This window comes from Collinsella sp. AF33-16 (genome assembly GCF_003475325.1).
In the GTDB taxonomy this organism is placed as follows: domain Bacteria; phylum Actinomycetota; class Coriobacteriia; order Coriobacteriales; family Coriobacteriaceae; genus Collinsella.
The window spans coordinates 1-57,671 of record NZ_QRQC01000013.1 but is presented as its reverse complement, the minus strand read 5'-3'; the positions used below and the strand labels follow the sequence as shown (position 1 = coordinate 57,671).

46 protein-coding genes, 1 tRNA gene and 1 pseudogene are annotated in these 57,671 nt (G+C 61.6%); 22 read left to right on the top strand and 26 right to left on the bottom strand.

All coding sequences use genetic code 11. The features are described from left to right. Nucleotides 1–99 precede the first annotated feature (99 nt). The 6 genes from DWZ52_RS06395 (at nucleotide 100) to pknB (ending at nucleotide 10,298) form a co-directional block, all read left to right on the top strand. Entirely contained in the window at nucleotides 100–1,953 is a 1,854-nt protein-coding gene (locus DWZ52_RS06395; RefSeq protein ID WP_118385152.1) for a serine/threonine-protein kinase, read from the top strand. Next, nucleotides 1,950–2,963, top strand: a complete 1,014-nt coding sequence (locus tag DWZ52_RS06390) for an FhaA domain-containing protein (RefSeq protein ID WP_118385151.1) — start codon at nucleotides 1,950–1,952, stop codon at nucleotides 2,961–2,963. Before DWZ52_RS06395 ends, DWZ52_RS06390 begins: the two co-directional genes overlap by 4 nt. A 6-nt stretch (nucleotides 2,964–2,969) precedes the next feature. Further along, nucleotides 2,970–3,386 carry an FHA domain-containing protein gene (locus DWZ52_RS06385; protein WP_006235180.1) on the top strand — a complete coding sequence of 139 codons (417 nt, stop codon included), beginning with the start codon at nucleotides 2,970–2,972 and terminating at the stop codon, nucleotides 3,384–3,386. Then, the gene (locus tag DWZ52_RS06380) at nucleotides 3,383–5,317 is read left to right on the top strand and encodes a Stp1/IreP family PP2C-type Ser/Thr phosphatase (protein ID WP_118385150.1); all 1,935 of its coding nucleotides are present in this window, start codon (nucleotides 3,383–3,385) and stop codon (nucleotides 5,315–5,317) included. Before DWZ52_RS06385 ends, DWZ52_RS06380 begins: the two co-directional genes overlap by 4 nt. Nucleotides 5,318–5,333: 16 nt before the next feature. After that, entirely contained in the window at nucleotides 5,334–8,204 is a 2,871-nt protein-coding gene (locus DWZ52_RS06375; protein ID WP_118385149.1) for an FtsW/RodA/SpoVE family cell cycle protein, read from the top strand. 132 nt (nucleotides 8,205–8,336) lie between these two features. Further along, nucleotides 8,337–10,298: a Stk1 family PASTA domain-containing Ser/Thr kinase gene (gene pknB, locus DWZ52_RS06370; protein ID WP_117640702.1), complete on the top strand. Its 1,962-nt coding sequence runs from the start codon at nucleotides 8,337–8,339 to the stop codon at nucleotides 10,296–10,298. Between the two features lie 407 nt (nucleotides 10,299–10,705). Here pknB and DWZ52_RS06365 read toward each other — a convergent pair. From DWZ52_RS06365 to DWZ52_RS06335, 7 genes are all read right to left on the bottom strand, one after another. Next, nucleotides 10,706–10,781, bottom strand: a tRNA-Arg gene (locus DWZ52_RS06365). A gap of 135 nt (nucleotides 10,782–10,916) precedes the next feature. Beyond that, nucleotides 10,917–11,315 carry a DUF956 family protein gene (locus DWZ52_RS06360; RefSeq protein WP_117736764.1) on the bottom strand — a complete coding sequence of 133 codons (399 nt, stop codon included), beginning with the start codon at nucleotides 11,313–11,315 and terminating at the stop codon, nucleotides 10,917–10,919. A 120-nt stretch (nucleotides 11,316–11,435) separates the two neighbouring features. Next, the gene (locus tag DWZ52_RS06355) at nucleotides 11,436–12,356 is read right to left on the bottom strand and encodes a PTS system mannose/fructose/sorbose family transporter subunit IID (protein WP_117564942.1); all 921 of its coding nucleotides are present in this window, start codon (nucleotides 12,354–12,356) and stop codon (nucleotides 11,436–11,438) included. A gap of 16 nt (nucleotides 12,357–12,372) precedes the next feature. Further along, entirely contained in the window at nucleotides 12,373–13,191 is an 819-nt protein-coding gene (locus tag DWZ52_RS06350) for a PTS mannose/fructose/sorbose transporter subunit IIC (protein ID WP_089573274.1), read from the bottom strand. A gap of 18 nt (nucleotides 13,192–13,209) precedes the next feature. Beyond that, on the bottom strand, nucleotides 13,210–14,199 hold the full coding sequence (locus DWZ52_RS06345; RefSeq protein WP_117637934.1) for a PTS sugar transporter subunit IIB: 990 nt from the start codon (nucleotides 14,197–14,199) through the stop codon (nucleotides 13,210–13,212). Nucleotides 14,200–14,576: 377 nt separating this feature from the next. Next, on the bottom strand, nucleotides 14,577–15,005 hold the full coding sequence (locus tag DWZ52_RS06340) for a hydrogenase maturation nickel metallochaperone HypA (protein WP_117648106.1): 429 nt from the start codon (nucleotides 15,003–15,005) through the stop codon (nucleotides 14,577–14,579). Between the two features lie 96 nt (nucleotides 15,006–15,101). Then, the gene (locus tag DWZ52_RS06335; protein ID WP_199409009.1) at nucleotides 15,102–17,879 is read right to left on the bottom strand and encodes an FAD-dependent oxidoreductase; all 2,778 of its coding nucleotides are present in this window, start codon (nucleotides 17,877–17,879) and stop codon (nucleotides 15,102–15,104) included. A gap of 189 nt (nucleotides 17,880–18,068) precedes the next feature. Here DWZ52_RS06335 and DWZ52_RS06330 point away from each other — a divergent pair, with 189 nt between their 5' ends. The 3 genes from DWZ52_RS06330 (at nucleotide 18,069) to DWZ52_RS06320 (ending at nucleotide 21,531) form a co-directional block, all read left to right on the top strand. Further along, nucleotides 18,069–18,731: a TetR/AcrR family transcriptional regulator gene (locus tag DWZ52_RS06330; protein ID WP_117648108.1), complete on the top strand. Its 663-nt coding sequence runs from the start codon at nucleotides 18,069–18,071 to the stop codon at nucleotides 18,729–18,731. Between the two features lie 62 nt (nucleotides 18,732–18,793). Next, a complete protein-coding gene (locus tag DWZ52_RS06325; RefSeq protein WP_118385148.1) occupies nucleotides 18,794–19,801 on the top strand; it encodes a DUF5692 family protein in 1,008 nt (335 codons plus the stop codon). Nucleotides 19,802–20,043: 242 nt separating this feature from the next. After that, the gene (locus tag DWZ52_RS06320; RefSeq protein WP_117634472.1) at nucleotides 20,044–21,531 is read left to right on the top strand and encodes a hypothetical protein; all 1,488 of its coding nucleotides are present in this window, start codon (nucleotides 20,044–20,046) and stop codon (nucleotides 21,529–21,531) included. Nucleotides 21,532–21,604: 73 nt separating this feature from the next. Here DWZ52_RS06320 and DWZ52_RS06315 read toward each other — a convergent pair whose 3' ends face one another. From DWZ52_RS06315 to clpB, 3 genes are all read right to left on the bottom strand, one after another. Beyond that, nucleotides 21,605–22,957: an ATP-binding protein gene (locus DWZ52_RS06315; RefSeq protein WP_117637939.1), complete on the bottom strand. Its 1,353-nt coding sequence runs from the start codon at nucleotides 22,955–22,957 to the stop codon at nucleotides 21,605–21,607. A 208-nt stretch (nucleotides 22,958–23,165) separates the two neighbouring features. Next, nucleotides 23,166–23,339 carry a hypothetical protein gene (locus DWZ52_RS10020; protein ID WP_192934549.1) on the bottom strand — a complete coding sequence of 58 codons (174 nt, stop codon included), beginning with the start codon at nucleotides 23,337–23,339 and terminating at the stop codon, nucleotides 23,166–23,168. Between the two features lie 131 nt (nucleotides 23,340–23,470). Further along, nucleotides 23,471–26,098 carry an ATP-dependent chaperone ClpB gene (gene clpB / locus DWZ52_RS06305; RefSeq protein ID WP_117648111.1) on the bottom strand — a complete coding sequence of 876 codons (2,628 nt, stop codon included), beginning with the start codon at nucleotides 26,096–26,098 and terminating at the stop codon, nucleotides 23,471–23,473. Nucleotides 26,099–26,579: 481 nt separating this feature from the next. On the opposite strand from clpB, the gene DWZ52_RS06300 reads away from it, so the two are divergent. Then, complete coding sequence (locus DWZ52_RS06300) at nucleotides 26,580–27,248, top strand: hypothetical protein (RefSeq protein WP_089573291.1); 669 nt, start codon at nucleotides 26,580–26,582, stop codon at nucleotides 27,246–27,248. A 245-nt stretch (nucleotides 27,249–27,493) separates the two neighbouring features. Here DWZ52_RS06300 and DWZ52_RS06295 read toward each other — a convergent pair whose 3' ends face one another. After that, nucleotides 27,494–28,609, bottom strand: a complete 1,116-nt coding sequence (locus tag DWZ52_RS06295) for an ATP-binding protein (protein WP_158559633.1) — start codon at nucleotides 28,607–28,609, stop codon at nucleotides 27,494–27,496. Between the two features lie 668 nt (nucleotides 28,610–29,277). On the opposite strand from DWZ52_RS06295, the gene DWZ52_RS06290 reads away from it, so the two are divergent. Further along, entirely contained in the window at nucleotides 29,278–29,925 is a 648-nt protein-coding gene (locus DWZ52_RS06290; protein ID WP_118385147.1) for a hypothetical protein, read from the top strand. Between the two features lie 209 nt (nucleotides 29,926–30,134). Here DWZ52_RS06290 and DWZ52_RS06285 read toward each other — a convergent pair whose 3' ends face one another. The 5 genes from DWZ52_RS06285 to dnaK all read right to left on the bottom strand — a co-directional run bounded on the left by DWZ52_RS06285 (nucleotide 30,135) and on the right by dnaK (nucleotide 37,006). After that, nucleotides 30,135–32,435 carry a hydratase gene (locus DWZ52_RS06285; RefSeq protein ID WP_118385146.1) on the bottom strand — a complete coding sequence of 767 codons (2,301 nt, stop codon included), beginning with the start codon at nucleotides 32,433–32,435 and terminating at the stop codon, nucleotides 30,135–30,137. Between the two features lie 271 nt (nucleotides 32,436–32,706). Continuing rightward, on the bottom strand, nucleotides 32,707–33,123 hold the full coding sequence (locus DWZ52_RS06280; protein WP_055250809.1) for a heat shock protein transcriptional repressor HspR: 417 nt from the start codon (nucleotides 33,121–33,123) through the stop codon (nucleotides 32,707–32,709). A 72-nt stretch (nucleotides 33,124–33,195) separates the two neighbouring features. Then, entirely contained in the window at nucleotides 33,196–34,161 is a 966-nt protein-coding gene (locus DWZ52_RS06275; RefSeq protein WP_117564550.1) for a DnaJ C-terminal domain-containing protein, read from the bottom strand. Nucleotides 34,162–34,268: 107 nt separating this feature from the next. Then, complete coding sequence (locus DWZ52_RS06270) at nucleotides 34,269–35,111, bottom strand: nucleotide exchange factor GrpE (RefSeq protein ID WP_117564549.1); 843 nt, start codon at nucleotides 35,109–35,111, stop codon at nucleotides 34,269–34,271. 2 nt (nucleotides 35,112–35,113) lie between these two features. Then, nucleotides 35,114–37,006, bottom strand: coding sequence for a molecular chaperone DnaK (gene dnaK / locus DWZ52_RS06265; RefSeq protein ID WP_117646418.1), 1,893 nt, complete (start codon nucleotides 37,004–37,006; stop codon nucleotides 35,114–35,116). 658 nt (nucleotides 37,007–37,664) lie between these two features. On the opposite strand from dnaK, the gene DWZ52_RS06260 reads away from it, so the two are divergent. Continuing rightward, nucleotides 37,665–37,850, top strand: a complete 186-nt coding sequence (locus DWZ52_RS06260; RefSeq protein WP_006235216.1) for a DUF362 domain-containing protein — start codon at nucleotides 37,665–37,667, stop codon at nucleotides 37,848–37,850. A 204-nt stretch (nucleotides 37,851–38,054) separates the two neighbouring features. Here DWZ52_RS06260 and DWZ52_RS06255 read toward each other — a convergent pair whose 3' ends face one another. From DWZ52_RS06255 to DWZ52_RS06225, 7 genes and pseudogenes are all read right to left on the bottom strand, one after another. Then, the gene (locus DWZ52_RS06255; protein WP_117646419.1) at nucleotides 38,055–38,600 is read right to left on the bottom strand and encodes a transcription repressor NadR; all 546 of its coding nucleotides are present in this window, start codon (nucleotides 38,598–38,600) and stop codon (nucleotides 38,055–38,057) included. Continuing rightward, nucleotides 38,600–39,460 (bottom strand): carboxylating nicotinate-nucleotide diphosphorylase, encoded by an 861-nt coding sequence (nadC, locus tag DWZ52_RS06250; protein ID WP_117839956.1) that lies wholly within the window; start codon nucleotides 39,458–39,460, stop codon nucleotides 38,600–38,602. Before nadC ends, DWZ52_RS06255 begins: the two co-directional genes overlap by 1 nt. 3 nt (nucleotides 39,461–39,463) lie before the next feature. After that, nucleotides 39,464–40,867 (bottom strand): FAD-binding protein, encoded by a 1,404-nt coding sequence (locus DWZ52_RS06245; protein WP_199407991.1) that lies wholly within the window; start codon nucleotides 40,865–40,867, stop codon nucleotides 39,464–39,466. 28 nt (nucleotides 40,868–40,895) lie between these two features. Next, on the bottom strand, nucleotides 40,896–41,921 hold the full coding sequence (gene nadA / locus DWZ52_RS06240; protein ID WP_117583639.1) for a quinolinate synthase NadA: 1,026 nt from the start codon (nucleotides 41,919–41,921) through the stop codon (nucleotides 40,896–40,898). 994 nt (nucleotides 41,922–42,915) lie between these two features. After that, nucleotides 42,916–43,968, bottom strand: coding sequence for an IS3 family transposase (locus DWZ52_RS06230; RefSeq protein WP_158572419.1), 1,053 nt, complete (start codon nucleotides 43,966–43,968; stop codon nucleotides 42,916–42,918). Further along, nucleotides 43,869–44,096 (bottom strand): annotated as a pseudogene (locus DWZ52_RS10115) (transposase); the annotation flags it as partial. The pseudogene DWZ52_RS10115 and the gene DWZ52_RS06230, both read right to left, overlap by 100 nt. 82 nt (nucleotides 44,097–44,178) lie before the next feature. Further along, a complete protein-coding gene (locus DWZ52_RS06225; protein ID WP_233503821.1) occupies nucleotides 44,179–45,285 on the bottom strand; it encodes a hypothetical protein in 1,107 nt (368 codons plus the stop codon). A gap of 103 nt (nucleotides 45,286–45,388) precedes the next feature. Between DWZ52_RS06225 and DWZ52_RS06220 the strand changes: the two genes are divergently transcribed. Then, nucleotides 45,389–46,543 (top strand): sensor histidine kinase, encoded by a 1,155-nt coding sequence (locus tag DWZ52_RS06220; RefSeq protein WP_158548951.1) that lies wholly within the window; start codon nucleotides 45,389–45,391, stop codon nucleotides 46,541–46,543. An 18-nt stretch (nucleotides 46,544–46,561) separates the two neighbouring features. On the opposite strand, the gene DWZ52_RS06215 is transcribed toward DWZ52_RS06220, so the two are convergent. Then, nucleotides 46,562–47,137, bottom strand: a complete 576-nt coding sequence (locus tag DWZ52_RS06215) for a hypothetical protein (RefSeq protein WP_117564541.1) — start codon at nucleotides 47,135–47,137, stop codon at nucleotides 46,562–46,564. Between the two features lie 136 nt (nucleotides 47,138–47,273). Here DWZ52_RS06215 and trxA point away from each other — a divergent pair, with 136 nt between their 5' ends. The 8 genes from trxA (at nucleotide 47,274) to DWZ52_RS06175 (ending at nucleotide 54,433) form a co-directional block, all read left to right on the top strand. Further along, nucleotides 47,274–47,594 (top strand): thioredoxin, encoded by a 321-nt coding sequence (trxA, locus tag DWZ52_RS06210; RefSeq protein WP_117629728.1) that lies wholly within the window; start codon nucleotides 47,274–47,276, stop codon nucleotides 47,592–47,594. Between the two features lie 221 nt (nucleotides 47,595–47,815). Continuing rightward, on the top strand, nucleotides 47,816–48,064 hold the full coding sequence (locus DWZ52_RS06205) for a hypothetical protein (RefSeq protein WP_006235225.1): 249 nt from the start codon (nucleotides 47,816–47,818) through the stop codon (nucleotides 48,062–48,064). Between the two features lies 1 nt (nucleotide 48,065). Continuing rightward, nucleotides 48,066–48,560: a nickel-responsive transcriptional regulator NikR gene (gene nikR / locus DWZ52_RS06200; protein ID WP_233547278.1), complete on the top strand. Its 495-nt coding sequence runs from the start codon at nucleotides 48,066–48,068 to the stop codon at nucleotides 48,558–48,560. 58 nt (nucleotides 48,561–48,618) lie between these two features. Then, a complete protein-coding gene (gene hypF, locus DWZ52_RS06195; RefSeq protein WP_118385144.1) occupies nucleotides 48,619–51,072 on the top strand; it encodes a carbamoyltransferase HypF in 2,454 nt (817 codons plus the stop codon). 131 nt (nucleotides 51,073–51,203) lie between these two features. Then, nucleotides 51,204–51,464, top strand: a complete 261-nt coding sequence (locus DWZ52_RS06190; RefSeq protein WP_117564538.1) for a HypC/HybG/HupF family hydrogenase formation chaperone — start codon at nucleotides 51,204–51,206, stop codon at nucleotides 51,462–51,464. Beyond that, nucleotides 51,464–52,576, top strand: coding sequence for a hydrogenase formation protein HypD (hypD, locus tag DWZ52_RS06185; RefSeq protein WP_118385143.1), 1,113 nt, complete (start codon nucleotides 51,464–51,466; stop codon nucleotides 52,574–52,576). The genes DWZ52_RS06190 and hypD overlap by 1 nt, the downstream gene beginning before the upstream one ends. 48 nt (nucleotides 52,577–52,624) lie before the next feature. Then, a complete protein-coding gene (gene hypE, locus DWZ52_RS06180) occupies nucleotides 52,625–53,659 on the top strand; it encodes a hydrogenase expression/formation protein HypE (protein ID WP_118385142.1) in 1,035 nt (344 codons plus the stop codon). A gap of 105 nt (nucleotides 53,660–53,764) precedes the next feature. Then, on the top strand, nucleotides 53,765–54,433 hold the full coding sequence (locus tag DWZ52_RS06175) for an HAD family hydrolase (RefSeq protein WP_118385141.1): 669 nt from the start codon (nucleotides 53,765–53,767) through the stop codon (nucleotides 54,431–54,433). Between the two features lie 527 nt (nucleotides 54,434–54,960). Here the strand turns inward: DWZ52_RS06175 and DWZ52_RS06170 are convergent. Next, nucleotides 54,961–55,518 carry a hypothetical protein gene (locus DWZ52_RS06170; protein ID WP_035136614.1) on the bottom strand — a complete coding sequence of 186 codons (558 nt, stop codon included), beginning with the start codon at nucleotides 55,516–55,518 and terminating at the stop codon, nucleotides 54,961–54,963. Between the two features lie 236 nt (nucleotides 55,519–55,754). Next, nucleotides 55,755–56,291 carry a PTS glucose transporter subunit IIA gene (locus DWZ52_RS06165; protein ID WP_117786218.1) on the bottom strand — a complete coding sequence of 179 codons (537 nt, stop codon included), beginning with the start codon at nucleotides 56,289–56,291 and terminating at the stop codon, nucleotides 55,755–55,757. 312 nt (nucleotides 56,292–56,603) lie between these two features. Here DWZ52_RS06165 and DWZ52_RS06160 point away from each other — a divergent pair, with 312 nt between their 5' ends. After that, complete coding sequence (locus tag DWZ52_RS06160; RefSeq protein WP_233547277.1) at nucleotides 56,604–57,473, top strand: MurR/RpiR family transcriptional regulator; 870 nt, start codon at nucleotides 56,604–56,606, stop codon at nucleotides 57,471–57,473. The last annotated feature ends 198 nt before the right edge of the window (nucleotides 57,474–57,671 follow it).

Below are 57,671 nucleotides of genomic sequence, written 5' to 3'. Positions count from 1 at the left end.
TGCCCGAGCGTGCTACACTAGCAGCATCTATGCCACCGCGAACGGCTCGGCCCCGCGCCCGCCGCTCGCAAACGAACTTTAAACGCACGAGGATTGGCCATGCCGCTTTTCTCGCAACATACCGCCCGGTTCTCGCCGGACGTTCCTTTGGAGGGCACCAGCTCTCGCGAGCTGCTCAAGCGGTACCAGCCGCTCGAGACACTTGCGACCGGCGGTTTTGGCTCCATCGAGATTTGCCGCGACACGCACCTGCGCCGCCGCGTCGCCATTAAGCGCATCCCCCTTATCAACGGCGCCGGCATGCCCGCCAGCGACATCATGGATGTCCTGCGCGAGGCGCACACTGCCGCCATGCTTCAACATCCCAATATCGTGCAGGTCATCGACTTTACGCACGACACCGCCTATGCCTACTTGGTCATGGAGTATGTCGACGGTATGTCGTTGGCCGAGTTTTTGCATCGCGTGGACGGCCACTCGCTCACCTTTGACGAGGCCGCAGCCATTGCCGATGCCCTGGGTCAGGCGCTCACCTTCGCCCACAGCAATGGCGTACTCCACCTGGACATTAAGCCCGCCAACGTGCTCATCGACCACTCGGGCAATGTAAAGCTCACCGACTTTGGCATGGCGCGACTGTCGTCCGCCGGTGGCTTTGGCGGCTCGCGCGGCGGCACCATCGGCTACATGCCGCCCGAGCAGCTCGATATCGAGACCGGCACGGTCGACGAACGCGCCGATGTCTTTGCCCTTGCCTGCGTTATCTATGAGGGCTTGTGCGGCAGCGCTCCCTTTATAGCGGCCACGCCCGCCGACTCGCTCGACCGCATCATCGGCGGCGCCACCTATCCCAGCGAGCTGATACCACACTTTCCCCCGGGAGCCGAGGCCGCGCTCATGAGCGCGCTCTCCCCCATGCCGCAGGACCGCCCCAACAGCATCGAGGCATTTTGCGACCAACTCCTTGCCGGTCTGGGCAGCGTGCGTGAGGGCCGTCGCAGTCTGGAGCAAATGGTTAGCGAGCTTTCGGATGACGAGCAGGAGCTCAACGATATCGAGCCGTCGCACTACGAGGACGACGCCATCGAGGTCGACCCCGCACTCGGCTGGGCGGGCACGCGCTGGAGCCATGCGCGCGACTACACCATGCGCGCTATCTCGGCGCTAACGTGTGGCACCTTTAGCTTTTTGCTGATGCAAACGGCCGGGGTCGCGGCGCTTCCCGGGTTGGTCGTCGCGGCTATCGCTATTGGCGCGGCAGCCGGCTTGGCACCGCAGATTGGCTCGGCCATCTCGGCCGTGGGCTTTTTGGTGCTCATGGCAAACGCCACCATGCAGGCGCAGGGCATCCTGTCGATGTTGCCCGTCGCGGTGATCTTTGCCGCTGCCATGTCCGGTTGGTGGATCGCCTGGGGTCGCACCGAGGCTGCCGCGAGCGCCGCGCTCACCTGTGCACTCGCGCTCGGCTGTCTGACTGGCAATACCTTCCTGGCAGCTGGGGTCGCCGCCGGCGTCGCGTCATTTTGGCTCGGCCCGGCAAGCGCCGCCGCGGCAACGGGCATGGGCGTGCTTTTTGCCCGTCTGGCCACGGTCGCGCTTTCAGCCGGAGGCGTGCTGGGGCTCGGTAACGTTGCCGCAGCGCTGGAAGACCCGCTCCTTTGGGCTGCCTTTGTGCTGGTCGCGACAACTGCCGCGGCGTCATCTGCGCTGCTCAATGCCCATGCCAAGCGTGCTGACCAGGGCTCAAACCTTGCCGCCATCGCCGCCATCGCTGTCACCGGCATCGGCTGCGCAGCGGCATCCTGTCTTGCACACCATATGGAAATTGCCAGCCTTGCAGCCGCGGTCGCCGCCAAGGCGGCAGTTGCGGGAACCCTATCCTCTATAATCGTTGGGATATGCCTATATTTGCTCGGATACCAAAGAACCTATACGGAGAGTGATCTTTCGTGAACTTCCTGAACATCTTCGAGGACCACGTGGCCGGCATCTTCGGTGCCACCCGTGCCCCGTTCTCCTTTAAGAAGCTTGCCAAGCAGGCCGCTCGCGACATGGAGGATCAGACTCTGGTGATTAACGGCGTCAACACGGCGCCGGCACTCTATACCATCCTGATCGCCGCCGACGACGATCCCATGCTCGCCCCGTTCTACCCCGAGCTTTCGCGCGAGGTCCGCGAGTTTGTGAAGGCGCAGGCCGAAAAGCGCCGCTATGTCTTTGTCGGCGAGCCCCTCGTGCGCTTTATGATCGATCCGCAGCTGCGCGCCGGCAAGTTCTCGGTCTTTGCCGAGAACGTCGATGCCCCCACGCTCGGCCGCCTGTACGAAGAAGAGCGCGCCTATCAAAACGGCCTGGGCCAGAACAACTCCGCGGTAAGCCGTGCCGCCAGCGCCCCGCGCGCCGGCCAGCAGCAGTTTGCTGCCCCGCAGCAGCAGCGCCCCGCCGCCATGCCCCAGCAGCAGCCGACGCCTCGCGCCGCCACTCCTGACCCGCTTGCCACGGCAGACCCCTTCGCGCCTAGCGTCCCCGACCCCGCCGCCGCACCCATCCCGGTGCCGCAGACCATCTCGCGCGACGCGCTTGCCGGCATGGGCGGAGCCGCCGCGACCGGTGCCGCCGTGGGCCTAGGCGCCGCAGCCGGCATCGCCTCCAACATGGCGAGCACTCGCGCCCCGCAGCGCCCGCTCGCCCAGCTCGTCGACGTCGTGAGCGGCGAGAGCCATAGCATCACCTCCGCACAGGTGACCATCGGTCGCGAGCGCTCAGTTTCCGACATTGCCCTGCGCGACCCCAACGTGTCGCGCCGCCACGCCCAGCTCACCTTTACGGGCTCGGATTGGTCGATCGAGGACCTCAATTCCACCAACGGCACACTCGTCAACAACCGCCGCATTACGCGCTGCCCGCTGCGCAACGGCGATCTGCTGACATTTGGCCTGAGCACCTTTGAATTTAGGGGATAGTCGCTTATGAACATCGATATCGTCCTTTTTGCAGGCCGCATCGTCCTGGTCGCCCTGCTCTATATCTTCCTGTTCGCCGTCATGAAGACCGGCGTGGGGCTTGTGCGCGGACAGCGCCGCGACTCGGCTATCTGGACGATCGATGTGGACAAGGGTCCGCGCGGTATCCGCGGCATCCACGTAGATATGCTCGGCCCCGTCATCGTCGGTCGCTCGCCATCTTCGGACATCTGCATCAACGAACCATTCGTCTCGGCCTCGCATGCGCGCTTTTCGCTGCAGGGCCCGGCGCTCATCATCGAGGACCTCAACTCGCTTAACGGCACGCTCGTCAACGGCCGCCAGCTCGTGGAGCCCGCAACGCTGCGCGAGGGCGACGAAGTCCAGATCGGCGACGTGGTCATGAAGGTGAACCGTCGATGATCGACGAGGAGAACAAGTCCGCGACTATGACCGAGGCACCGGCTGCCGCCACAGCTGCGCCGGCCCACGCCGCTCCGGCGGGCTCCGCACCCGTGGAACCCGAGGACACCGTGTTCTCCCTGCCTCTTTCGCATGTAACGCATGATATTTCGGATCTCGCCGATAACGAGGACAAAGAGGATGCCGTAGCGGCGCCCATCGGCGCACATGCCGCGGAACAGCCCACAGCGCCCGAAGCAACCTCGGCGCCAGCTCACTTTGCAGAGCCCGTCGCCGCGGCAATCAACGAGAGCGCTGCGGTGTTTGCGGCACCCGAGCCCGCCGCGCCGGCGTTTCCCATAGCCCCGGCATCCGAAGTTGCGCCCGTGTCTACGCCGGCGCCCGAGGCGGGGCCATCCCCCGAGGACGGCCCTGCGCCCAAGACCCCGCAGCCTGCGCCCGCAAGCGAGTCCGATGCCGTGGCCGAGCCCGCCGCCCAGTCGCAAAGCACGCCCGCGCCGTCGCACTTTGCGACGCCCGAGCCTATAGACGTCAGCCCGCAAGACGACGAGTCGACCGCCCGCGCGTCCGAGGAGCCCGGCTCCCCGGACGCCGGCGATTCCGAATCAAACGCCGAGACCGACACCGTCTCTCCCGGTGACACAGCCGAGATCGACGTTGCCGCCGTTGAGGCCAAGCTCAAAGACCCCGGCTCGACCATGAGCTTTGAGCCCCTGACCGAGGAGCGCATCGAGACCGACTCGACCTATGATGCCGGCACCACCACGCAACTCATGTGGGGCGCCCGCTCTGACGTTGGCTGCGTACGCCCGCACAATGAGGATTCCTACCTGGTGCAGTCGCCGCTCTTTTGCGTATGCGACGGCATGGGTGGTCACGCCGCCGGCGAGGTAGCCTCTTCCATCGCCGTCGAGACTATTGCCAAGACGGCCCCGCAGTCCGCCGACGCAGCACGCCTGGCCGCAGCCGTCGAGGCAGCCAACGCCGCCGTAATCGAGGCGGCCCTGAACGGCCTGGGCAAGCCCGGCATGGGTTGCACAGCCACTTGCGCCTATATCGAAAACGACACGCTCGCCATCGCCCACGTGGGCGACTCGCGCGCCTACCTGCTCCACGAGGGCACGCTCATCCGCGTGACCCGCGACCACTCCTATGTGGAAGAACTCGTGGACGCCGGCGAGATTACGGCAGACGAGGCTCGCGTCCACCCCAACCGTTCGGTCATCACCCGCGCGCTGGGCTCGGACCCCGCCATGTATGCCGACCACTTCACTCTGCATATCGAGGAAGGCGACCGCCTGATCCTGTGCTCCGACGGCCTTTCGAGCATGATTCCCGATAGCGATATCGAGAACATCGCCACGCAGTCCTCAACCGCGCAAATCTGCGTCGATAACCTAGTGGACGCAGCGCTTGCCGCCGGCGGCCACGACAACGTGACCGTAGTAGTCGTTGACCTGGTTGACGATGGCGTTATGCGCGAGGCGCAGCGCGTGCGTCGCCGCAACATTACTATCGCCGCCATCCTGGCCCTCGTCTTTGTGCTGGCAGCTGGCATCTGGGCCTACACGGGTGTCACCGGCTCGTACTACCTGGGTACCTACCAGGGCAATGTCGCCGTCTGGCGCGGCCTGCCCGGCAAGCCGCTTGGACTCAAGCTCCACTGGCTCGAAAGCGAAACCAGCATCAAGCTGTCCGACCTGCCCGAAGACACGCAAAACCGCCTCAAGGCGGGTATTCCGCAAACAAGTGTCGACGATGCGCAGGACACGATATCCAAGTACCGCCACCAGATCGACGAGGAGCAGACCCGCCAGGTGATCGACGCGCAAACGATTCGCGACAACACCAATCAGGGATCGACCTCCGAATCAGATTCCGAGAAAACCGCCGAACAGTCCGCCGAGGCCGAAGCCTCCGATAAGAATTAGAAAGGGAGTGCCGCTTATGAGTCGCCGCAACACCGAGCTGCTCTTGCTCATCGCCTCGGCGTTCCCCGTCATCCTGCTGTATGCGATGTACGTCCTCACCGCGGGCGCTGCCATCTCCTTTGAGACGCTCGCCGTACCGATCGGCCTCTTTGCCGCCTTTGCCGCGGCCCACATTGCCGTGCGCATCTTGGCGCCCGGTGCCGACCCCGCCATCCTGCCCATTGTCTTTGTGCTTTCGGGCATCGGCATCACGTTCGTGACGCGTCTCGCCCCCGCTCTCGCGATCTCACAGCTCATCATCCTGTTTGTCTCGGTGGCCCTGATGGTGGGAACGCTCGCACTGGTCAAAAACCTCGACGTGGTCATGCGCTACAAGTACACCTTTGGCATTATCGGCATCATCCTGCTGATGCTGCCCATCTTTATCGGCACCACGATCTCGGGCTCCAAGCTCTGGATTCGCATCGCGGGCTTTACCATCCAGCCCGGCGAGTTCGCCAAGGTCTTTATCGTGCTGTTCCTGGCCGGGTACCTGGCCGAGAACCGCGAGCTGCTCTCCATCTCCAACCGCAAGATCCTGGGCTTTAAGATCCCTCGCCTGCGACTGCTGCTGCCGCTGTTTGCCGTGTGGGGTGTGTGCCTGCTCGTCGTCGTCTTCGAACGCGATCTGGGTTCGGCCGTGCTGTTCTACACCATCTTCTTGCTGATGCTCTACGTTGCCACGGGACGATTCTCGTATGTCGTTATCGGCCTTGCGCTCTTAGCCGTTGGAGCCGTGGGCGCCTACAAGTTCCTGTCTCACGTTCAGGTGCGTTTCCAGGTTTGGGTCGATCCGTTTAAGGACGCCCAGGGCCAGGGCTACCAGATCGTCCAGTCGCTCTTCTCGCTTGCCGATGGCGGCCTGGTCGGTGTTGGCATCGGCAACGGCATGGCCAACAACATCCCTGTCGTCGAGTCCGACTTTATCTTCTCGGCCATCGGCGAGGAGATGGGTCTTTTGGGCGGCGGCGCCGTGCTCATCCTGTTTATGCTCTTTGCCGTGCGTGGCCTCACCACGGCCGCCCGCGCTAAATCCGACCTCGCAGCCTTTAGTGCCACGGGCCTTACGGCCGCCATCAGCTTCCAGGCCTTTTTGATCGTTGGCGGCGTAACCCGCCTGATCCCGCTGACCGGCGTCACCCTGCCCTTTATGAGCCAGGGCGGCTCCTCGCTGCTGGCGAGCTTTATCATCGTCGCGCTCCTGCTGCGCGCCGGTGACGAGGCGACCGGACGCGAGGCCGAGCTCACCGGCACCGGCACCATGACCGCCATCACCGATGATCAGGTCGCATCTGCCGCCGCCCCGACGGGCACGCGCTTTGCCGCCTCGTCTTCCTACGGCAGCGGCAGCCATTCCGTCGGCTCGCGCATGCGCCGTCGCCTGCTCGACACGCCTGAATCCGGCGTGCTCGGCCGCGTTGCGCTCGCCAACCGTCTAACCCGTGCGGTGCTCGCCTTTACGGCGTTGTTCGCCATCCTTATCGGCAACCTCACCTATGTCCAGGTCATCAAGGCCAAGGACTATCAGGACATGCCGACCAACAACCACACCATCGCCCGCTCCAAGTACATCCAGCGCGGCTCCATCATCACGTCCGACGGCGTGACGCTGGCCGAGTCGCTGCAGCAGGAGGACGGCACCTACGTACGCTCCTACCCCAACGGCAACCTGGCAGCGCACGTGGTTGGCTACGTGAGCCAGCAGTATGGCACCACTGCCATCGAGAGCGTCATGAACGACACGCTCACCGGCTCCAAGGATTACTCCAGCTGGAACAACGCCATCGCGTCGCTCGCGGGCCAGACCCAGCCGGGCAACACCGCCAAGCTCACCATCGACTCGCGTATCCAGACGGCGGCCGAGCAGGCGCTCAAGGGCTTTAAGGGCGCTGTAGTGGTCATCGACCCGCGTACCGGTGCGGTGCTCGCATGCGCCAGCTCGCCCACCTATGACAACACCAACATCGACGCCCTGCTGCAAGCGGGCGGCGGCGAGGACGGCTCTATGTACAATCGCGCCATGGACGCGCTGTACACGCCGGGCTCCACGTTTAAGGTCGTTACGCTTTCCGCGGCACTCGAGACCGGTACCGCCAGCCTTACCAGCACCTACCAAGCGCCCGGCTCCATGGACATCGGCAACGCACCGGTCACCAACTATGCCAACGAGAGCTACGGCACCATCAGCCTGCAGCAGGCCTTTGCCGTGTCCTCCAACGTCGTCTTTGGCCAGGTGGCAAACGAAGTTGGCGCAAACACGCTCGTGCAGTTTGCCAACGCCTTTGGCTACGGCCAAAAGCTCGGCCAGGACCTGACCTCCGCGGCCTCCATCATGGCAGACCCGTCGCTCATGACCGAGTGGGAGACCGCTTGGGCCGGCGCCGGCCAGCCTGTCGGCATGGACCACACGCCCGGCCCGCAGACCACCGTCATGCAAAACGCCGTGATTGCCGCCGCCATCGCTAACAGTGGCGTGGTCATGGACCCGTACTTTGTAGCCCAGGTACTCGCCCCGGACGGAACTGTGGTCAAGACCACGCAGTCCCGCTCGCTGGGTCAGGCCGTCAGCTCCGCCACGGCCGACCAGGTCAAGCAGGCCATGCTCGCCGTCGTCCAGTCCGGTACCGGCACCGATGCCCAGGTCCCCGGCGTCAAGGTCGCCGGCAAGACCGGCTCGGCCGAGACCGGCGGCACCAACGTCAACTCGATGTTCGTTGGCTTTGCACCTTACGATTCACCCATGGTCGCCATCTCGGTGGCCTTGGAGGATTACGACAAACACGACGTCAAGGCGGCCAAGATTGCCGGCATCGTCCTGACCGCAGCGCTCGCCGCACAGGGAGCGTGATGCCCATGATCGAATCGGTCACCCGAGGCGCGCCGCGGCCGAAGAGTTAGCGGCAACGCGCCACACGGCCCCAGCGGCCACATCGTAGGTACTACACACATCGTTGAGCGAATAGTTATGTTAGGAGCAGGAATGGAACAGAGGGTCCTCGGGGGAAGATACCTCCTCAAGGATAAGGTGGGGACAGGCGGCATGGCGACCGTCTACCGTGCACAGGACCAGGTCCTCGACCGCACGGTTGCCGTCAAGATCATGCTGCCGCAGTATGCTGGCGACGCAACCTTCGCCGCACGCTTTAAGCAGGAGGCCCAGGCAGCAGCCGGTCTCTCCTCCCCCTATATCGTGGGCGTCTACGATTGGGGCAAGGACGGCGACACCTATTACATCGTCATGGAGTACCTGCGCGGTACCGACCTTAAGAGCGGCATCAAGAGCCACGGCGCCCTCGACCCCAAGAAGGTCGCCCAGATCGGCTCGCAGATCAGCTCCGCGCTTTCGGTCGCTCACAAGCACGAGATCATCCACCGCGACATTAAGCCGCAAAACATCATGGTGCTGCCCGACGGTAACATCAAGGTGATGGACTTTGGCATCGCGCGCGCCAAGAACAGCCACCTCACGCAAGACAACAACGTGCTCGGGACCGCCCACTACGTCAGCCCCGAGCAGACCCGTGGTCAGGACCTCGGCCCCACCTCGGATATCTACTCGCTGGGCGTCGTGATGTACGAGTGCGCCACCGGCCGCGTTCCCTTTGACGGTGACGACGCCATCTCGGTCGCACTCAAGCAGGTCAACGAGCTGCCTATTCCGCCGAGCCAGATCAACTCCGGTGTCGACGCCGACCTTGAGCGCATCATCCTCAAGTGCATGGAGAAGGACCCGGCAAACCGCTTCCAGACCGCCGACGAGCTGCGTCAGGTGCTCAACAGCTACCTGTCGGGCCGTGCCGTCAACATCTCGGAGCCCACGCGCATCATCGGTGCACCCGGTGAGCTGGGCGCCACCAAGACTCGCGAGCTTTCCGATCAGACGCGCGCCATGGTACGTCCCGTCTCGGGCGTGAGCGGCCAGAATACCGCCCGTAGCTCGGTTTCGGGCTCCACCGGTTCCTACGAGGTCGAAAAGCCCAAATCCAACAAGAACAAGATCATCGCCGCCGTGGTGGCAGCCGTTGCCGTCATCGGTATCGTGGTGGCCTTTGCCACAGGACTCTTTGGCGGCGAGCAGGTCACCGTGCCCGATGTGCTGGGCAAGGACCAGCAGACTGCCGTCGAGCAGATCAAGGAAGCCGGCCTCGAGGTCGGCACCATCGACCAAAGCTACAACGACGATATCGACGAGGGCAAGGTCGCCGAGCAGACGCCCAACGGCAAAACCAAGAAGGCCAAGGGCACCAAGGTGAACCTGGTAATCTCCAAGGGCCCCAAGCCCTCCGAGAAGGTTGAGGTTCCCCGGCTTGTCGGCCTGACCAAGGACCAGGCAGAAGCCGCGCTGGCAAGCGTTGGCCTGAAGGGCAACGCCTCCGAGGAGGCCAACGAGGCCGATGAGGGCCAGGTCTTTGAGCAGGGCACCGAACCCGGTAAGGAAGTCGAGAAGGGCACGACCATCTCGTACAAGGTCTCCAGCGGTCCTGACACCACCTCCGTCCCCGATCTGACCGACATGACCGAGGCCCAGGCGCGCAACGCCCTCGATATGGCAGGCTTTGGCGTCGACGTGAGCTACCAGGAGAACGATTCGGTTACCGAGGGCACCGTGATTAGCTGGAACCCCAGCGGCAAGCAGAAGCCTGGCGCCACGATTACCGTCGTCATTGCCAAGAAGTCCGGCAAAGCCAGCGTTCCGGGCAACCTGTACGGCAAGAGCATCTCCGCCGCCGTTACCGCGCTCAACAACGCCGGGTTCTACAACATCGCATTCTGCGATCAGAACGGTAACCCCGTGAGCGGCAACGAAAACGCCACCGTTACGGGCGTCTCCCCCACCGGCAAGCAGTCTACCGACAGCACGATTACGCTGACGGTCGCACTTTCTGGCTCGGGTTCGGGTTCGGGCTCGGGCACGGGCGACGATTCCGGTACGACCAACTAGTCGCAACCCAACCGCTCATTACGGCTCTCGCCGCAAACATATTCGCTCACAGGCGCCCGCTTGCTCCCCCAGCAAGCGGGCGCTTCATTTTTGACATGGCATTGAACCAGAAGAGCCCGGCACCGTGGCGGTACCGGGCTCGGCAAATCTCTGGTACCCCCGGGCGGATTCGAAAACTCCCCCCGCCGGGAAATTGGTGACGCGGGTGCCGACGGTCCGAATCCGGCCTTTAGACCAGAAGAGCCCGGCACCGTGGCGGTACCGGGCTCGGCAAATCTCTGGTGCCCCCGGGCGGATTCGAAAACTCCCCCCGCGGGGAAATGAGTGACGCGGGTGTCGACGGTCCGAATCCGGCCCTTAGACCAGAAGAGCCCGGCACCGTGGTGGTACCGGGCTCGGCAAATCTCTGGTGCCCCCGGGCGGATTCGAACCGTCGACACCCGCTTTAGGAGAGCGGTGCTCTATCCCCTGAGCTACGGAGGCATGTTGTACTAGTGTAGCAGATTTACTGCATCGCTATACGTCGCATGACTAGACTTCGAAGTTGCGATGGAATAGTTCCTGCCTAAAGCATCTAAAGCCGTATATCAGAGCTATTTCACCACAACTTATGGGGAGCTAGTCGCCTTTATGGAAGAGGCTTTTGATGACGGAGGGGATGCTCTTGGCGCCCTTGGCCGTCACATCGATAAAGTCGGGCGAACGAACGAGCTTGTCCTCGTCAATGTACTTACGCACCGCGCGAAGCGTTTCCTTGTCATTGCGCGTCGAAAACGTAAAGTGGCCATTCTCTTTGGTAAAGATGGCAAAACGCGTAATCTTCTTGGTGCCGCGCAAAACCTCGGCGGCAATATAGTCGACCTCGTCCCACGGGATTTGGATATAATCCTCGGGATTACGCTCGTTATAGTACTCAAACGCCTTATTGCCCACCATCACGTTACCGTGACTGGTAAGCCCCATCAGGCAGGTTGCCGGCGTTGCCAAATCGACCGTGCTGTTCTGAGATTGCGCCATACGCGCCTCGCCCTCCAATAAAAACAATCGGACCGCATCCAGTGTACCCACCGGGTGCGGTCCGTTTCAATGGCTCAAAAGCCCTTGCCTAGCAACTCTCGGTCTTAAGCCGAAGCGTGCTTACATGAAGCCGCAGACGCGACCGATGATGCCGACGGCGAAGAGAGCCAGGATGATGACGATCGGGCTGACCTTCTTCTTGAGGAGCTTGCAGACCAGAAGGGTCAGGCACACGGCGGCAAGGCCGGGGATGAGCTGATCGAGGTTGGCCTGAAGCGTGGTGACCTTCACCGGGTCGAGTGCGTTGGCACCGACAGAGCTGTACATCGTCAATGCCTGCTTGATGCCCTCAGAACCGGCGGGCAGGTTGGCCCAGTCGATATAGGCGCCAGCGGACTGCGTGACCTTGGAGACGACCGGGGTGAAGGAGATGGACACCCAGCGCTCGACCAGGGCGCCGATGATGAACATACCCAGGATGGAAGCACCCTCGGTGACCTTGCCCATCAGACCGCCGGAGAGGTCCTTGGCGATGGAGGAGCCGACCTTGTAGCCAAACTCCTGCGTGTACCACAGGAAGGCGTAACGGATGATGTTCCACGCGAAGAAGAACAGCAGCGGACCGGCGATGCTGCCGGACAGGGCCAGGGAAGCGCCCAGTGCGCCCAGAATCGGGCGAAGGGTGAACCAGAAGGCGGGGTCGCCGACGCCGGCGAGCGGGCCCATCATACCGACCTTGACGCCCTGAATGGCGACGTCGTCAATCGGAGCACCGTTGGCGCGCTCCTCCTCGAGGGCGAGGGTAACGCCAATGACGGGGGCGGAAACATAGGGGTGGGTGTTATAGAACTCCAGGTGGCGCTTAAGAGCGGCAATCTGGTCATCCTTGCTGGTGTAGAGCTTCTTGATCGCAGGGATCATTGCGAAGCACCAGCCGCCGTTCTGCATACGCTCGTAGTTCCACGAGCCCTGAAGGAACTGATGACGGAAGCAAACCTTCTTACGGTCAGCCTTGGTGAGCTGAATCTTGTTCTCTGCCATATGTATCACTCCCCTCCTACTCGTAATCGTTCAGAATGTCGCCGAGCGGGTCACCGGAGCCACCGCCCATGCCGCCACCCTGCTTGGCCAGATCCTTAAGGCCAAGGTAGATGAGGGCAAGGGAGATGCCGATGAGGCCAAGGGCGATCAGCGTGAGCTGAGGGATGGCAGCAAGGACAAAGCCGAGGATGAAGAACGGCCAGGTCTCCTTGGTGGCCATCATGTTGATGACCATGGCGTAACCGACGGAAGCGACCATGCCGCCGCCGACAGCCATGCCGCCGGACAGCCAATCGGGCATAGCGTTAAGCGCGTTGGTAACAGCCTCGGCCGGGATGATGCACAGAAGTACTGCCGGGATGGCGATACGAACACCCTGCATGAGGATGCCGGCGTACTGCCAACGCTCGATGCCGGCGAAGTCGCCCTTCTCGGCGCAGGCGTCCATGCCGTGAACCATAGCGGTAGCCAGGGTACGGCAGATCATGGTCAGGAACAGGCCAGCGACCGACAGCGGAACGGCGACGGCGATGGCGGCGGTAACAGCCTTGGCCGAATCGGTGGCGCCGCCGTTGAGGGCGAGCACCATGATGATCGAAGAAGCGACCGAGGCCAGAGCGGCGTCAGGCGCGACGGCGGCGCCGACGTTAGCCCAGCCAAGGGCCATCATCTGGAGCGAACCGCCCAGGAGGATGCCCTCCTGAAGGTGACCGGTTACGAGACCGATAAGCGTGCATGCCACGAGCGGCTGATGGAACTGGAACTCATCCAGAATGCCTTCCATACCGGCAAGCAACGCGACAATCGCAACAAGCAGAATAGTGATTGCAGACATGTATCGGACCCTCCTTTACTATGCTTGAGCGGCCAGTTCGGCCTTAGCTTTCTTCAACATGGCGTCGAGATCCTCGGAGGAATCCGAAGGAACCTTGCGGACCTCGAACTTGACGCCCTTGGCCTTGAGAGCCTCGATGGTCTTGACGTCGTCATCGCCCATAGCGACAGCGTTAGTGACGACGACCTTGCCCTTGGAGTGGGCCATGGAACCGATGTTGGCTTCCTTGATGTCGACGCCGGCCTCGATGGCCCTGAGCAGATCCTGCGGGTTCTCGAACAGCAGCATCGCCTTGGTGTCGCCAAAGCGCGTGTCCTTGACGACCTCGGCCATCTTCTTGATGGGCACGACGTTGGCGTGGACTCCCGGAGGGGCAGCCTGCTCGATCATGGTCTTGCGGAGCTCGTCGTGAGCAACGCCGTCGGAGACCACGATGATGCGGTTGGGGTTGATCTGCTTGGTCCACGTGGTGGCCACCTGACCATGCAGCAGACGCGTGTCGATACGGACGTGGGCGATCTTGATGTGCCCGTCGCCGATCACCGTTCCCGGAGGAATGGCACCCGCAGGAGCAGCGGCGGCCGCAGCCGGCTTCTTCTCCTCGGGCTCCAGAGACTCGGGCTTGACGCGCACGCCGGCCTTAGCCTCAGTCACGAGATGTTTTGCGATCGCATGTGCAGTGTTCTTTGCGTCAAAGCGCTGCGAATATGCCTCGATGAGCATAGGCAGGTTGACACCGGTGACGATAGCCCAGGAATCATGGCCCTCGATGAGACCGCTGATCTGGTTGAAGGGCGTGCCGCCCCACAGATCAACGAGGAAGAGCACCTGCTCCTGGTCCTCGAAGGAAGCGACTGCTTCCTCGACCTTGGCTCGGAAGTCGTCGGGGCCCATGCTCGGCTCGAGCGAGACCACGGCTACAGACGGCTGATCGCCAAAGACCATCGAGCCCGTCTGCTTGATTCCAGCCGCCAAGTCACCATGGCTAGCAAGAACAATACTTACCATCACATAACCTCCTTTTTGTCTACGTATTTCCTACACGACAATAAAGGAGTATACCTGTTCGCCTTGTGGATTTATAGCTAAATTCGCAAACGGTTGCATTATTTGTTTAAACGTCTAAGTTTGTTACAAATTGATTACGTTGCTGATTTACAGCTCATTGCCTACTAAAACGTGATTTCCCAATTACTTTCACAGATATATACAGACACTCTGTTCATTAACGCCGCTTTTAGGTTAATCCCAATGCGCCTGCGTGCCGCTATTTTGTTTAAGCAGACATAACTTGACTAATTGTATAACTTATGATCTAGCGCAAGTAGTCGTTGGGGACGTTCTTAAACGACTAGTCAAACAAGAACGTCCCCAACGACTAGGGGCTAGACGATGTGGAGAGGGTTAGCGGCGTCGACGGCGTCGGGGGCGTCAGAAGGGCCGTCGGGGGCAGCGTCTGTCGGGTCCTCGTCGGGGGTCTCGATCTGCTTGATCATGACCTCCTGGCCCTGCAGCAGATAGGTCTCGCCGCTACCGCAATGGGGGCAGGTCTTGCCGTGCTCGACCGTCGCGTAGTCGCAGCCGCACGCCTCGCAATGCGTCACGGCCTCGACAGGCTCCACAATAAGCTCCGCGCCCTGCGTGATAGGCTTTTTATCTGCCGCCCAGCGCCAAGCGTCAAGCAGCAGATCGGGAACGACGCCCGAGACCTCGCCCAGCAGCAACGTCACACTCGAAACGCGACGCACGCCATTGGCGCGCGCCACATTCTCAACATCGCGAATGATGTGATACACAATCCCTAATTCATGCAAGTCGAAACCCTTTCTGCAGAGGTTGATTCGATGCAAACTCAAAGCAAGGGGACGGCGAAATCTAGTCTGCGCCGTCCCCTTACCCGCCATGGTTACCTATTTACGACCGAACTTAATCTTGATGGCGCGCTTCAAAGCGTACTTGCCGAGGCTCGGGAGCTTTTGCTCGTATTTGACCATCGTGGAGCACTCGGGGCGGTCGCGATCCAGATGGATGGCGTCAAACGCGCACTTGGTGGTGCACAGGCCGCAGCCGATGCACTTGTTGGGGTCGACGATCGAGGCACCGCAGCCCAGGCAGCGAGCGGTCTCGGCGCGCACCTGCTCCTCGGTAAAGGTCTCGACGTACTCGCTAAAGGGCGCAGCCTTCTCGCGCTCGCGGTCGACACGTGCCACCTCGCGGCTTGCGTTGTCATAGCTCTCAATCACAACATCGTCGCGGTCAAGCGCGGTGTAGCGGCGCTGGTTGCGGCCGATGGTGAGCGTGGAGCCCGGCTGCACAAAGCGATGGATGGACACGGCGGCCTCGTGACCGGCGGCGATGGCGTCGATAGCAAAGCTGGGACCGGTATAGACGTCGCCGCCCACAAAGATGTCGGGCTCGGCGGTCTGGTACGTCTGCGGATCGGCAAGGGCACCCTGGCCGCGGCCGAGCTCCACCTTGGAGCCAGCCAGCAGGTCGCCCCACACAATGGACTGGCCAATCGACATGACGACACGGTCGGCATCGACACGACGCAGGTCGTTCTCGTCGTACTCGGGCGCAAAACGGCCCTCGTCGTCAAAGACGCGCGTGCAGCGCTTGAAGGTGATGCCGCACACACGACCGGTCTCGTCCAGGTGAACCTCCTTGGGACCCCAGCCGCAGCTGATGTGAGCACCATCCTCGATGGCCTCGCGACGCTCCTCCTCGCTGGCGGGCATCTGAGCCTCGCTCTCCAGGCAGAACATCTCAACATGCTCGGAGCCCAGACGGCAGGCGTTGCGCGCGACATCGATGGCCACGTTGCCGCCGCCCACCACGATGGTGCGGCCGGGCAGCGCGTTGATCTTGCCACTGTTGACCTCGCGCAAAAAGTCGACAGCCACCGTCACATCCTCGGCATCCTCGCCCGGAATGCCGGCAAGGCGTCCGCCCTGGCAGCCGATGGCAACATAGAAGGCCTTAAAGCCCTGCTCGCGCAGCTCGTCGAGCGTCACATCACGACCGACCTCCACGCCATAGCGGAACTCGGCACCCATCAGGCGAATAACCTCGACCTCGGCCTCAATAACGTCCTTCTGCAGCTTAAAGCTGGGAATACCGTAAGTGAGCATGCCGCCCGGGCGCTCGTTCTTCTCGAACACGACGGGCTTGTAGCCCTTCTCGGCCAGGTAGAAAGCGCAGGACAGGCCGGCCGGACCGGCACCGATAATAGCGATCTTCTGATCGAAGCCGCCAGCGCGCGTCGGCGTCACCACGGGCGGGACATAGCGGGTCGCGGCATCCAGATCGCGCTGGGCGATGAACTTCTTGACCTCGTCGATAGCCACGGCGGCGTCCACACGACCGCGGGTGCAGGCATCCTCACAGCGGCGGTTGCACACACGGCCGCAGATAGCGGGCAGCGGGTTCTCGCGCTTGATGAGCGCCAGCGCCTCGTCATAGCGACCCTGCGCCGCGAGCTTCAAATAGCCCTGAACGGCGACATGCGCGGGGCAGGCCGTCTTGCAGGGAGCGGTGCCGGACTCATGCGTCTCGATGCGGTTGTCGTTGCGGTAGTTGGGCGACCACTTGGTATGGTCCCACTTGGTGGCATCGGGCAGCTCCTGGCGCGGATACTCGGGCACCTGTCCGCCCGCCTTTTTGCTGCAGAGCTTCTGGCCCAGCTTGGCGGCGCCGGCCGGACACACCTCAACACAGCGACCGCAGGCCACGCACTTGTCCTTCTCGACCTTGGCGACATAGGCCGAGCGCGACAGGTTGGGCGTGTTGAACAGCTGCGAGGTGCGCAGGGCGTAGCACACGTTAACGTTGCAGTTACAGATGGCGAAGATCTTGTTCTCGCCGTCGATGTTGGTGATCTGGTGCACAAAGCCGTTGTCCTCGGCCTGGCGCAGGATGTCGTAAACCTCGTCGCGGGTCACGTAATGGCCACGGTCGGTCTCGACCACGTAGTCGGCCATATCGCCCACAGCGATGCACCAGTCGGCCGGATCGTCGGCGCAGCCTTCGCCCATCACGCGGCGGCTCGCGCGGCAGCTGCAGGTGCTGGCGGCATATTTGCCATCGTATTTGTCGAGCCAATGCTCGATATGCTCGATCGGCACCGAGGTGCTCGCGGCATCGATGGCCTTCTCGACCGGAATGACATGCATGCCGATGCCGGCACCGCCGGGCGGCACCATCGGCGTGGCCTTGGACAGCGGGCCTTTGGATGCCTGCTCAAAAAACTTGGCATAGACCGGATGCTCCTCGAGCTGGCTCACGCGCATGTTGAGGAACTCGGCAGAACCCGGCACCAGCATGGGCAGCACCCACTGCTTGGCGCGCTCGGGGTTTTCCCAGTTGTACTCGAGCAGACCCGTGTAGCTCATGTCGTCGAGCATTTTTTCGATATCGGCCTCGGGCATGCCGGTGAGCTTGACCATCTCGGGCAGCGTATAGGGACGGCGCATCTTCATCTTGCAGAGCACTTCGGCCTGCTCGTCGGTTGCGGCCTCGGCAAACGACCAGTACTCGTAGCCCAGCAGCTCGTCGCGGTGCAGCAGGCGGTTGGTGCAGTGCTCACACAGTTTGACGATGGCCTCGCGCGGATGCTCCGGTATCGGCGGCACGAACTCCGCGCCGATATCGGGCTCGGTATAGCTAATCCCCGGTCCGTTGAGAATCATAGTCGTCCCTTCTCTTGCCACAGCCCGGCGAGACCGCAGCGCCCCTCTTTTTTTGCAGGCCGGGCATGCCCCCATGCCTTTCACCCGCCATTGTTGACATTGTGTCAAAAATAGTATTGACGAACCGTCAACAATATTCAAGACTGTTAGGCGAACGGTCAGGCAAAAGAGGATGAAAGGCGGCAAAACATGGGCAACAACGCAGCAGATATCTCTGTGGTCGATGCCGTCCCCGCATCCGATAGCGCGGCAAAACGCCTGACGGGCGACGAGCGCCGTCGCGAGATCCTCGCCGCTGTGCGCGTCGTGAGCGCCGAGCTTGGTGTGTCCCATCTTTCGGTATCGGCCGTGACCAAGCGGGCTGGCTGCACGCGTTCGCTGTTCTACCACTACTTTGCCGATATGGATGCCGCCGTCACCGCCGTTATGGACGAGGCAATCGACGGCTTTATCGCCGAGCTCGAGCAGTGGAACGCCAGCCGCACGGTTGGCGACATCGAAGGCGCACTCGACACCGTTGCTCCGCTCTTTAAGCGCCTGGTCGTGAGCGGCCACGAGTTGCCGAGCACGCTCACCTCGAGCAGCGGCGCGCTCTACGGCGGCTTTTTGCACAACGTGGTCCAGCGCGTGGCGCAGTATATCTGCGATACCACCGTGGTGGATTTTGTCGCCCATCACGAGCTACGCATCGACCATGTCTACGAGACGTTCTACACCCTCATCATGGGGCTGCTGATGTATATCCGCACGCACCCCGATGTGCCCGACGAGACAGTCAAGGAAATCATCGCCTCGACGCTCCATATCGAGGGCTATACCGCCAAGTATCAGGAGCGCAAGCCCCAGAACTGACGACATTTTGCCAAACTGCCCGCGACGGAAGAGGGGACGCGGGCGCATGAAAGGAGAGCAGCATGCTGTTCGATGTCTGGGGTAGCGATACCCTTATCCACTGGGTCGGCTGGGCGATGGTCTTTATCGGCCTGATCGTGCTCAACGAGGTCGGCCGCCGCACCAAGCTGGGCGCGGCAATCATCTTTGGCGTAGCTCCGCTTGCCATGACCATCTACTGCGTCGCCATCGCCATCGGCGTTTCGCAGGGTGCCGAGTGGGCACTCACCAACCCCACCCATGTGTACCAGAACAGCTGGTTCCACTACGCCAAGGTATACGCGGCGCTGGCCGGTTGCTGGGGCTTCATTGCCATTAAGTACCAGTGGGGCAAGATCGGCAAGGCGCATTGGTTCCGCGCGTGGCCGTTTGTGATCGTCGCCATCAACATCATGATCGCCGTCGTGTCCGACTTTGAGAGCGCCTATCACTTCTTTGTCCTGGGCCAGTCCACCTGGGTCACCTCCGAAGGTGCCACGCAGCTCGCCGGCTGGAACAACGTGTTCAACGGCATCGCCGGTATCATCAACATCTTCTGCATGACCGGTTGGTGGAGCGTCTACGCCTCCGAGGACAAGACCGACATGCTGTGGCCCGACATGACCTGGGTCTACATCATCGCCTACGATATCTGGAACTTCTGCTACACCTACAACTGCCTGCCCACCCACTCCTGGTTCTGCGGCTTTGCGCTGCTGCTGGCGCCCACCGTCGCCGCCTTTATCTGGAACAAGGGCGGCTGGATCCAGAACCGCGCCTTTACGCTTGCTATTTGGTGCATGTTTGCCCAGGTGTTCCCGTACTTCCAGGAGGAGTCCATCTTTGTGACCCACTCCACGCTCGACCCCGGCGCCGCTACCGCGGTCTCGATCGCCGCACTGGTCGCCAACATCGCCGCGATCATCTACATCGCCTACCGCGCCAAGAAGCTCGGCCGCAATCCCTACAAGCAGGATGTCTTTGAGGGCACCAGCGATTGGGAGAAGGCTACCGCTCGCCGCGCCAAGGTGGATTACGCACACGCCGAGTAACGCGCTCGCTGCCGTCCGCATTTGGATGCAGGCGCGTCTCTTTGGCTCCGTAATCTCGCGTTATGCGCAGCCCCCGGAAAGCAATTCGTTTGCTTTCCGGGGGCTTTTTGCTGTCGCGCGTGCATTCATGCACATATTCACAATGTATCGCGCAGATAAAATCGAATTTCCGACTGCACGCCAGCTCTATGTGACCTTAATTTTGGGTACATTGTTGTCCCGATATTGAGCTTGGGGGATATATGGAAAATGAGACGAGGGGCCAAGAGGACGCGGCCCAAGATGCAGCGGCGTGCGCCGAGGCCTTGGAGAGCCTAGACCGGTTTTCGCTGGACGAAGTTGCGTTTGACGAGACAATCGTCGACATGCAGGACGCGGCGGGCGATGGCATACCGGATACGGGCGACGACGTCGAGGATGCTCGCGATGAAGCCGATGTCGAAAAAGGCGATGACGAGGGCAATGGCCAACCGGAACCCAACGCGGGAGATGAGACCTCCCTGCTTGGCGACTTGCCCGTCGACGAATCGCTCACCCGCGAGCTCCCCGGCTTGGGCTCTGCGCCAGTCGTCGACGAGACCATCGCCATGGGAGATATTCCCCTGCCGTCCGCTCCCTCGGCACACGAAGCCGAGGTTCGTCATCGTAAGATGTCGCCCAAGCGCCGCAATCTGATGGTCGCCGGTGTCGTGGCCGTCGCGCTCGTCGCCGGCGGCGCGGGCTATGCGGCTTGGAACGGATACCAGCAAGAGCAGGCCGCCGTAGTTGCCGCAAACGCCCATACCATGATGTCGGTGCAAATTGGCGTACATGCCGCGGGACTCGACTGCTCCACCGGCTCAAAGATCCCCGTGCAGGTGAGTGGCCAGGACTCCGACGGCTCTTCTGTGAGCGAAACGCTCTACGTTGACGAGCACGGCCGCGGCATCAAACTGCTGCCCGGCGATTACACGCTCTCCATCGCTGCCTCCCCCATCGCGGCCGACGGCACCATCTATACCGTCCCGACCACCAAGACGCAGGTCACCGTTAAGAGCGATGGACAGGATTTAAGTGCCCAGGCTGCCTTTAAACTCAAGGTGCCTTCGGCCGACACGGTAACCAACGACCAGATCGACGCCGCCGCCAAGTATGCCGAGGAAGGCGGCGCGAGCTCCGCCGCCACCGCCAAGGTGCTCCAGCAGGCGGCAACCGCGCGGCGCGACGCCGCCGTCAATGCCGTGAGCGCGCAAAAGGCACAGGCAGCCCGTGATGCCGACGCCCGTCACAAGGCAACCGACCTCTACCAGCTCGATATCCCCGTCGAATGGTACGGCAAGGTCGAGACTTGGCAAAATGGCAGCACGCTATGCATCTATCTTGCCGGCGACAGCGATACGCCGATTGTGACGCTCGTCGCGGTGCGCGAGGGCGAGAGCTTTACGCCCGATGAGGGCGATACGGTTTTGGGTGCGGCCAATCTAGGCAACGGTTATACCGTCTACGCCAGCGGCCCCGTCTATCCGTACGTGGTGCCCCAGACCATCAACGGGCGCACGCAGAACCCCGTGTCGACCTATCCCATGGACACAGCCATTGAGCTTGTCGAGCTTACGACCGGCAACCGCTACACCTACAGCCAGATCAAGAGCGTGCTGGTCGGCAAAGACGGCAAGGCCGACGCTGCCACCAAGCTCGAATGCGACTACATCGCCCAGATTCTGCTGCCGAGCATCAAGGCCCAGGACTAGCCGGGCGCATCATGGTACTCCCCAACCGTGATGAAGGGGCCAGGAGGTCCTGGCCCCACAGATCCGTAGATGATTAGGCAAGGAGCCACTTCCATGCGGGCACAGCGTGTACCACACCGTGTTCACATGGAATATCGGCCTGTTCATCCATAGTAACGATTACCGACTCGCCAAGATCAAACTGGGCCATCGAGGCATCGAGGGCTGCAATTTCGCGTTCGCGCGTTTTCTCGCTTGCCATATCCACACTCACCTGAGTCAGGCTATAAGCCTGCATGAGAAGTGCATCCCCAGCCACAAAGTCAACCTCATGGCTTTTATTCTTCTCCTTGACCAGTAGGCGGCAGACCGAACCGACCCGCACCGCAGGAGTCCTTCTTCTGAGCGCATTGAACACCGCAGTCTCGAGCCTCTGGCCCTGGTCCAATGCCGATGCGGGAGAGAATGCTCCAAACATCGCAGGATCGACAGCGTAGACTTTAGACGCAGACCGCGTATTATTTGCAAGTGAACGCGTAAACTCCGGCACAGAAAACAGCAGGTAGGCGTCCTCGTAATACTCAAGTAAGTCGCTGAGCGAATTACGACTGACGGGTATCTGCCTGCTCTTGAACTCGTTGTACACCTTGTTCACCGACAGCTCTCGTCCCGAAGATGCCATACACCGCGTCAGAAACAGTGAGGCCAAACGAGGGCTCTTGACGTCGTAACGCTCCACAACGTCCATAGCGACCGTTCGCGACGCATATTCCTGTAGCAGCTGAATCGCGTCTGCGGGCGTCTGCTCAAGTGTCGCGATGAATCCCCCTCGCTCGAGATATCCGACCAGATGGTGTCGGAGCAACGCTGCAGCGCTTGAGGAGAAGGGCGCGTTCGACTCAGGAACGCTCCCCGTCTTATATCGGACGTATTCCGAAAAACTCAACGGAAAAAGCTCTCGCACAAGAGAACGGCCCCTGAACTCGCTCTTAAGTTCTGAGGACAGCATCTTAGAAGAAGATCCCGTCACGTAAACGGTCGCCTTCTCCGTATCGACCACGCGTCGCAGAAACGCACCCCATTCGGGTATTTCCTGGATCTCGTCAAAGAAAAGGTAGGCGCCCTCGCCTCGAGCAGCAGGATATAGTGCATAGAATGTATCGAGCACGTCCGCTAGTAGCGATGGCTCATACGGACGCAAGCGCTCATCCTCAAAATTGAAATATAGCATCCGGTCAAGCTCGACGCCTTGGCCCTGAAGCCGCCGCATCTCCTGATACAGGCGATACGTCTTTCCACAACGACGGGCGCCCACAATCACATATACGATGTTGTCGCGCTTTGGCTCCTGCGGGTTGCCCAGATCAAGGTCGCGCTCAAAGACCTGCGGAATCCCCTGTTGCTCAAAGTCCTTTATTTTTTGAGCCACCAAGTCGTTGAATGCCATAATTCTCCAATCTTGCTCTCCTGCTAATCAAGATTATAACGATTCTTGATTAGCAGGAGAGCAAGATTGTGCGTATCTTGATTAATGGATAAGCAAGTTTTCTATTAGTGGCCCCTCCCGGAGGATATCGAGCGGCCGAGGGGGGCAGGCATGAACGCCTCTAGCCGAAAACAAAGTAGCTAAAAAAGCCCCGTCCCAAATGAGCTACTTAACGCCAGGGGTCAGCTTCGAAGAGGGGCTCGCGCTCGGGGCGGCGATCGCTGTAGGGATCGTAGCCGTCATCGTCCTCGTTCTCGGCACGGATGTAGGGGTCGCGCGGCTTGGGCGCCGGCTTGGACGTGGGCCTGGGCGCCGGCGCGCTTGTCTTGATCTCGTCTTTCATCTGCATAGCTCCTTACATCGCATCCGTTCGGCATCATCGATTGTCGCACGAAAAAGGGCGGCGGACCCAATGGATCCGCCGCCCTTGGCGTTTAGAGACGGCTGGTAGATTTTAAGGCATATCCCAAAAATCTACTCGGCGTCGGGGACCTCGTAGGTGGCCGCCGGCGTGTTATCGCACACGACGGTAAAGCCGCCGTCCTTGTCGGCATCGACCGTCACCTGATCGCCCTCGCGCACCGTGCCGTCGATGATAGCGGCGGCGATGGCATCCACGACCTCGCGCTGAACCAGACGCTTGAGCGGACGGGCGCCAAAGACCGGGTCCAGGCCGCCCACGGCGAGCATCTGCTTGGCCGCCGGGGTGATGGCAAGCGTCATGCGCTCCTTGGCCAGACGCGCGCGGACGTCGGCGAGCTGGATGTCGACGATCTTCTCGATCTGCGCCATGCCGAGCGGATGGAACACCACGATATCGTCGATACGGTTGAGGAACTCGGGGCGGAAGGTTTGAGCCATGGCCCCGTCAACCTGATGGCGCATCTCCTCCTCGTCCTTGCCGGACAGATCGGCGATAGCCTTGGAGCCCACGTTGGACGTCATGATGATAATCGTGTTCTTGAAGGACACTTGGCGACCCTGACCGTCGGTCAAACGGCCGTCGTCGAGCACCTGCAGCAGCACGTTAAAGACATCCGGATGAGCCTTCTCCATCTCGTCGAGCAAGATCACGGAGTACGGACGACGGCGCACGGCCTCAGTGAGCTGGCCGCCCTCGTCGTAACCCACGTATCCCGGGGGCGCACCGATCAGACGCTGGACGCTGAACTTCTCCATGTACTCGGACATGTCGATACGCACGAGTGCGCGCTCGTCATCGAACAGGCACTCGGCAAGCGCCTTGGCGAGCTCGGTCTTGCCCACGCCGGTGGGGCCCAGGAAGAAGAAGCTGCCGATGGGCTTGTCTGGGTCGGAGAGACCCGCACGGCTGCGACGCACGGCCGCGGCTACAGCGGAGACGGCCTCGTCCTGACCGATAACGCGCTTATGCAGCTCGCCCTCCAAGCCCTTCAACTTGTCGAGCTCGCCCTGCATCATCTTGGACACGGGCACACCGGTCCAGGCGCTCACGACCTCGGCGATCTCATCGGAGGTCACCTGTTCGTTGAGGCCCTCGCCGTCCTGCTGCTTTTGCGCCTCGAGCGCAGCCTCGGAATCCTGAATCTGCTGCTGCAGACCCGGGATCACAGAATAGCGAAGCTCGGACGCACGGCCCAGATCGCCGTTGCGCGTCGCGCGCTCCTCTTCGCTCTTGGCCGCGTCAAGCTGGCCCTTAAGCTCCTGCACGTGGTCGATGGCGTTCTTTTGGTTGAGCCAGCCGGCCTTTTGCACGTTGAGCTTTTCCTGGACTTCGGCAATCTCTTGGCGCAGAGCCTCCAAACGCTCCTTAGAGGCGTCGTCGGTCTCTTTCATGAGCGCCTGTTCCTCGATCTGCAGCTGGGTGAGCTGACGCGTGGTGGCGTCGATCTCGACCGGCATGCTGTCGAGTTCCATGCGCAGGCGGCTCGCGGCCTCATCGACCAGGTCGATAGCCTTGTCGGGCAGGAAGCGGTCGGCGATGTAGCGGTCGGAGAGGTCGGCGGCAGCCACGAGCGCGCTATCGGTGATGTGTACGCCGTGGAAGATCTCGTACTTCTCCTTCAGGCCACGCAGGATTGAAATGGTGTCCTCGACGGTAGGCTCGCTGACCATCACGGTCTGGAAACGACGGGCGAGCGCCGCGTCCTTCTCGATGTACTTGCGGTACTCGTCGAGCGTGGTCGCGCCGATCGCGTGCAGGTCGCCACGAGCGAGCGCCGGTTTGAGGATGTTGCCGGCGTCCATGGAGCCCTCGGTGGCACCCGCGCCCACGATGGTATGGAGCTCATCGATGAACAGGATGACCTTGCCTTGCGCCTTTTGCACTTCCTTGAGCACGGCCTTCAAGCGGTCCTCGAACTCGCCGCGATACTTGGCGCCGGCGACCAGCGCGCTCATGTCGAGCTCGATGAGGTCGCGGTCGCGCAGGGTGCTCGGCACGTCGCCGGCCACGATACGCTGGGCGATACCCTCGACGATGGCCGTCTTGCCGACGCCCGGCTCGCCGATGAGCACGGGGTTGTTCTTGGTGCGGCGGGACAGAACCTGGATGGTACGGCGGATCTCGTCGGTACGGCCGATGACCGGGTCGAGCTTGCCGGCGCGGGCCAGATCGCAGATGTTGCGACCGTACTGCTCCAGCGCCTCAAACTGGGTCTTGTCCTCGGCAGACGTCACGCGGTCATCGCCACGCAGCTCCTCGTAGACCTGCTCGATGCGCTCCTTGGTCACGCCAGCGTCACGCAGTACACGACCAGCCTCGCCCTTGTCCTCGGCAAGCGCCATCAGCAGATGCTCGGTCACCACAAAGCTGTCACCCATCTTGGTGGCCTTCTTCTCGGCCTTCTCGATGACACGGACGAGCTCATTGGAAAGGCCCATCTGCTGGCCCTCGCCCGAAACCTTGGGCGCGCGGTCGATGGCATCTTGTGTGGAGCGTGCAAGCTGGGCCGGATCGGCGCCGATGCGCTCGATGATCACGGAGATATTGCGCTCGCCGGCACCAAGCAGGGCGGACAGCAGGTGAATCGGCTCCACCGCGCCGGCCTGCGCGTCGGCAGCTGTGCTCATGGCGGTCTGCAGCGCCTCGCGCGACGTCATTGCTAGCTTATCGATTCTCATGGAATCACCTCTCTTGGGGCGGCCGCCCTACGGGGCGGCTTCACGTTGTTCGAGAAGTATTGTTGCCAGCTTTACGCGATCTTATACACAAATCTAAGTCTCTATATATAAGATTTTCTGAGTGATTGAGAGATAGGACTTGAGAGTGTCGGTCCGGCGCGACCGTGGAACCCAACTGTCTCAATCTGTAACATCTGGCAGCCCTTTTCGGTCCCAGGTGTTACAGATTGAGATGGAGCGCGGAGCCCCGCCCAAAAATCTCAATCTGTAACACCAGGCCCGCTTTTAACAGCCCAGCTGTTACAGATCGAGACAAACGGAACCACCACAAAGGGGACAGGCACCTTTGTGTTGGTCCACATCAACATCGAGCTCGCTCCTAATATCCGTTATTCCTGCTCGTATTGAGGTTAAAATGAACTGTGATTAAAGCATATTCATTTCTCTCGTTCTTGATAGCTCTTCGTCTCAAGGAGCAGATATGAAGTCGTCTTATTCTACTGCTCGCAACGTCATTGCCATTCTCGCCATACCCATCGTGATGCTCTTTCTTATCGTCGTCACACCCTTTTCCCTGGGTATCGCCTCGCCCTTCGATTTGTGCGGGATGGTCGACGCCGGCTCGCGTGCCACCTCGCTCTCCTTTATCTGCCGCGGTGTGCTCTACGAAGATGCAATTCCCACCGGGCTTTGGCGGTCAAAGCTGCCGCTGCTCGGTCAGGTCGACGGACGTTCTCCCTACTTCAACCTTGAACCTCAAGCGATGAACTATCTGATCGATGACCAACCCCTTGCCTCCATCACCCTCGCTTACGACTATGCTCCAAACACCGATGAGCGTCACATGAACCAAGTCCTCGACAAACTGCTTGAACAGTGCGGGCTCACCGATGAGGTCGGCCGAACCGTCGACAGCGACCAGAAATTAAAGCGAACAGAACTCCGCCGCATAGGAAAAATCAGAGAGCGAGGCAGAGCTGCCTACTGGCAGGCCTGGGCGATACGCGACAAAAGCGAATTTGGGCACAGCACCTATACGGTCACCGTCTTCACTAAAGATGGAATCAAGGACAATGTTGACGATTTCGCATCGTCCAAACTCGGCATCCCCAAAACGACCAAATCCGCCAGCCCGGACGAAATCCTGTAGAGGTTTTCATTGAAATGTTGCTCAACCCGAACGGCGACATCGAGCTCGCTCCCCACCACCACAAAGGTGCCCGTCCCCTTTGTGGTGGTTTTCGGCGATCATTTCCGCCCTACGATGCAAGAAGCCGCCGCAGGAACCATCCCTGCGGCGGCTTCTTTGGGTTGGCAGGGACCAATCGCCGGCGTTGAAGGCCGTTTTTAGTCTCTGACGTTGGCTTTTGGCCCCTTCAAGCTATCCGACAAATATCAATATCTTGATAGGATTTCATTCGAGCTCTTAAGCAGATATTCGCGCAGCAATGGAATCGAGAACCTCACCATGCCACGTGAGGGCGCATCGATAACCTGTGCCTTGATAAGTTGCCGTCGTGTCGCTGTCAGGCTCGCAGGGGGCAAGGAGAGCCCCGCTGCGATCTCTTTGGTCGGCACATTCCCCTCATGCTTGGCCATGGCAATGAGGTACTCAATCGCGCGAAGCGGCAAATCGGCAAGGGCAACGTCGAGCACGGAGCCCTCAAACTCCCCATACGCATCTTCAATGCCCTTCTGGGCATCCTCAAGTGAAATCGACGCATCGCGGTCGGCATGCCTGCGCGCATTCGCGAATACGCGATAGCCCACGAGTTGCACGAGATACGCATATCCCCTCGTAGCACAAGCCGTCATTTCAAGCGCCTTGCCATCCAAGTGCAAACCGGCACCTTCCACGGTTGAAGCCATCGAATCCGAAACATCCGACAGCGGAATCGAGGCGAGCTCCTCAGCCTTAGCTCGTTGTAGAAATGTAAGGGCACGGCCGTTGATGAGGTCCATTACGCCCATGGTCAAGCCAGCAAATACAAACGCGATATTCTTGCGTTCGCGGATAAGGTGCTGCACGGCCGCTGCAACGAGCCGCACGTCATCAGCATCCGCATCCTGTATTTCATCGACCGTCACCAGCAGACCGGCACCATGTTGCGTTTCCCGCGACGCCACGCTCGTCAAGACGCCCCGCAACGTCTCAGGCCCGGTCAAGGACTTAGATACGCCCGCTTTCACCACACCAAGACTTGCTTCTAAATGAAGCTCGGTATTGTCCGAGGTGCGTGCGAGCTCATGTTGAATGGCGTCGACGATACTGCCCGCCGCAGTCACGTCAACCACGCGCCAACCATACGACTTCGCAATATCGCCGAGCTCTGTCAACAGCGCCGTCTTGCCCGACCCGCGCGGGCCGGTAATGCGCATGAGCCTTCCGGGGGCGCCCACGCCTTCTTCGATGCCGTCCCTAAAATCATCAATAACCCGCTCGCGTCCGATAAGGACCGGAGGTTCAGCGCCAGCGGTCGGCTTAAACGGGTTGATTATCGTGCGCTTCAATGTCCCCACCTTCCTACTGTCGTCGTTATCGTGATTATAGTATCAATAGTGCAAATAGTGAAAGTAGTGAGAATAGTTCAACTATTTAATCATGCGGCCGTTTCCCGCCGCTAACAACTAAAGGTGCCAACAGTCCGCGTTGGACTCTAACAGGAAAACATTTGGCCCCTCAAAAACCACCGCAAGGGGCCTTTGTGGTGGTTTTCGCTCCAACACACCCCGCTGTCTCAACCTGTAACATCCAGCGGCCCTTTTCGGTCCCAGGTGTTACAGATTTAGATGAAGCGATCGACGGCAACCGTTTGTCTCAATCTGTAACAACTACTCGGCAAATTGGGGTCCAGATGTTACAGATCGAGATTAACCGCGGAGCCCCGTCCGAAAATCTCAACCTGTAACACCAAACCCGCTTTTTGCAGCCCAGCTGTTACAGATTGAGACCAATGAAACCACCACAAAGGCGCCTGTCCCCTTTGTGGTGGTCCAGAGAAGAATCAGCCCCGATTAAAAGAGGCGGCATCAAGCCCAGTCTACGTTTAGCGATCCCAAATCGAAGCCCAATAGGGCCTTTTAGCCCTCTCATTCCGGGCGGTCGCTTTCTTTTGAATATTGTCGTAAGCTGGTATCACTTATCTTAATGAATGCATGCTGTTTGCGAGGTACCCGCCGTGAAACGCTCCACCTATATCGGCCTGCTCGTCTTAGCGTTTGCGATTGCCGCAGTCGGCGTAGGCATTATCTATCTCGCATTTCTCCCTGCCTCGGCGACGCAGGCGGCGGTTGAAACCATAAGCTATCCCATCGAAATCCTCACCGATATCGTCAAACCCGATTCAATCACCGTCGATTTCGACGGTACGCCCGCAGCGCTTGGGGTCAGCAACTATCCCCGAATCGAACTTGGAGCCACGCGCTATACCCAAAATGAGCAGCTTATCGGCAAGGCAACCAGTTTACTCAAAGGCAAGACGTTTAAGCGATGGTACGGCGCCGCAATATATCGAGCCAAGAAAGGCCAAATGAATGGCGGGTATTATTCGACCCTTGAACTCGATGCGGCAAACGGGAGCAGACTGTGCAACGTTTCATACGACCCCGGCTACGTGGACAACGAAGGGCCGGGAGTCTATATCTCGGATGGCAACGTGATCTACGTCATGGAAGGCGACCAGACGGCAGTCGTCGATTTTATGGATCGGTGTACCGAGGATGCCTACGAACAAACCTGCGAGCCCGATCCGCAGACAGCGCGCGACAGCGGCTCAGCACGCACTTGGCTATTTGACGATGAGATAACCTGGCCCCCATCGAAATAAGAACCCGCCGGACAGACACCTTTGTGGTGGTCCAAAAAGAAGCCGCCCCAATAAAAAGAGGCGGCATCAAGCAAGTCTATTTATTCGCGTCCCTCAAGACCCAACGAGAACGCAGAAACGTAGCCCGGGGCCACCCTTTGCCGAACGCGACCCTCGCGAAGCGCGTGAGCGGGCGGGAAAGGGTGGCCCCGGGCGGACAATTAAGTGCGTTACTCGGCAGCGGCCTTGAACTTGTTGTAGTTGATCAGGCAGCCGGCCTTAACGATGGCACGCTCCTCCGCCGTCATATCGGCAATGTAGAGCTCAATCTGCTCGACCGCACCGTCGACGCGCACCACGTAGGCGGCGATGTTCTTGAGGTCGCCATCGAGCGCGGCACGGATACCCGGCACAAAGACGTAGTCGCCCACCTCAAAGTTGGGCTCCGTCTCCATCTGGAAGGGCACCATGCCCCAGTTCATCACGTTGGAGCGATAGCGCTTGGTGGCGTACTCGTGAACGATGTTGGCTAGGCCGCCGATCACGCGCTGGCAGCTCGCGGCCTGCTCGCGAGCGGAACCGTCACCGGGCTTCTTGGCATAGAGCACGGAGCCGTATTCTGTCGCCTTGGCATCGGCCGCGACGCCCGCGCCCGCCAGTGCCTCAAACACGCCGGCAAGCTCGGCATCAAGCGCCGCTAGGTCGCCCGCGGACTCGCCGGCGACGCGGCGCTTCTCCACGGCGTCGACCTCCTTGGAGCGGCCCACGTAGGCCGGGTCGCGGCGGCTCAGCGTAAACTCGGCCAGACCCAGCGGGTTGGAGCGGAAGGAACTCGTCTCGCCCGAGGGAATGAGCTCGTCGGTCGTGGTGACCGGGTCCATGATCTTGGAGCACACCTTGAGCAGGATATCGTCGCCGAGCGGCTCCATCGCGGGCCACGGCTTGATGTTGGGGCCTTCGACCAGCTCGTCGGCAGGCTCCGCCTTGCCAAAGCCCCAGTACACGCGCTTTTTGTACGGCGCATCGTCAAAGGTGTACTCGCAGGCCTCGTCCCAGGTGTCCTCGGGCAGGTCGGTCGCCGGCGTCAGGACGCCGCCGTTGGCAGCCGTCGCTGCAATGGAGCGGGCGTCCATCAGAGCCACAGCGCTCAACTGGCCGTTGCCCGGCTTGGAACCCTCGCGGTTGGGGAAGTTGCGCGTAGTGTGGCGGATCGAAAGGCCGTTGTTGGCGGGCGTGTCGCCGGCACCGAAGCACGGGCCGCAGAATGCCGTGCGCACAATCGCGCCGGCCTCCATAAGGTCGTAGATATAGCCGCGACGTGTAAGCTCGAGTGCCACGGGCTGGCTCGTGGGATAGACCGACAGCGAGAACTCGCCGCAGCCGGTGTTGGCGCCCTTGAGCACGCGGGCAGCCTGGACCACGGAGTCGTAGTTGCCGCCCGAGCAGCCGGCAATAACGCCCTGCTGCACGCGCAGCTTGCCGTCGACGATCTTATCGAGCAGGCTAAAGTGCGTCTTGCCCTCGCCGATCTTGGCGGCCTCGAGCTCCACCTCGTGAAGGATGTCCTCGAGGTTCTCGTTGAGCTCGTCGATCTCAAAGCCGTTGGAAGGATGGAACGGCAGTGCGATCATGGGCTTGATGCTGGACAGATCGACCTCGACGCAGCCGTCGTAGTAGGCGACATCGGCGGGCTTGAGCTCGCGGTAGTCGTCGCCGCGACCATGCATGGTCAAAAACGCGTGCGTGTCCTCGTCGGTGGCCCAGATACTCGACAGGCAGGTGGTCTCGGTGGTCATGACGTCGACGCCGTTGCGGTAGTCGGTCGTCATGCTCGCGATGCCGGGGCCCACGAACTCCATGACCTTGTTCTTGACGTAGCCCTTGGCAAAGACGGCGCGGATGATGGCGAGCGCCACATCGTGCGGGCCGACGCCGGGGCGCGGGGCACCCGTGAGGTAGATGGCGACGACGCCGGGATAGGCGACATCGTAGGTGTCGCGCAGCAGCTGCTTGGCCAGCTCGCCGCCGCCCTCGCCCACGGCCATGGTACCCAGGGCGCCGTAGCGGGTGTGCGAGTCGGAGCCCAGAATCATCTTGCCGCAGCCCGCGAAGTTCTCACGCATAAAGGAGTGGATAACGGCGATATGCGGCGGAACGAAGATGCCACCGTACTTCTTGGCGGCCGAGAGGCCAAAGACGTGGTCGTCCTCGTTGATGGTGCCGCCCACGGCGCACAGCGAATTATGGCAGTTGGTGAGCACGTAAGGCAGCGGGAACCGCTCCATGCCCGAGGCGCGCGCCGTCTGGATGATGCCGACAAAGGTGATGTCGTGGCTCGCCATGGCGTCGAAGCGAATCTTGAGTGCCTCGGGATCTCCGGACGTATTGTGTGCCTGGAGGATCGAATACGCGATGGTGCCGCGCTTGGCATCCTCGGGCGTCTGCGTAATACCGCGCTCGGCAGCCTCGGCCGCAGGCACAACCTCGCTGCCGCCGCGCAGGTAGATGCCATCCTCGTACAGCTTGACCATACTGTCTCCCACTCTGCCCAAAACGATTTGGGCGCATAGCATACATTCGTTCAATATCGTGCCATAGAACGGTTGCGAGTGGGTTACGAATCTCTGCGTTCACTTTATCTCAGTAAAGCAGAGGACGAGTTAGGTCCTGGGGAGGCAGACTTAGACGCTCAAATGACGAGAGTGGATAATCTCCCACTTTGAGCCTGCAAACAGGCAAAAAACGGGAGATTATCCACTCTCATTCTGCAGGTACTCATTTAAGTCTGTCCCCAATGAGTGCCTACAGGTCGCCGCCCGTGCCCAGCAGTTTGCGCATGACTTGCTCGGGGTTGACCGAGCCATCGCGCGGGGCCAGGGCGGTGATCTTCTTCTGCATCTTGTACTCGTGCAGCTCGTCCTCGAGCTGGCGCACACGGGCGCGGAGCTTTTCGTTCTCGCGCTCGCGCTCCTCGGCACGCTCCTTCATATCGAGGATGCGCACCACGCCGGCAAGGTTGATGCCCTCGTCGGTCAGCTGGTTGATGAGCTCCAGGCGCTCGATATCGGCACGCGAATACAGACGCGTGTTACCGCCCGAGCGCTGGGGATTCACCAAGCCTTTGGACTCGTAGACGCGCAGAGTCTGCGGATGCATGCCGGTCAACTCGGCCGCCACGCTGATCATGTACAGCGGTTTATTCCTATTGTCCTCGGCCATGCTACCTGACCCCTTTCCGTCTCGTTATCGTCCATCATAAGCCCGCGGGCGTGGGCGTGCGCCGCGACCGCCCTAGTACGTCGCCTTGTAACGATTGACCTTCTCGCGATAGTCGCGCGTGTCGGCCTCGCGCAGCTTGGCCATGGCATCGCGCTCGTCATCGGATAGGTTCGTGGGGACCTGCACCTTGATCTCGACGAGCAGCGCGCCCGTACGGCCACGGTGTTTAACGTCGGGCGCTCCCATCTCCTTAAAGCGGAACTTCTTGCCCGTCTGGGTGCCCGCCGGCACCTTCAGACGAACCGTCGCGCCGCCGGGTGTGGGCACATCCACCGTGCAGCCGAGCGCCGCCTCGTAAACCGAGATCGGTACCTCCATGGTCACATCGGCACCTTTACGCTTAAACAGCGGATGCTCCTCCACGTGCGTGGTCACGACCAGGTCACCGCGCTCGCCGCCGGCAACGCCATACTCGCCGCGACGCTTGTAGCGCAGCTTGCCGCCATCCACGGCGCCCGCAGGCACCGAGACCGTAATGGTCTGCTGCTCGCCCGTCGAGGGAATGCGGTAGGTGACCTTGTGCGTCACGCCGCGGAACGCGTCCTCGGCCGTCACGTCGACAGTCAGCGACAGGTCGCCGCCCTTGCGAGCACGGCTGCGGCCCGCGCCGGCACCGGCAGCACCCGCAGCCCCGGCAAAGCCCGAGCCCCAATCGCTGCCCCAGGCGCCGTTGCCGCTAAAGATGCTGTCGAAGATATCGCCCCAGCCGCTCGCACCGGCGCCGGCACCGTAGCCGCCGCCATACGCGCCGCCCGCGCCCGGCATGCCGCCGAACATGAGCATCTGGTCGTACTCTTTGCGCTTCTTCTCGTCCGAAAGCGTCTCGTAAGCCTCGCTAATCTCCTTGAACTTGGCCTCGTCGCCGCCGGCATCGGGGTGGTATTTTTGCGCGAGCTTGCGAAACGCGCTCTTGATCTCTTTGTCGGAGGCGCTCTTGGATACGCCCAGGATGTCATAGAAGGTTTTGCCTGCAGCCATCGTAGCTCCTCTCCTGTTTCATCCACCGCTCAACGGGCGGCGGCTCATACTGTCATATGGCACTAGGCCAGAAAGGGCCCCGGGTGTTGCCCCGGGGCCCTTCTCAATTACTCCTCGGTGCTCTCGGCCGTATCGGCCGTAGCATCCTCGGGCGCCGCTTCGGGCTCCGGTGCGGGGCGTTTCTCGCCACCGTAGGTCACCGTCACCATCGCGGAGCGCAGGATGCGATCCGCCATGCGGTAGCCCTTCTGGTACACGTCGTTGACGGTCTCGTCGTACTGCGATGCGTCCTCGACACGCCCCACGGCCTGGTGCTCGAGCGGATCGAACGCCTCGCCCTTGGGGTCGATGGGCTCAACGCCCTCGTGCGCAAACACATCGAGCAGCTTGGCATGCACCGCATCAACGCCATCGACGAACTGCTTAAAGTCGTCGGAAAGCTCCTGGCTACGGGCATGGTCGATTGCACGCTCGATATCGTCAACCACCGGCAACAGCGCGGTGACAAGCTTCTCGGTCGCGCGCTCGCGCTCGGCGATACGCTCGCTGGCGGTGCGGCGACGGAAGTTCTCCCAGTCGGCCTGCAGACGGGCGGTACGCTCGGTGGCGTCCTTTGCCTTGTCCTCGGCGGCCTTCTGAGCCTCTGCCGCAGCATCGAGCTCGCTGCGTACGTCGGCAAGCTCCTTTTGGGCCTGCTCGAACTTGAGCTTAAAGTCGTTGTCGGCGGCTTCCTCACCGGCGCGGATAGCGGCTTCCACCATCTCGTCCTCGGTCATCGTCGCCTCCTTGTTGGAATCCTCTACCTGGTTCTCGGCAGCCTCGGCGGCCTCGGCCTCGTTGGCCTCGGTATCGTCGACGGCCTCTACGGGAATCTTCACGTCCTTCTCCTCAGAGTCAACGGGGGCGGCGCCAGCGGCGGCCGCCTCCGTGCGAGCTTTACGGGCGGACATGATTACTTGTCCTCGTCGTCCACAACCTCGTAGTCGGCGTCGACAACGTCATCGTCGGCAGGCTGGGCACCGGCGGCGCCGTCGGTCTGCTGCTGAGCGTCGGCGTAGACAACCTGAGCCAGCTCGTAGGCTACGGACTGCAGGGATTCGCCAGCGGCCTTGATGGCCTCGACGTCAGAGCCCTCGAGCGCCTTCTTGGCGTCGGCGATAGCGGCCTCGGCCTTGGACTTCACATCGGCGGAAACCTTGTCGCCCAGCTCGTTGAGGGTCTGCTCGGTGGAGTAGCACAGGCTGTCGGTCTGGTTGCGGACCTCGACCTCTTCCTTCTGCTTCTTGTCCTCCTCGGCATGAGCCTCGGCGTCCTTGACCATGCGATCGACTTCGTCGTCGGAAAGCGCGGTGGAGCCGGAAATGGTGATCTGCTGCTCCTTGCCGGTGCCCTTGTCCTTAGCAGAGACCTTGACGATGCCGTTGGCGTCGATGTCGAAGGTGACCTCGATCTGCGGCACACCGCGGCGGGCAGCCGGGATACCGGTCAGCTGGAACTTACCGAGCGACTTGTTATCGCGGGCAAGCTCGCGCTCGCCCTGGAGCACGTTGATCTCGACGCTGGTCTGGTTGTCGGCAGCGGTGGAGTAGACCTCGGTCTTGGAGGTCGGGATCGTGGTGTTGCGGTCGATCATCTTGGTCATGATGCCGCCCATGGTCTCGACGCCCAGCGACAGCGGGGTAACGTCGAGCAGCAGGATGCCCTCGACGTCGCCGGTGAGCACGCCGCCCTGGACGGCAGCGCCGTCGGCAACGACCTCGTCGGGGTTCACGGACATGTTGGGCTGCTTGCCGGTCATGGTCTTGACCAGATCCTGGACGGCGGGCATACGGGTGGAGCCGCCGACGAGGATGACCTCGGTCAGATCGGAGAGCTTAAGCTTGGCGTCGCGCAGGGCGTTGGTGACAGGCTGCTTGCAGCGCTCGAGCAGGTCGCGGGTGATCTTCTCGAACTCGGCGCGGGTCAGCGTGTAGTTGAGGTGCAGCGGGCCAGACTGGTTCATGGTGATGAACGGCAGGTTGATGGTGGACTGCTGGGCTGCGGAGAGCTCCTTCTTGGCGTTCTCGGCGGCCTCCTTCAGACGCTGCAGGGCCATGGGGTCCTGACGCAGGTCGACACCGTTCTCCTGCTGGAACTTATCGGCCATCCAGTCGATGACGCGCTGATCCCAGTCGTCGCCGCCCAGGTGGTTGTCGCCCGAGGTGGACAGAACCTCAAACACGCCGTCAGCGAGGTCGAGGATGGAGACGTCGAAGGTGCCGCCGCCCAGGTCGAAGACCAGGATGCGCTGGTCGGAGCCCTGCTTGTCCAGGCCATAGGCCAGAGCAGCAGCGGTCGGCTCGTTGACGATACGCTTGACGTTGAGGCCGGCGATCTTACCGGCGTCCTTGGTGGCCTGACGCTGGGCGTCGTTGAAGTAGGCCGGGACGGTGATGACGGCGTCGGTGACGGTCTCGCCCAGGTACTTCTCAGCGTCGGCCTTCATCTTTGCGAGCACCATGGCGCTCACCTGCTCGGCGGTGTAATCCTTGCCCTCGATGTCGACGACGGCACGGCCGCCCTGGCCCTCCTTGACCTCATACGGCACGGTCTTGAGCTCGGAGGTGCACTCGGAGTACTTGCGGCCCATGAAGCGCTTGATGGAGAACACGGTGTTCTTGGGGTTGGTGACAGCCTGGTTCTTAGCGGCCTTACCCACGACGCGGTCGCCGTCGGCACGGAAGCCCACGACGGACGGGGTGGTGCGGTCGCCCTCGGCGTTCACGATGATGGTCGGAGAACCGCCCTCGAGGACGGCCATTGCGGAGTTAGTAGTACCAAGGTCGATACCAAGAATCTTGCCCATTAGAAATTCCCTCTCTCTTTTGCGTTCGCGCCGCCTCGACGATCTGTCGCGCGGCGCTTCGGCTTGTCTTTCAGGATGTAGTGTATCCCCTTATGGGCCGGAATATACAAAATCTAAGTCAATTCATATAAGATTTCTTATTGTTGAGAGTTTAGGTTCTTAAATGCGCAGGTAGATGCGCTGAATGAGTTCTCGGCAAATCTATTGAGATCTATGTAGAGATGGCTGAGGTTTGCGTCCGGGGGTGCCTGGGGGCCGTCTTGCGGCAAGCGCATCCCGGTTTGAGCGTGGATTCCGGGTCGCAGTTTCCGTCTGAAGGCTCAACCGGAAACCGTATCCCGTTTTGAGAGCTGATACCGGGTCGCAGTTTCCGCTAGCGGGCCCAACCGGAAACTGCGACCCGGTTTTCGGCCAAATAACGGGATGCCCTTTCCGCAGGCGCGCTCAATAGGTCAATATTACAAGTCACCTATAGCTAACATTTGCGCAGCTCAACGGCCCCACCTGCGCGTTTTTTAGTAAACCTTGGCATACTCGGCGAACGGTATGAAGATGCCGGCCAGAGGGTATTGCAAACGGTCGCTCCCGTGGTATGTTTTTGCCCGAATCAAACCGACGCGCATCGCCTGTAGCGTCGGTCAACAGAGAGGAAACTACCATGGCTCATCCCGTAATTGATGCCGACGAGTGCATCGCTTGTGGCGTTTGCGTCGACTCCTGCCCCGCTGGCGTTCTGGAGCTCCAGGACGTCGCTACCGTCGCCGACGAGGACTCCTGCGTCGCCTGTGGCGCTTGCCAGGACGCTTGCCCCGCTGGCGCGATCACCGAGATCGTCGAGGAGTAACAACTCCCCCACTTGCACACTCAAAAGTACACCGTGCACAAAAAAGGAGGCTTCCGCATCGCCGCGGAGGCCTCCTTTTGTTTGTACAGGCAGCTAATTGGGGACGGGGCTACCTTGGCAGTTGCGGTGGAATAGTTCCTGGCTCATTGCTTAGGTGCCGATTGTAGGAACTATTTCACCGCAACTTATAAAGACAGTATCGGGTTAGGACAAATCATCCTCGTAGGGCATTAAATCGGCAAGGTAGCCTTTCTCCTTGAGTATGGCCTCGATCTCGTCGAGGGTCTGCTCGTCTTCCGCCGCGATGCGATGGAAGTGGTAGCCGCTCGTCACCGTCAGCAGCGGGAAGCTCTTGCCGCTGGCGATGCCCTCTAGGTAGCGCTCGACATCGCGGCGGTTGCGGATGTCCAGGTCGGCCGTGATCTTGCCGTACACGCGGTGATTGACGATCACGTTGAGCACGGCGCCACCGGCGTCGACGATACTCGTGAGCTCATCGCCTGCCTGCTCCACGCTGTGGCGAACCTTGACCAAGCGCGTGGGCACGGCGGGGCTGCTGGGGGCCTCCTGCAGCACGTAGCCGCGGTTGGTCGCCACGATATCGTGCCCATCGGCACGCAACAGGGCAATATCCTGAACCACGACCTGACGGCTCACGCCAACCTCGCGGGCAAGTGCGCTGCCCGAAACGGGCTCCTTGGCTCCTTCGAGCACGCCCATGATGGCACGGCGACGCTCGCGGGCGTTCATTATTTACCGTCCAGCAGACGCAGGTGCTTAAGCGAGAGGTCGAGGATCGGCGCAGAGTGCGTCAGGGCGCCCGAGCTAATATAGTCGACACCCAGATCGGCCAGGGCGCGAATGTTGCTGGCGTCCACGTTGCCCGAGCACTCGGTCTTGGCGCGACCGGCGATAAGCTCGATGGCGGCGGCCATGTCGTCATGGGTCATGTTGTCGAGCATGATAATGTCGGCACCGGCCTCCACGGCTTCGCGCACCATGTCCAGGTTCTCGCACTCAATCTCAACTGTCGTGGTAAACGACGCATGGGCGCGCGCCATCTCGATCGCGCGCGTCACGCCACCGGCGGCATCGATATGGTTGTCCTTGAGCATGACGGCCGTCGACAGGTTGTAGCGGTGGTTGCTGCCGCCGCCAATCTCAACCGCCGCCTTCTCAAACACGCGCATGCCCGGCGTGGTCTTGCGCGTGTCGACGAGCACGGTCTTGGTTCCCTCGAGCGCCGCGGCCATGCTGTGCGTGTAGGTAGCGATGCCGCTCATGCGCTGCAGGTAGTTGAGCGCCACGCGCTCACCCGAAAGCAGCACGCGCGCATCGCCGCGCACCTGACCCACATGGTCGCCGGCGTGCACCTCGTCGCCATCGGCAACGTCGAGCAGCACCGAGCTCTGCGAATCCAGCAGCTCAAAGGTACGGGCAAACACATCCAAGCCGGCGATGATGCCGTCGGCCTTGGCGATAAGCTCCACCGTGGCGGGACGCGCCGTGGGGCACACGCTCGCCGTGCTCACGTCCTCAAACGTAATGTCCTCGCGCAGAGCCTGCAAAATCAGATCATCGACGACGAGCTTCATGGTAATGGGATTCATGGTCTACTCCTCTGCGGCCTGCGTGCCGGCGGCACGGGCCAAATCATCGATTGCAAGGGTATCGGAACTCAGGGCGCGATGGCGTCCATCGAGCGCGGGCTCGCCCGCCTGCTCCACGGCCAGCGACTCGCCGGTGCGCATGTACCACGCGGCGCGACGACCCCAGACCAGCGCCTCGAGCAGACTATTTGATGCAAGGCGATTCTTGCCGTGAACGCCGTTGCAAGCCGTCTCGCCCGCGGCGTAGAGCTCGGGCATCGAAGTGCGGCCGTCCTTATCGACCCATACGCCGCCCATAAAGTAGTGCTGCGTGGGCGTAACGGGGATGGGCTCGTCCAAGATGTCGCGGCCGTCCTCCAAGCAGCGTGCGCGAATGTTGGCAAAGTGCCCGGTCACTACATCGCGCTCGACGGGGGCAAAGCTCAGCCACTCGTGCTCAGTACCGTCCTGCTTCATCTGCTCGCGAATAGCGGCAGCGACCACATCGCGCGGCTGAAGCTCGTCGGTAAAGCGCTCACCGGCGGCGTTGAGCAAAATCGCGCCCTCGCCGCGGCAGCTCTCGCTGATCAGGAAGGTGCGGCCTGGCTGCGGCGAGAACAGTCCCGTGGGGTGGATCTGCACGTAGTCCAGGTGCTCCATCTTAATGCCGTGCTCCTGCGCGATGTAGCAGGCGTCGCCCGTGAGCTGCGGGTAGTTGGTCGAATGGTCGTATACGCCACCGATGCCGCCCGTCGCCCACAGCGTATGGCGGGCATGGATCTTAAACGGCTTACCGACATGCACGCCCTCAGCGGCATTTGCCAGCTCGTCGGCGGGGCGAGCTGAATCGTCCTCGTCCACGGCAACAGCGACGACACCAGTGCACACCGTGGCCCCATCGCGCTCGGCCGTCAGGATGTCGGTCATGGCAACGTGTTCGAGAATCTGCACGTTGTCCAGCTTGCGGACGGCCTGAAGCAGCTTGGTCGTAATCTCCTTGCCCGTAATGTCGGCATGGAAGGCAATGCGCGGACGGCTGTGCGCGCCCTCGCGGGTAAAGTCGAGGCCGCCATCGGCCTTGCGCTCAAAATCCACGCCCATCGCTAGCAGGTCGTTGATGACCGAGCGGCTCGAGCGGATCATGATGTCGACGCTCTCGCGGCGGTTCTCGTAATGGCCGGCGTGCATGGTGTCCTCAAAGAAGGCATCGTAGTCCGAGCCCTCGGGCAGCACGCAGATGCCGCCCTGCGCGAGCATCGAATCGCACTCGTCGACCGCGCCCTTGGAGAGCATGATCACGCGCGTACTCGTCGGCAGGTTGAGCGCCGCGTACAGGCCCGCCACGCCGCAGCCGGCAATGACGACGTCGCACTCCATATCGGGGTATTGCTTGGTTTCCACAGGAATCCTCTCCCTTGAATGTGACATAAGGAACCGTCCCTCATGCCACATTGTTCTAGCGTGCTGCGTACTCGAGCATGCGGTCGAGCGTGAGCTTGGCCTGGTCTGCCGCCTCGTCCGAGACGCCGATCTGCACCTCGCCCTCGCCCGTCTCCAGGCAGCGCACGAGCTTTTCGAGCGTGATGAGGTCCATGTTGACGCAGGTGGGCTGCACCGCGGGGAAGTAGAACTTCTTGCCGGTGCCCTGGCAGCGGCGCTCGAGCTCGTAGAGCACGCCGCGAACCGTCACGATAATGAACTCGCTCGCGTCGGACTCCTCGGCATACTTGATGATGCCGGCGGTGGAGCCGATGTAGTCGGCCTCGGCCAGGACGTCGGCCTTGCACTCGGGGTGCGCCAGCACGAGCGCGTCGGGGTGGGCCTCCGTCGCGTCGACGATCTGCTCGACGGTGATGATGTGATGGCGCGGGCAGTAGCCGTTGTTGAGAATGACGTGCTTTTGCGGCACCTGCTCGGCTACGAAGCGGCCGAGGTTTTGGTCGGGAATGAACAGGATATGCTGCTGCGGCAGCTCGGACACGATCTTGACGGCGTTGGAGCTGGTGACGCACACGTCGCTCCAGCTCTTGATCTCGACCGTGGAGTTGACGTAGCAGACCACGGCCAGGTCGTCGCCGTACTCGGCGCGCGCCGCGTCGACCGTCTCGCGCTTGACCATATGAGCCATGGGGCAGTCCGCGCCCGGCTCGGGCAGCAGCACGGTCTTGGTGGGGTTGAGCAGCTTGGCGCTCTCGCCCATAAACTCCACGCCGCACAGCACGATGGTCTGCTGCGGCAGGCTCTTGGCGAGCTTAGCCAGGTAGAAGCTGTCGCCGACGTAATCGGCCACAGCCTGGACCTCGGGCGCCACGTAATAGTGCGCCAGGATCACCGCGTCGCGCTGGGTTTTAAGTTGCTGAATGGCCTCGACGAGCTCTGCGGGCACCAATGCCGCGCGCTCCGTTGCCGTCGTTGCCGATGCCAGGCCGGCCGCAATGTCGCGTGCAAGCTCCGACGCATCCATGTTCGCGCTCTGTGCCATCAAGGCCCCTCTCTTTTGGCGAATCTTGGGGCTTTAGTATGACACCTAGGTTTACAGCTGACAAGACAGCTGTAAACCTAGGTGTAAAGTTGGAATAAAGATTCAATCTTGGAGCGGGTCCGTTTTCGAACTAGCAAGCTGAGGATAGTCGAAAATGGATCCGCCCCAAGATTCGAGCAGCCCGTTTTGTCCTGGACCAAGGGGCAGTGGTCAAAAAAGGCCAAATATGAGTACTGTCACCAAATTAGTAGCAGCGATTTTCCGGTCCAGATCAGCAAAATCGCCTTGTTTGGAGCCCGATCGTGACTCTGACGGACGAAAATCGATGCGCTTTTGGCCGCTGGCACCGATTTTGGAGGCCATTTGGCTGCCACTAAACTGGTAACAGTACTCATATTTGGCCTTTTTTGACCACCGGGCTTCCGGCAGACCCCAAAAGCGGGCCCGAATCGCTCGATTCGGACCCGCTGGGGGTAGCGAGCACAATCGAGGTGTAAGAAGCAAGAGAGGGCCATCGCCTAGAATCGTCAGCGCCTAGATATTCAACGAGAGGAAAGACAATGGTCCGCAGCGACATGCTACCCCAGCCGGACCGGGGGCTCGGCCTCGACCGGCCCCAGACCGAGGCATTTCACCGACGAGTTCAAGAGGAAGATAGTCGATCTCCACAACGCCGGAAAGCCCAGGCGCGAGGCCATGGACGAGTGCGACCTCGACAAGAGCACCGTGGAGAGGCGGGTCAAGTCGATAAACGAGACCGGCTCGCCGCGCGCCGCGGACAACCGCACGCCCGAGCAGAACCGGATCCTGGAGCTCGAGCGCGAGAACCGCAGGCTCCGGATGGAGGTCGATGTCTTAAGACGAGCGGCGCCAGCATACGCTCGGAAGTCAGGGCCATGGCGGCCAACGGGGGGCCGCTGCCCCATATCGGCGCAGCGCTGGCATCGAGGCCTTCTGACCTGTGTCAAGATTTCGGACACGCAAGCTCGAGGAATCAAGCGGCCATAGGCATGGCCTCGGGCTTGGGCTCGGTTCTCTCGAAGAAGGCCGCCATGGCCTCGGCCGGCACCTTGTAGCCGATCGTCGAGCGGGGCCTTCGGCGGTTGTAGTACGCCTCGATGAACTCGACCACCGCGTGCTTGGCGGAATCCCTGGTCGGGAAGCTGCGCCTGTAGTACATCTCGTTCTTCAGCGTGGCGAGGAACGACTCGGCCACCGCGTTGTCGTGGCAGTTGCCGGTGCGGCTGCAGGACAGCCGCACGTCGTTGTCGCGCGCCCATTCGGCCAGAAGCCTGCTGGTGTACTGGGCGCCGCGGTCGGCGTGGAATATCGCGTTGCCGGCCACGTAGCCGCGCGATTTGGCCGACGCCAGCGCCGAAACCACGATGTCGGCGGTCATGCGCTCGGAGAGCGACCAGCCCACCACCATGCGGGTGTTGAGGTCGATGACCGTCGACAGGTACAGCCATCCCTCGCCGGTGCGCAGGTAGGTGATGTCGCCCACGAGCTTGCAGGTTGGAACGGGACTGGTGAAGTCGCGGCGCACCAGGTCGGGCCGGGGCCTGGCCTTCGGGTCGGGGATGGTGGTGCGCTTCCTGGCGTTGGGCGTGCAGCCGCGTATTCCCAGCTCGCGCATCAGCTTGCGCACCCTGTACAGGGTCAATCCGGAGAACTCGCCGGGCAGGAAGCATTTCACGAACCGGAAGCCGAACCTGCGGTCCGACTCCAGCCACACGCGCCGGACCGCCTCGCGCTCGGCCGACCAGTCTTCTCGCGGGCAGCCGTTGGAGAGCCACGAGTAGAAGCCCGATCGGCTCACGCCGAGCACGCGAGCCATCATTTTCACCGGGAATTCGGCCTTCTCCGCCAACATCATCCGGTAGCATGCGGCTACGCCTGGCTTTTGGCGAAGAAGGCCGCGGCTTTTTTCAAGAAGGCGTTCTCCATCTCGAGCTCGCGTATGCGCCTTTTCGCCTCGCGAAGCTCGCGGTCCTCGGCCTTGGGGTCGGGCCCGCCGGCAAGCTCGCGCCGGCGGCTCTGCACCCACTTGTTCACGGTCTTGGAATTCAGGCCCAGTTCTGCGCAGTATTCCGTTATCGGCCTGCCCGTCGAGATGATGTAGTCGGCGGTCTCGCGCCTGAACTCGTCGGTGTACTTGGCGGCTGGGTTGGACATAGCATACCGTCCTCTCGGTCGTCGATGAATGCATTCTAAAGGATTGGGCCTCTAGCATGCGTGTCCGAAAAGACGATACAGGTCAGACAACCCAATCAGACGTCGTCTCGAGCACGTCCTCTGCACGGTCGAGCGTGCTTCTGGCCTTGGCACCCTGTTTGAACCACGAGCGCAGGTCCTCGAGCGTGCTGCCCGCTGCGTACACCTTGATTTTGCGACCGCCTTTCGTGGTCACCGTGCAACGGTCGCCGCTCTCGCTATCCTCGTGCGCCGTGACCTTCTTGAGATAATCGCGGCGGAACGCCACGACGCGGGCGTTGCTGATCTCGATGAACCAATCGTCGTCGACAAGCGAGGTGCCCGTGGCACCTCGGCTCGCCATCTCCTCGGCGAAGGAGAAACCGAGTTCGCGCTCCTGTCTGCCGATCTCGTAGATACCACGGGCGGGCATGCTGAGCATGAGCAGAGGCAGGAGTCCCCCTATGAACAGGAAGAGGCATGGGACGAGCAGGAGCAGACGAGCACCGGCGTCGGTGAAAACAGCCATGAAGGCGATCACGAGCGAGAAGACGAGCGCCATACCGTTGAAAACAATCGTCAACGGCTTGATGGCAGACCAACACAGACCCGCCTTGGTCATCGGGCCGTCAACAGCGTCCGAGACCTCGATGCCCTCTTCCTCCAGACGGGCGAGGAGGTTGAGCGAGCACACCCCCTCGAGGCTTATCGAGCAGAACTTCCGGTCGCCCTCGAACAGGTCGATCCTCATCATCTGCGTGTGAAGCGTTGCACGGGTGATGTTGCCAAACGTCGTCTCCTTGCGGATGCCGAAGGCGTTACGCGAGAGAATTCGCTCACCGTCCACGTCGATGCGCGGGATGCTCAGCAGGGCCCAGATGGCCATGCCCGCGAGCGCCATGGCGTGACCGAACCACACAAGTTCGTGGTCCCACTCGCCCAACGAGACGCCCTGCCAGACGTAGACACCCAGCATGAGCAGTTCGAACGCGACGGCGCAGCAGGCGATGATCGTGCGAATGGCAGCGGGCATGCGCACCGTGAAGCGATCGAGGCTGTCCGTCGCCTCACTGCGCTCGCGCGCGCCGCGACGGGCGACCCATGCAGTGAGCGGACCGACGATGAATACCACCATCGCCACGCGCAGGAACGATTCGAGTATGTCGCCCATATTAACCACCATCCCAATAGAAAACGTGAATTTGGGAGACTATAGCAGAGCGAAGCGATCTGCACGGCATCGTCCGGGTGTTTTCGGCATACGGTGGAAGCTGGTGGGGGTCGGCGCCGTAACCGGATGCGCATTCGGCCTCGCCAATGCCGTCGGCGGCGAGCTTTTCGCCCGACAGGCCTATCCACTCGTCGTGTATCTGCCGCTTGTCGTCTACCTGTGCGTACGCTATCGCCTGAGTCCGCTGCTCGCCATCCTGGGCGTTACCAGTGCCTACCTGAGCTGCCAGTTTAGCAACTGGATGGGCATCGCCGCATTCGCTGCCACCGATTCGCAAATCGCATATTACGCGGCGCGCATCATCACGACGCTCGGCGTCTTTGCGATCTTGCTGCATTGGGCCAGAGACATCGGTCCGCGCCTGGCGGCCAAAAGCCCCACCGAGTTGGAGATTCTGCTCATCCTGCCGCTCGTCTACTACATCTTCGACTACGCCACCAACGTCTATACCACGCTCTTCCACTCGGGCTCGGTAGTAACCGTTGAGTTTTTGGCGTTCGCCCTCTGCGCGTTCTACCTTATGTTTCTTGCCGTCTACCTTCGCGAATACGAGGCAAAGGAAATCGCCGAGCGCGAGCGCTGGATGCTCGCGACCCGCGACAGCGCGGCCATCAAAGAGCTCGAAGCCTGGCGCCAGTCCGGACGCGAGCTCTCGGTTCTCCGTCACGACATGCGCCACTACCTGCGCGGTCTAGCGGCCCTGATCGAAGAGGGTCACACCGATGAGGCACTCGAGCGCATCGACGCGCTCTGCGAGACCAACGACCGCACCGCCGTGCGCCGCTACTGCGCCAACGAAACGGTCAACATTGCGCTCTCGTCGCTTTCCGCGGACATCAACGCGCACGGCATCACCGCCGACCTGCACGCCGCCGTGCCCGAAACCGTCCACGTGGGCGATGTCGATCTATTCAGTGTGGTATCGAACGCCCTGGACAATGCCATCGCCGCGGCGAGCGCCGCCCCCGAAGGCAAGCGGTTTGTCGACCTGGACCTTCGCTACGAAGACGGTCAGCTTCTATTGCTGGTTTCCAACACGTTTGGCCGTGCGCCGCACATGGTCGACGGCATGCCCGTGGCTCAGCACACTGGGCACGGCTTTGGCACCAAGAGCATTATGCTTGCCGTCGAGCGCATGAACGGCAACTGCCAGTTCCGCATTAACGGCGACCGGTTTGAGCTGCGCGCCGTGATGTAGGGGCTGCCGCCAACCTCGCTACAGCGGTGCAGCCGCCGGGGTCAGCTGCTTAATGTAGGCCCACATGCGCTGCTTGGCGGCCTTGTCGGTGAGCGCCGCCTCAAAACCGTCGAGCGCCAGCACGCGGCGCCCCTGCACATGGGCGACCAGGCCGGGCTTGAGCATGGCGGTGTCAAAGTCATCAATTGCCACAAGCATATCGGCATAGGTCTCGCGCATGACATCGGCCGCACTGTTGTCCAGCAGCAGCACCGCCTCGGGGTCCAAGGTCTCCAGCGCCTCGCGGAACAGGTCGCACGTCAGGGCCTCGCCCGCCGCGACCGCTCCGTCGCCCGCGCCGGCGACGCTTGCCAGCACACAAAAATCCTCGGGGGCATATCCGATGGCACCGAGCGCCTTGCGCAACGCGGCGCCATCCGCGCCGGCGGCCAGCTCGCCGCCCGAGCACTCGGCTTCATCCAAATCGCCTTTGACCAGCACAATCGGCGAGCACGCGTTGCCCGCGATACGCACACCGCGATCTGCAAGCGACGCGAGCTCCTGCTCGGTCGCCTGAGCGATGGCTTCTTTTTTCTGGCTTTGTGACGTGGGCATGCGCTCTCCAATCGTTTGCGTGCCCACCATTATATAAAAGAGCCGCCCGCGAGTGGTTGCTTTGCGGGCCGCTGGGTATAAGCACGGTCGTACTGAGTTTTACGCGGCCGAGCCGCGTCGTATTATGGAGGTCACCATGGCTGACATTAAGCAGATTACCCCCGAGAACTTCGGCGCTGTCGTCAACGATAGCCTGCCCGTACTGGTTGATTTTTGGGCCCCGTGGTGCGGCCCCTGCCGCTCGCTCTCGCCCATCGTAGACGAGGTTGCCGACGAGCTGGCCGGCAAGTTGGCTGTGGCCAAGTGCAACGTCGACGACAACCAGGACCTGGCCATGAAGTTTGGCGTCATGAGCATCCCCACGCTGATCGTCTTTAAGAACGGCGAGGAGGTCGACCGCTCGGTTGGCGCCTTACCCAAGGCAAGACTTCAGGCACTGCTGGAGAAACATCTGTAATACGCTTGTTACTTGTCTGCCGTCCATGAGCGGTTTCGCACCGCTCACCGGAGTGCCAAACGCAAGGCATGCGACCACGGATAGTATGGTAGTTACAAACAGCCCCCAGTGAACGGGTGCGGGTCGCACAGGCTCGCACCCGTTTTCTTATGCAGCTGCGCGCAAAGCGGGCGTAGTAAAATCTGAACCACTGAACTGCCCCATACAAAAGGAGATTTCCCATGCATGATGTTGGAATGAACATGAGCCAGCTTGCCATGAGCGTCAAACAGGTCGACGACACCATCGAGCTCGCTCACGAATGGAGCCATCAGTTGCTGCATGCGACCGAGAATTTTGACATGGAGCGCATCGGCGCCAAGCTCGAGGCCGCCATGGCCGCGTTGCACGAGGCGCATGACGCGCTCGAGGGCTACGAGGAAGCCATCGAGGCCGACCACAACTCCGTCGGCTCCGTGAAGCTGGTGTAAGGTGGCCGAACACGAGCACGCGCACGATCACGGTGTGGACGACGATGCGAGCTGCCGCTGCAGCGGCTCCAGCTCCGAGCTGGTCCGCTTTTCGGTCACCGCGCCCGACGACCTGCTGCGCCGCTTTGACGAGCAGATCGCGCGCCGTGGTGACGTGGCTAACCGATCCGAGGCCGTACGCGATCTGATTCGCGCCTCGATCGCCAAGGAACAGATGCGCACGCCCGACGAGCAGGTCATCGGTTCGCTCACCATGATCTATGACCACCATACCGGCGATCTGACGCGCCGTCTGGACGAGGTGCAGCACGACTACACCGACGAGATCGTCTCGACCATGCACGTGCATCTGGACCACCACAACTGCCTGGAGATTCTGGCGCTCAAGGGTCGCGGCAAACGCGTCTATGAGCTAGCGGACCGGTTGCTGGGGCTGCGCGGCGTTAAGCACGGCGAGCTCACCTGCGCCGCCACCAAGCAAAGCCTGGGGCTGTAGCGGGATTTCCCACAGCGCACCTGCCAAAAAGGGACAGGTTTCAACGAAGGAAGGTCGCATGCGACATGTGCATATCCATGTAACGGGCATTGTGCAGGGCGTTGGCATGCGGCCATTTGTGTATCGCGAGGCTATGGCGCATGGCATTTGCGGCTGGGTGCTCAACGCGGGCGATGGCGTGCACATCGAGGCGCATGCTTCAGTCGAGGCACTCGACGAATTTGTCACCGCGCTGTCGGAGCACGCGCCTGCCGCGGCCCGCGTTGAGCATGTCGCTGTTGAGGACCTGGAGCCCGACGCTTGGGATACCGACGATGAGCAGGCCTTTCGTATTGTAGCGTCGCAGGATCAGACCGTGCACACGACGCTCATCTCCCCCGATATCGCCACCTGTGACGACTGCCTGCGCGAACTGTTCGACCCCACCGACCGACGCTATCACTACCCCTTTATCAACTGCACCAACTGCGGGCCGCGCTTTACCATCATCCGATCGCTGCCTTATGACCGAGCGGCCACGTCGATGGATTGCTTTCCTATGTGCCCCGAGTGCGCCGCAGAGTATGGCGACCCGCTTGACCGGCGCTTTCATGCGCAGCCCGATGCCTGCTTTGACTGCGGGCCACATATTACCTGGCGCGAGGCGGCGGGCGACATGGAGCTCGAGGGTCTGGGGGCGATGCCGGCCGTCGGCAGCACGCGCGAAACCAGCGATGCCATTATTGACCGCTGTGTCGAGCTGCTGGCCAGCGGCGGTATTGTCGCCATCAAGGGGCTGGGCGGATTCCATCTGGCCTGCAACGCCGCCAATGAGCAGGCGGTGGTCGAGCTGCGCCGTCGCAAGCGCCGCAGCAACAAGCCGCTTGCCGTTATGGTGCGCAGCCTTGCCGATACTGAACGCCTGTGCCATGTCGATGATGCCGAGCGCGACTTGCTGGCCGGCAGCATCCGCCCCATTGTGCCGCTGCGCCGCCGTGTTGTTGGCGAGGGAGATTCCCCCGACGGCCTTACGCTCGCGCCATCCGTCGCGCACGATCTACCCGAGCTCGGCGTCATGCTCCCCTATACACCGCTTCAGCATCTGCTGCTTGCAGCTGCCTCGTCGCATGGCATGCACGCGCTGGTCATGACCAGCGGAAACCTGAGCGAGGAACCTATCGAGACCGACGATGCCCTTGCATGGGAACATCTTGTTGCCGCTGGCATCGCCGACGCGCTACTTGGCAACGACCGTGCGATTCTCTCACGCTACGACGACTCCGTGGTACGTGTGGTCGACGGCACCGTCATGCCTGTGCGTCGTGCACGCGGATATGCGCCGCAACCGTTGTCGCTGCCGGCGCTCGACGGCACTGCACCCTGCGTGCTCGCCTGCGGGCCGCAGCAAAAAGCCACGATCGCGCTCACGCGCGAGGACGCCGACGGCCATGTGGCCTGTTTTGTGTCGCAGCATATCGGCGATGTCGAAAACGGCGCGGCCTTCGATGCCTGGAGCGCCGCCCGCGCACGTCTAGAAAACCTCTTTGACCTGACGCCTGCCGCCCTGGCATGCGACATGCATCCCAACTATCTATCGAGCCAGTGGGCGCGTGAGCGGGCACGGGAGCACAGTCTGCCGCTAATCGAAATCCAACATCATCATGCGCACATCGCGAGCGTAATGGCAGAGGCGATTGTCGCTGGCCGGCTTGCGCCCGATGCGCGCGTCCTCGGTATTGCCTTTGATGGTACGGGTGCCGGCACCGACGGCACCATATGGGGCGGTGAGTTTCTTATCGCCGGCCTTGCCGATTTTGAACGCGCCGCGCACCTGCGCACCTGGGCGCTGCCAGGCGGAGCCGCATCCGTGCGCGATGCCCGGCGCAATGCCTTTGCCCTGCTGAGCGAGCTCGGCCTGCTCGAGCATCCGGGTGCCGCGGGGCTATTGGGCACCCTCGACGAGCAAACACGCAGCGTGACAGCCACCATGATCGAGCGCGGCATCAACAGCCCGCGTACCAGCAGCATGGGGCGTCTCTTTGATGCCGCGGCAGCGATTCTGGGCATCTGCGGCAAGGCAACCTACGAGGGCGAACCCGCCATAGAACTCGAAGCCGCCGCCTGGCGCGCGCTCGGCGGTAAGACCGTTCGTCTCGACAACAATCACACAGGCGTATTCACGTCTGCCGACGACTCCCCCATCTTGGACCCCCAACCGCTCATCGAAGCTCTTCTGAATGGAATCGAGGCAGGCGCGCCGGCCGACCGGCTCGCCCTCGGGTTTCACATCGCCATTACGCACGCTACGACCCACATCGCACGCGAAATCTGCGCGCGCGAAGGCATCGATACCGTCGCGCTCTCGGGCGGTGTGTTCATGAACCGGCTTTTGCTTCAGCTCCTTACCCACGAACTCAAAGACGCCGGTCTTGCCGTCTTGGTCCCCCACGCTGTACCCGCCAACGACGGCTGCATCGCCTACGGTCAGGCCGCCATCGCTCGCGCTCGCCTCGCGCAGACGGCGTTGCGATAGGCTGTTTTGCCAGCCTGCGCGCCGCCGTCTCACAGGTGTAACGCGTTTGCTCGTGACTCCCGCGAGCGCTACCATCAACTGATGGGTAATTAGGCGCCTGTCCAGCGCAAAACGTATAAAAGGGGAACATTATGTGCCTTGCCGTTCCCGGTAAAGTGGTCAAACGCGACGACGACCTTAAGGCGACCGTCGACATGATGGGCATCGAGCGCCCCATTTCGCTGCGCCTCGTGCCGACGGCACAGGTAGGCGACTATATTCTCGTGCACGCCGGCTTTGGCATTCAGATTGTCGACGAGCAGGAAGCCCAAGAGACACTCGAGCTCGTCAATACCATGACCGAGCTGGCCGAAGAGGACCAACTCGCCACCAACCCGGCCGAGGCATACTAGTGGCGGCGGCGCAGCCGGTTCGCTCCGGTATCGACTTTTCGGCATTTCGCGACCCCAAGCTGGCCCGCGAGCTCATCGATCGTATTCATGAGCTTGTCGGCAACCGCAGCATCAACCTTATGGAAGTCTGCGGTACGCATACCGTGAGCATTGGCCGCTATGGCTTTCGCTCCATTATGCCGACGGGGCTCAAACTGCTAAGCGGCCCGGGGTGCCCCGTTTGCGTCACCGCCAACCGCGACATCGATCACGCAATCGCGCTTTCCAACATGGACGGCGCCATCATCACCACCTTTGGCGACATGATGCGCGTGCCCGGATCGTCCACCTCGCTTGCCGCGCAAAAGGCGGCGGGGCGCGACATCCGCATCGTCTATTCTCCGCTCGACGCACTCGACATTGCTGAGCAAAATCCCGAACGCCCGGTTATCTTTATGGGCGTCGGCTTTGAGACCACAACGCCCACCATTGCCGCTGCTGTTCTGGAGGCCGACGCGCGCGGACTCCAGAACTTCTCGGTCTACTGCGCCCATAAGACCACGCCGCCGGCTCTGCGTGCGATCTCCAACGACCCCGAGACCGCCATCGACGGCTTTATCCTGCCGGGTCACGTCGCTACCATCACAGGCCTGGCACCCTTTGGGTTTTTGGTCGACGAGTTCGAGACCCCCGGCGTGGTCACGGGATTTGAACCGGTCGATATCTTGCAGGGCATCTGTATGCTGGTCCAGATGGTTGTCGAGCACAGGCCCGCAATCGACAACGCCTACCGCCGTGGCGTCAACGCAGACGGCAATCCCGTGGCGCGCCAGCTGGTCGAGCAGGTGTTTGAGCCGTGCGACACCACGTGGCGCGGGCTGGGACCGATTGTGAATTCGGGTCTTTCCATCCGACCCGAATTCGCGCGCTTTGATGCCGGCGCCCGCTTTGACGTGCCCATTGAACCGACGGTCGAGCCACGCGGCTGCCGCTGCGGCGACGTGCTGCGCGGAGCCATCACGCCGAGCGACTGTCCTCTGTTTGGCCGCGCTTGCACGCCCGAACATCCCGTCGGCCCGTGCATGGTGAGCTCCGAAGGTAGCTGCGCGGCGTACTTTAGATACCGCGACTAGCCCGGACGCCCCCGCGTACCGGCACCACCCACGATTGGAGTTTTCGATATGTCCCATAGCGTTACCGATAGCACCGTCCTGCTGGGCCACGGCTCCGGCGGCCAGATGATGAAACGCATTATCGATGAGGTCTTTCTGGATGCCTTTGGGTCGCCCGAGCTGCTTGCGGGCAACGATGCCGGTGTCGCCGTACTGCCCGCAAGCGGGCGAATCGCCATGTCGACCGACAGCTTTGTGGTAACGCCGCAGTTCTTCCCCGGCGGCAATATCGGCCGACTCGCCGTATGCGGAACCGTCAACGACGTCGCGACCTCGGGCGCTAACGTGCGCTACCTCTCATGCGGCTTTATCCTCGAAGAGGGCTATCCCATGGACAAGCTGCGCCAGATTGTGCAGACCATGGCCGAAACGGCGCGCGAGGCGGGCGTGTCCATAATCACCGGCGACACCAAGGTGGTCGAGCGTGGCGGTGCCGACGGCGTCTACATCAATACCGCCGGCGTGGGCGAGGTGCCCGCGGGCGTAGCGCTCAGCGGTGCAAACTGTCGGCCCGGCGACGCCATCCTGGTATCGGGTACGCTAGGCGACCACGGCATCGCCATCATGAGCCAGCGCGAGGGCTTGGCGTTTTCGAGCAACATCGAAAGCGACGCTGCGCCGCTCAATCATCTGATTGCCGATGTGCTCGCCGCCGCCCCCGATACCCGCTGCTTCCGCGACCCCACGCGCGGCGGCCTGGCATCCACGCTCAACGAGTTTGCCCAGGCCAGCGGCGTCGCCATGGAGATCGACGAGGATGCCGTGCCCGTGCGCCCCGACGTGCAGGCGGCATGTGAGATGCTCGGCTACGATGTGCTGCAGGTGGCAAACGAGGGCAAGATGGTCGCCGTGGTGCCGGCCGAGCAGGCCGATGCCGCGCTGGCGGCCATGCGCGCCGCCCGCTACGGCGAGAATGCCGCCATCATCGGTCGCGTGCTGCCGCTTGCCGAGGACGCCCGCCCCGCCGTGCGCGTACGCACCGGCTGGGGATCGACCCGCATCCTCGACATGCTCGTAGGAGAGCAGCTGCCGAGGATTTGCTAACGACAAAGGCTCAGGGCTATTAAAGATATTCAGATTCCAAACATGCCCGGCACGCATGCCCAGTATCATGGGGTGCGTTTTACAACTCAAGCGGCAGGAGCACCCATGGCAGCAGCTTTTTCCCATGTGATCTTTGACCTGGACGGCACCATCCTCAACACGCTCGAGGACCTGGCAGCCGCCGGCAACCATACCTGCGAGATGCACGGCTGGCCCACGTTTGCCGTTGACGAGTACCGCTACAAGGTGGGAAACGGCATGCTCAAGCTAGTCGAACGCTTTATGCCTGCCGAGTATGCGGGCGACGGTCGCATGTTTGAGCAGACGCTTGCCGAGTTTAGGGCTTATTACGGCGAGCACAAGGAGGACCACACCGCTCCCTATGCCGGCACGACCGAGATGCTCGACCGCCTGCACGCGGCAGGTGTGCAGCTTGCCGTGCTCACTAACAAGGACCACGTCTCGGCGGCTCCGCTTATCGAGAAGTATTTTGGTTCCGAGCGCTTTGCGCTGGTACAGGGCCGTGTCGATGCGTTTCCGCCCAAGCCCGAAGCGCCCGTCACACTGCATGTGATGGAAGAGCTAGGCGCCGATCCGTCGACCACGCTCTATGTGGGCGATTCCAATGTCGATATCCTGACCGGTCACAACGCCGGCCTTAAGAGTGCGGGCGTCAGCTGGGGCTTCCGCGGCCGCGCAGAGCTGGAAGCCGCCGGCGCCGACTACGTGGTGGACACCCAGGACGAGCTCGCGGCGCTGATTCTGGGCGAGTAGCGGGGCTGTCGCTCAACACGGCTGCATAGATTCTGTCGTGCGGAAAGCGCATCCCGTTTTGCCGCCTCAGAATGGGATGCGCTTTCCGGTTGAGCCTTGTCGGGGAAACGGCATCCCGTTTCAGAGCAATATTCCGGGTCGCACTTTCCGCAACCCACGCCATCCGGAAACCGTGACCCGCTATTCGGCCAAATACCGGCTCGTATTTTCCCGAGCATTCGATGCAACGCTGGCGCAAGGAGTGTCCCCAACTGCCGGCAGAAAAGGAACGTCCCCAACTGCCATCTTCGGCAGCGATGGCAACGCCACAGGTACAAGTGCCACCTAAGCCAGCCAAGGAAACGCCGTCGTTTTGGCAACGACAGCGAAAGCCCGCCAGAGCGAGCAAGGTGCCTTGAAACAAGGCGGCATTGATCTTTTGATCATGCCGCCGAAGTTGAAAGGCAGATTGCCGCTCTGGAGGGCTTGCAGCGTCGGGCCGTTACGACGTTTGGTAAAACGCCGTAACAAACTACCGCGTAACTCCCCTAGCTCAGCATTGCATCCATCATCTCGGAGTTGACAGAGTCGTCGGCAGACCACTCGCCGTCGTCGTTGCAGGTGTACTTGAAGATAACCGTGGTCTTCCTGGGCTCGGTGGCCTTGGTCACATCGACCATAACCTGACCGGCCATCTTGTACAGCTCGTCATCGGAAGGAACCGTGTCAAGCGCAGCGACCTTCTCCTGATACTGGGTGGAGAAGTCCTCGACGATCTTGTTCATAGACTTGCATGTGATAGAGACCTCGGCGGTCGCGACACCCTTGTCCTCGTCGACCGTCACGTCGCCGATCTTGTAGTCAAAGCCCTCGAGATAGGTCTTGGCGTACTCCTTGGGATCGATACCCAACTGCTCGAACTCGTCGCCCGAAGCCTCCTCCAGACCAGAGAGGAAGTCGTCGCCACCGTTCTTGACCTCGTCAAACTGCGTCGTAAGATCCTCGGTGATGAGCTCCTCAACCGAAGGACCTCCACAGCCGGAAAGCACGACCACGCATGCAACCAAGACGGCCATGAGGGGCGCAAGCAGCAGCTTCTTTTTCATGTTGTTCCTCCCAATGAGCGGCACCGCGCTTCCCGGACGCGGCGCACGTTGTAATAAGTAAGCCCATACTATCCACTTATGAACGCCCTCGGCAACGCGAAGGCGCGGTCGGTTCGTTTTAGCGTCCGAACGGTTTGCAAGCCCGCCCAACGTGCAATAAAACGCTTCCCCGCGGTGCAATAAAAAAGGTGGCCGGAAAACCCGACCACCCTTGCACATCCTTTGGATGCCGCAGTTTACTTGCGGACGACCTTAACGATGGCGTCACCGGCGGCGACAGCGGAGTCGGCCTCGACGGCGAGTTCGACATCGGCAAACTCGGCGGTGTTGGACACAGCAACGACGACGCAGTCCTTGTAGCCGGCAGCGGCGATCTTGGCGCGGTCGATCTTGAGCATGGGCTGGCCAGCCTTCACGACGTCATCGGCCTTGACGAAGCCCTCGAAGCCATCGCCGTTCATGTTGACGGTATCGACGCCAACGTGCACCAAAACCTCGATGCCGCTATCGGACTGCAGACCCACGGCGTGGCCCATGGTGACGGTCACCTTGCCGTCGCAGGGAGCGTAGACCAGGTCGTCCTCGGGCCACACGGCGCAGCCCTTGCCCAGAACCTCGCCACCAAAGACGGGATCGGGCACGTCGGCCATCTTGATGACCTTGCCCTTGACGGGCGAGCACAGCACGTCGGCGCCGGCAGAAGCAGAGATGGAGGCGGGAGCAGTAGCAGCGGCAGGCTCAGCCTTCTTCTTGAACATGTCAAACAGACCCATACGTTTTCTCCTCTTGATTAAGCGCAACGTTATGCGCATGCCTACGGTGATTATAGTGCTAAATGGCCAAAATACTAAGGCGAGGGCTCGAATCGCAAGCCCTTCCCGGTAGTGCTCGTGGGATGAGCGTCTCCTTTGCATCGCGGGTCGATAAGCCGAGTATCGCCCACGCGCGGGACGGGCAGAAGCGGGCGCGCCAAACCCGACACTTCTTTTCGCGCCCACGGACTGCCGCCGCTCCGTCCCTGACACTTCCTGATACCGGCCGAAACGTGCCAAAATAAACCTGTCCCTTTTTGGCAGGTTTGGCGAGTGTGGGAGTTCGCATGGATATCAAACGCAGGATCACCGAGGCGCAGGGCCTCACCCCCCACCGAGCAACAGCTCGGCATTGCAGCCCTTGCCATCGACGAGGACATCCGCGGGCTTTCGATTAAGGAATTTGCCGCGCGCACCAACGTTTCGGTCGCGAGCGTGCACCGGTTTTGCAAAAAACTCGGCCTCGAGGGCTTCAAGGACCTCAAGGTCGAGCTTATTCGCTTGGCAACCGAGGCGGGCAATCGGCGCGACGTTGACATCAACTTTCCCTTCGATGCCACTTCCACGCCTGCGCAGGTTATGGAGCGCATGGAGGGACTCTACCAGACCACGCTGACCGAAACACAGGAGTTGCTCGACCCCACGCAGCTTGACCACGCCGCCAAGCTCATCGCGAACGCCCGACAGGTCGACATCTACACGGGCTCGCACAACCTCTATCCAGCGGGGATGTTCCGCGACCGCCTGCTCTCGGCCGGTAAAAGCGCGACGTGCCACGACAGTGTCGAGGCCCAGGTGCGCACGGCGCTTGCCTCGGATTCAGACCGCGCGGCGATCGTTATCTCCTACAGCGGCCTTGCGCCCAACCTCAAGAAAATCTTGCCGATCCTCAGCAGCCAGCATGTCCCGGTCATCGTCATCGGCACGCCTTATTGCGCGCGCATTCACCCCGGCTTTGCCGCCTACCTTACGGTGAGCGATCACGAGAGCATGACGCACCGCATCACGCAGTTCGCAAGCCACATCGCTGTGCAATACGTACTCGATTCGCTCTACAGCAGCTACTTCGCCAAAGACTACGCCCGCTGCGCCGAATTCCTAGAGCGCTCATTCCCCTACACCCGCCTCCCCGGGCTTAAGTAGCGACGAGCGTGGTTCTCGGACGCTTATCTAACGAGAGCAAGTAGTCGTTTAAGAACGTCCCCAATGACCACTCCGGCAACGCCGATGTTTTGGCGACGGCAGCGAGCGGCCGCATTTTGCCGCATTCGGAGCAAGACAACGCCGCAAGTAGAGGACGGACAGACACTATGACCCAATCCGAGGGCACTAAAAAGACAG

Excerpts from the sequence above, each read along its gene's own strand:
- DWZ52_RS06395 (WP_118385152.1), top strand. The coding sequence starts at position 100 with ATGCCGCTTTTCTCGCAACATACCGCCCGGTTCTCGCCGGACGTTCCT.
- DWZ52_RS06385 (WP_006235180.1), top strand. The coding sequence starts at position 2,970 with ATGAACATCGATATCGTCCTTTTTGCAGGCCGCATCGTCCTGGTCGCC.
- DWZ52_RS06380 (WP_118385150.1), top strand. The coding sequence starts at position 3,383 with ATGATCGACGAGGAGAACAAGTCCGCGACTATGACCGAGGCACCGGCT.
- DWZ52_RS06375 (WP_118385149.1), top strand. The coding sequence starts at position 5,334 with ATGAGTCGCCGCAACACCGAGCTGCTCTTGCTCATCGCCTCGGCGTTC.
- pknB (WP_117640702.1), top strand. The coding sequence starts at position 8,337 with ATGGAACAGAGGGTCCTCGGGGGAAGATACCTCCTCAAGGATAAGGTG.
- DWZ52_RS06360 (WP_117736764.1), bottom strand. The coding sequence starts at position 11,315 with ATGGCGCAATCTCAGAACAGCACGGTCGATTTGGCAACGCCGGCAACC.
- DWZ52_RS06355 (WP_117564942.1), bottom strand. The coding sequence starts at position 12,356 with ATGGCAGAGAACAAGATTCAGCTCACCAAGGCTGACCGTAAGAAGGTT.
- DWZ52_RS06350 (WP_089573274.1), bottom strand. The coding sequence starts at position 13,191 with ATGTCTGCAATCACTATTCTGCTTGTTGCGATTGTCGCGTTGCTTGCC.
- DWZ52_RS06345 (WP_117637934.1), bottom strand. The coding sequence starts at position 14,199 with ATGGTAAGTATTGTTCTTGCTAGCCATGGTGACTTGGCGGCTGGAATC.
- DWZ52_RS06335 (WP_199409009.1), bottom strand. The coding sequence starts at position 17,879 with ATGATTCTCAACGGACCGGGGATTAGCTATACCGAGCCCGATATCGGC.
- DWZ52_RS06330 (WP_117648108.1), top strand. The coding sequence starts at position 18,069 with ATGGGCAACAACGCAGCAGATATCTCTGTGGTCGATGCCGTCCCCGCA.
- DWZ52_RS06325 (WP_118385148.1), top strand. The coding sequence starts at position 18,794 with ATGCTGTTCGATGTCTGGGGTAGCGATACCCTTATCCACTGGGTCGGC.
- DWZ52_RS06320 (WP_117634472.1), top strand. The coding sequence starts at position 20,044 with ATGGAAAATGAGACGAGGGGCCAAGAGGACGCGGCCCAAGATGCAGCG.
- DWZ52_RS06315 (WP_117637939.1), bottom strand. The coding sequence starts at position 22,957 with ATGGCATTCAACGACTTGGTGGCTCAAAAAATAAAGGACTTTGAGCAA.
- DWZ52_RS10020 (WP_192934549.1), bottom strand. The coding sequence starts at position 23,339 with ATGAAAGACGAGATCAAGACAAGCGCGCCGGCGCCCAGGCCCACGTCC.
- clpB (WP_117648111.1), bottom strand. The coding sequence starts at position 26,098 with ATGAGAATCGATAAGCTAGCAATGACGTCGCGCGAGGCGCTGCAGACC.
- DWZ52_RS06300 (WP_089573291.1), top strand. The coding sequence starts at position 26,580 with ATGAAGTCGTCTTATTCTACTGCTCGCAACGTCATTGCCATTCTCGCC.
- DWZ52_RS06285 (WP_118385146.1), bottom strand. The coding sequence starts at position 32,435 with ATGGTCAAGCTGTACGAGGATGGCATCTACCTGCGCGGCGGCAGCGAG.
- DWZ52_RS06280 (WP_055250809.1), bottom strand. The coding sequence starts at position 33,123 with ATGGCCGAGGACAATAGGAATAAACCGCTGTACATGATCAGCGTGGCG.
- DWZ52_RS06275 (WP_117564550.1), bottom strand. The coding sequence starts at position 34,161 with ATGGCTGCAGGCAAAACCTTCTATGACATCCTGGGCGTATCCAAGAGC.
- DWZ52_RS06270 (WP_117564549.1), bottom strand. The coding sequence starts at position 35,111 with ATGTCCGCCCGTAAAGCTCGCACGGAGGCGGCCGCCGCTGGCGCCGCC.
- dnaK (WP_117646418.1), bottom strand. The coding sequence starts at position 37,006 with ATGGGCAAGATTCTTGGTATCGACCTTGGTACTACTAACTCCGCAATG.
- DWZ52_RS06260 (WP_006235216.1), top strand. The coding sequence starts at position 37,665 with ATGGCTCATCCCGTAATTGATGCCGACGAGTGCATCGCTTGTGGCGTT.
- DWZ52_RS06255 (WP_117646419.1), bottom strand. The coding sequence starts at position 38,600 with ATGAACGCCCGCGAGCGTCGCCGTGCCATCATGGGCGTGCTCGAAGGA.
- nadC (WP_117839956.1), bottom strand. The coding sequence starts at position 39,460 with ATGAATCCCATTACCATGAAGCTCGTCGTCGATGATCTGATTTTGCAG.
- DWZ52_RS06245 (WP_199407991.1), bottom strand. The coding sequence starts at position 40,867 with ATGTCACATTCAAGGGAGAGGATTCCTGTGGAAACCAAGCAATACCCC.
- nadA (WP_117583639.1), bottom strand. The coding sequence starts at position 41,921 with ATGGCACAGAGCGCGAACATGGATGCGTCGGAGCTTGCACGCGACATT.
- DWZ52_RS06225 (WP_233503821.1), bottom strand. The coding sequence starts at position 45,285 with ATGGGCGACATACTCGAATCGTTCCTGCGCGTGGCGATGGTGGTATTC.
- DWZ52_RS06215 (WP_117564541.1), bottom strand. The coding sequence starts at position 47,137 with ATGCCCACGTCACAAAGCCAGAAAAAAGAAGCCATCGCTCAGGCGACC.
- trxA (WP_117629728.1), top strand. The coding sequence starts at position 47,274 with ATGGCTGACATTAAGCAGATTACCCCCGAGAACTTCGGCGCTGTCGTC.
- DWZ52_RS06205 (WP_006235225.1), top strand. The coding sequence starts at position 47,816 with ATGCATGATGTTGGAATGAACATGAGCCAGCTTGCCATGAGCGTCAAA.
- hypF (WP_118385144.1), top strand. The coding sequence starts at position 48,619 with ATGCGACATGTGCATATCCATGTAACGGGCATTGTGCAGGGCGTTGGC.
- DWZ52_RS06190 (WP_117564538.1), top strand. The coding sequence starts at position 51,204 with ATGTGCCTTGCCGTTCCCGGTAAAGTGGTCAAACGCGACGACGACCTT.
- hypE (WP_118385142.1), top strand. The coding sequence starts at position 52,625 with ATGTCCCATAGCGTTACCGATAGCACCGTCCTGCTGGGCCACGGCTCC.
- DWZ52_RS06175 (WP_118385141.1), top strand. The coding sequence starts at position 53,765 with ATGGCAGCAGCTTTTTCCCATGTGATCTTTGACCTGGACGGCACCATC.
- DWZ52_RS06170 (WP_035136614.1), bottom strand. The coding sequence starts at position 55,518 with ATGAAAAAGAAGCTGCTGCTTGCGCCCCTCATGGCCGTCTTGGTTGCA.
- DWZ52_RS06165 (WP_117786218.1), bottom strand. The coding sequence starts at position 56,291 with ATGGGTCTGTTTGACATGTTCAAGAAGAAGGCTGAGCCTGCCGCTGCT.